General features: G+C 37.6%; 47 protein-coding genes (2 of these 47 cut by a window edge). 23 read left to right on the forward strand and 24 right to left on the reverse strand.

The features are described 5' to 3' along the window. A protein-coding gene (rnr, locus tag H4J73_RS11550; protein ID WP_404851868.1) for a ribonuclease R crosses the window boundary here: on the reverse strand, nt 1–1,647 show its 5' portion. It extends 741 nt beyond the left edge of the window; the window shows 1,647 of its 2,388 coding nt (coding positions 1–1,647); its start codon is at nt 1,645–1,647; its stop codon lies beyond the left edge, outside the window. A gap of 433 nt (nt 1,648–2,080) precedes the next feature. Beyond that, the gene (locus H4J73_RS11555; protein ID WP_182182152.1) at nt 2,081–2,698 is read right to left on the reverse strand and encodes a tetratricopeptide repeat protein; all 618 of its coding nucleotides are present in this window, start codon (nt 2,696–2,698) and stop codon (nt 2,081–2,083) included. 201 nt (nt 2,699–2,899) lie between these two features. On the opposite strand from H4J73_RS11555, the gene H4J73_RS20815 reads away from it, so the two are divergent. Both H4J73_RS20815 and H4J73_RS11565 read left to right on the forward strand, forming a co-directional pair. Continuing rightward, nucleotides 2,900–3,949, forward strand: a complete 1,050-nt coding sequence (locus tag H4J73_RS20815) for a DUF484 family protein (RefSeq protein ID WP_310649625.1) — start codon at nt 2,900–2,902, stop codon at nt 3,947–3,949. Between the two features lie 15 nt (nt 3,950–3,964). After that, nucleotides 3,965–5,155: an HD-GYP domain-containing protein gene (locus H4J73_RS11565; RefSeq protein WP_182182154.1), complete on the forward strand. Its 1,191-nt coding sequence runs from the start codon at nt 3,965–3,967 to the stop codon at nt 5,153–5,155. Between the two features lie 2 nt (nt 5,156–5,157). Here the strand turns inward: H4J73_RS11565 and H4J73_RS11570 are convergent, their stop codons facing one another. The 3 genes from H4J73_RS11570 to H4J73_RS11580 form a co-directional block, all read right to left on the reverse strand. Continuing rightward, entirely contained in the window at nt 5,158–6,780 is a 1,623-nt protein-coding gene (locus H4J73_RS11570; RefSeq protein WP_182182155.1) for a methyl-accepting chemotaxis protein, read from the reverse strand. Nucleotides 6,781–6,963: 183 nt separating this feature from the next. Further along, nucleotides 6,964–7,122, reverse strand: a complete 159-nt coding sequence (locus H4J73_RS11575; protein WP_182223718.1) for a hypothetical protein — start codon at nt 7,120–7,122, stop codon at nt 6,964–6,966. Nucleotides 7,123–7,341: 219 nt separating this feature from the next. Then, nucleotides 7,342–8,751, reverse strand: a complete 1,410-nt coding sequence (locus H4J73_RS11580; protein ID WP_220460148.1) for a M20/M25/M40 family metallo-hydrolase — start codon at nt 8,749–8,751, stop codon at nt 7,342–7,344. Between the two features lie 207 nt (nt 8,752–8,958). On the opposite strand from H4J73_RS11580, the gene H4J73_RS11585 reads away from it, so the two are divergent. Then, nucleotides 8,959–9,285, forward strand: a complete 327-nt coding sequence (locus H4J73_RS11585; protein WP_182182157.1) for a hypothetical protein — start codon at nt 8,959–8,961, stop codon at nt 9,283–9,285. A gap of 368 nt (nt 9,286–9,653) precedes the next feature. Here the strand turns inward: H4J73_RS11585 and erpA are convergent, their stop codons facing one another. Beyond that, on the reverse strand, nt 9,654–9,995 hold the full coding sequence (gene erpA / locus H4J73_RS11590) for an iron-sulfur cluster insertion protein ErpA (RefSeq protein ID WP_182182158.1): 342 nt from the start codon (nt 9,993–9,995) through the stop codon (nt 9,654–9,656). A gap of 186 nt (nt 9,996–10,181) precedes the next feature. Beyond that, nucleotides 10,182–11,045: a PEP-CTERM sorting domain-containing protein gene (locus H4J73_RS11595; RefSeq protein ID WP_182182159.1), complete on the reverse strand. Its 864-nt coding sequence runs from the start codon at nt 11,043–11,045 to the stop codon at nt 10,182–10,184. 294 nt (nt 11,046–11,339) lie between these two features. Here H4J73_RS11595 and prsT point away from each other — a divergent pair, with 294 nt between their 5' ends. Beyond that, nucleotides 11,340–14,150, forward strand: coding sequence for an XrtA/PEP-CTERM system TPR-repeat protein PrsT (prsT, locus tag H4J73_RS11600; protein ID WP_182182160.1), 2,811 nt, complete (start codon nt 11,340–11,342; stop codon nt 14,148–14,150). Nucleotides 14,151–14,175: 25 nt separating this feature from the next. Here prsT and H4J73_RS11605 read toward each other — a convergent pair whose 3' ends face one another. Beyond that, nucleotides 14,176–14,907, reverse strand: a complete 732-nt coding sequence (locus tag H4J73_RS11605; RefSeq protein ID WP_182182161.1) for a DUF6776 family protein — start codon at nt 14,905–14,907, stop codon at nt 14,176–14,178. Between the two features lie 140 nt (nt 14,908–15,047). On the opposite strand from H4J73_RS11605, the gene H4J73_RS11610 reads away from it, so the two are divergent. The 4 genes from H4J73_RS11610 to hemL all read left to right on the forward strand — a co-directional run bounded on the left by H4J73_RS11610 (nt 15,048) and on the right by hemL (nt 19,648). Then, complete coding sequence (locus tag H4J73_RS11610; protein ID WP_259366670.1) at nt 15,048–16,688, forward strand: chloride channel protein; 1,641 nt, start codon at nt 15,048–15,050, stop codon at nt 16,686–16,688. Beyond that, the gene (locus H4J73_RS11615) at nt 16,685–17,119 is read left to right on the forward strand and encodes a CopD family protein (protein ID WP_182182162.1); all 435 of its coding nucleotides are present in this window, start codon (nt 16,685–16,687) and stop codon (nt 17,117–17,119) included. The genes H4J73_RS11610 and H4J73_RS11615 overlap by 4 nt, the downstream gene beginning before the upstream one ends. Before the next feature lie 167 nt (nt 17,120–17,286). Beyond that, complete coding sequence (locus tag H4J73_RS11620) at nt 17,287–18,291, forward strand: aspartate carbamoyltransferase (RefSeq protein WP_182182354.1); 1,005 nt, start codon at nt 17,287–17,289, stop codon at nt 18,289–18,291. A 73-nt stretch (nt 18,292–18,364) separates the two neighbouring features. Further along, nucleotides 18,365–19,648 carry a glutamate-1-semialdehyde 2,1-aminomutase gene (hemL, locus tag H4J73_RS11625; protein ID WP_182223719.1) on the forward strand — a complete coding sequence of 428 codons (1,284 nt, stop codon included), beginning with the start codon at nt 18,365–18,367 and terminating at the stop codon, nt 19,646–19,648. A gap of 138 nt (nt 19,649–19,786) precedes the next feature. On the opposite strand, the gene H4J73_RS11630 is transcribed toward hemL, so the two are convergent. From H4J73_RS11630 to pepB, 4 genes are all read right to left on the reverse strand, one after another. Then, entirely contained in the window at nt 19,787–20,182 is a 396-nt protein-coding gene (locus tag H4J73_RS11630; protein ID WP_182223720.1) for a hypothetical protein, read from the reverse strand. A gap of 152 nt (nt 20,183–20,334) precedes the next feature. Beyond that, on the reverse strand, nt 20,335–22,644 hold the full coding sequence (mrcB, locus tag H4J73_RS11635; protein WP_182223721.1) for a penicillin-binding protein 1B: 2,310 nt from the start codon (nt 22,642–22,644) through the stop codon (nt 20,335–20,337). 50 nt (nt 22,645–22,694) lie between these two features. After that, nucleotides 22,695–25,220 carry an ATP-dependent helicase HrpB gene (hrpB, locus tag H4J73_RS11640; protein ID WP_182223722.1) on the reverse strand — a complete coding sequence of 842 codons (2,526 nt, stop codon included), beginning with the start codon at nt 25,218–25,220 and terminating at the stop codon, nt 22,695–22,697. Nucleotides 25,221–25,475: 255 nt separating this feature from the next. Then, nucleotides 25,476–26,765 carry an aminopeptidase PepB gene (gene pepB, locus H4J73_RS11645; RefSeq protein ID WP_182223723.1) on the reverse strand — a complete coding sequence of 430 codons (1,290 nt, stop codon included), beginning with the start codon at nt 26,763–26,765 and terminating at the stop codon, nt 25,476–25,478. A 286-nt stretch (nt 26,766–27,051) separates the two neighbouring features. Here pepB and H4J73_RS11650 point away from each other — a divergent pair, with 286 nt between their 5' ends. Then, nucleotides 27,052–27,843, forward strand: coding sequence for an ABC transporter substrate-binding protein (locus H4J73_RS11650; RefSeq protein ID WP_182223724.1), 792 nt, complete (start codon nt 27,052–27,054; stop codon nt 27,841–27,843). A 90-nt stretch (nt 27,844–27,933) separates the two neighbouring features. Here the strand turns inward: H4J73_RS11650 and H4J73_RS11655 are convergent, their stop codons facing one another. Next, on the reverse strand, nt 27,934–29,169 hold the full coding sequence (locus H4J73_RS11655; protein ID WP_182223725.1) for a TonB family protein: 1,236 nt from the start codon (nt 29,167–29,169) through the stop codon (nt 27,934–27,936). Then, the gene (locus tag H4J73_RS11660; RefSeq protein ID WP_182223726.1) at nt 29,162–29,536 is read right to left on the reverse strand and encodes a BlaI/MecI/CopY family transcriptional regulator; all 375 of its coding nucleotides are present in this window, start codon (nt 29,534–29,536) and stop codon (nt 29,162–29,164) included. Before H4J73_RS11660 ends, H4J73_RS11655 begins: the two co-directional genes overlap by 8 nt. Before the next feature lie 183 nt (nt 29,537–29,719). Here H4J73_RS11660 and H4J73_RS11665 point away from each other — a divergent pair, with 183 nt between their 5' ends. From H4J73_RS11665 to H4J73_RS11675, 3 genes are all read left to right on the forward strand, one after another. Next, nucleotides 29,720–30,283 carry a YSC84-related protein gene (locus H4J73_RS11665; RefSeq protein WP_182182171.1) on the forward strand — a complete coding sequence of 188 codons (564 nt, stop codon included), beginning with the start codon at nt 29,720–29,722 and terminating at the stop codon, nt 30,281–30,283. 203 nt (nt 30,284–30,486) lie between these two features. Beyond that, on the forward strand, nt 30,487–31,260 hold the full coding sequence (locus H4J73_RS11670) for a thermostable hemolysin (RefSeq protein WP_182182172.1): 774 nt from the start codon (nt 30,487–30,489) through the stop codon (nt 31,258–31,260). 31 nt (nt 31,261–31,291) lie between these two features. After that, complete coding sequence (locus H4J73_RS11675) at nt 31,292–31,951, forward strand: tetratricopeptide repeat protein (RefSeq protein WP_182182173.1); 660 nt, start codon at nt 31,292–31,294, stop codon at nt 31,949–31,951. Between the two features lie 158 nt (nt 31,952–32,109). On the opposite strand, the gene H4J73_RS11680 is transcribed toward H4J73_RS11675, so the two are convergent. The 5 genes from H4J73_RS11680 to H4J73_RS11700 form a co-directional block, all read right to left on the reverse strand. After that, complete coding sequence (locus H4J73_RS11680) at nt 32,110–32,937, reverse strand: SDR family oxidoreductase (RefSeq protein ID WP_220460674.1); 828 nt, start codon at nt 32,935–32,937, stop codon at nt 32,110–32,112. 96 nt (nt 32,938–33,033) lie between these two features. Continuing rightward, nucleotides 33,034–33,915 (reverse strand): TauD/TfdA family dioxygenase, encoded by an 882-nt coding sequence (locus H4J73_RS11685; protein ID WP_182182174.1) that lies wholly within the window; start codon nt 33,913–33,915, stop codon nt 33,034–33,036. A gap of 30 nt (nt 33,916–33,945) precedes the next feature. After that, nucleotides 33,946–35,469, reverse strand: coding sequence for an AMP-binding protein (locus tag H4J73_RS11690; RefSeq protein ID WP_182223727.1), 1,524 nt, complete (start codon nt 35,467–35,469; stop codon nt 33,946–33,948). 310 nt (nt 35,470–35,779) lie between these two features. Next, entirely contained in the window at nt 35,780–36,157 is a 378-nt protein-coding gene (locus H4J73_RS11695) for a hypothetical protein (RefSeq protein WP_182182176.1), read from the reverse strand. Between the two features lie 260 nt (nt 36,158–36,417). Then, nucleotides 36,418–36,888, reverse strand: coding sequence for an FKBP-type peptidyl-prolyl cis-trans isomerase (locus H4J73_RS11700; protein ID WP_182182177.1), 471 nt, complete (start codon nt 36,886–36,888; stop codon nt 36,418–36,420). A 184-nt stretch (nt 36,889–37,072) separates the two neighbouring features. On the opposite strand from H4J73_RS11700, the gene sfsA reads away from it, so the two are divergent. The 7 genes from sfsA (at nt 37,073) to panC (ending at nt 43,361) form a co-directional block, all read left to right on the forward strand. After that, nucleotides 37,073–37,801 (forward strand): DNA/RNA nuclease SfsA, encoded by a 729-nt coding sequence (sfsA, locus tag H4J73_RS11705; protein ID WP_182182178.1) that lies wholly within the window; start codon nt 37,073–37,075, stop codon nt 37,799–37,801. A 330-nt stretch (nt 37,802–38,131) separates the two neighbouring features. Then, the gene (dksA, locus tag H4J73_RS11710; protein WP_182175389.1) at nt 38,132–38,572 is read left to right on the forward strand and encodes an RNA polymerase-binding protein DksA; all 441 of its coding nucleotides are present in this window, start codon (nt 38,132–38,134) and stop codon (nt 38,570–38,572) included. Nucleotides 38,573–38,611: 39 nt separating this feature from the next. After that, nucleotides 38,612–39,538 carry a tRNA glutamyl-Q(34) synthetase GluQRS gene (gene gluQRS, locus H4J73_RS11715; protein WP_182182179.1) on the forward strand — a complete coding sequence of 309 codons (927 nt, stop codon included), beginning with the start codon at nt 38,612–38,614 and terminating at the stop codon, nt 39,536–39,538. A gap of 212 nt (nt 39,539–39,750) precedes the next feature. Next, nucleotides 39,751–41,133, forward strand: a complete 1,383-nt coding sequence (gene pcnB / locus H4J73_RS11720; protein ID WP_182182180.1) for a polynucleotide adenylyltransferase PcnB — start codon at nt 39,751–39,753, stop codon at nt 41,131–41,133. Then, nucleotides 41,133–41,624 (forward strand): 2-amino-4-hydroxy-6-hydroxymethyldihydropteridine diphosphokinase, encoded by a 492-nt coding sequence (gene folK, locus H4J73_RS11725; RefSeq protein WP_182182181.1) that lies wholly within the window; start codon nt 41,133–41,135, stop codon nt 41,622–41,624. The genes pcnB and folK overlap by 1 nt, the downstream gene beginning before the upstream one ends. A 66-nt stretch (nt 41,625–41,690) precedes the next feature. Next, nucleotides 41,691–42,488: a 3-methyl-2-oxobutanoate hydroxymethyltransferase gene (panB, locus tag H4J73_RS11730; protein WP_182182182.1), complete on the forward strand. Its 798-nt coding sequence runs from the start codon at nt 41,691–41,693 to the stop codon at nt 42,486–42,488. 27 nt (nt 42,489–42,515) lie between these two features. After that, the gene (gene panC / locus H4J73_RS11735) at nt 42,516–43,361 is read left to right on the forward strand and encodes a pantoate--beta-alanine ligase (RefSeq protein ID WP_182182183.1); all 846 of its coding nucleotides are present in this window, start codon (nt 42,516–42,518) and stop codon (nt 43,359–43,361) included. Nucleotides 43,362–43,690: 329 nt separating this feature from the next. Here the strand turns inward: panC and H4J73_RS11740 are convergent, their stop codons facing one another. From H4J73_RS11740 to H4J73_RS11760, 5 genes are all read right to left on the reverse strand, one after another. Beyond that, a complete protein-coding gene (locus H4J73_RS11740; protein ID WP_182182184.1) occupies nt 43,691–43,828 on the reverse strand; it encodes a hypothetical protein in 138 nt (45 codons plus the stop codon). Nucleotides 43,829–44,072: 244 nt separating this feature from the next. After that, entirely contained in the window at nt 44,073–45,701 is a 1,629-nt protein-coding gene (gene panP / locus H4J73_RS11745; RefSeq protein WP_182182185.1) for a pyridoxal-dependent aspartate 1-decarboxylase PanP, read from the reverse strand. A 407-nt stretch (nt 45,702–46,108) separates the two neighbouring features. Beyond that, nucleotides 46,109–46,831 (reverse strand): tRNA (guanosine(46)-N(7))-methyltransferase TrmB, encoded by a 723-nt coding sequence (locus H4J73_RS11750; RefSeq protein ID WP_182182186.1) that lies wholly within the window; start codon nt 46,829–46,831, stop codon nt 46,109–46,111. Next, entirely contained in the window at nt 46,831–47,604 is a 774-nt protein-coding gene (locus tag H4J73_RS11755; RefSeq protein WP_182182187.1) for an ABC transporter permease, read from the reverse strand. Before H4J73_RS11755 ends, H4J73_RS11750 begins: the two co-directional genes overlap by 1 nt. A gap of 1 nt (nt 47,605) precedes the next feature. Beyond that, nucleotides 47,606–48,541 (reverse strand): ABC transporter ATP-binding protein, encoded by a 936-nt coding sequence (locus tag H4J73_RS11760; RefSeq protein WP_182182188.1) that lies wholly within the window; start codon nt 48,539–48,541, stop codon nt 47,606–47,608. Between the two features lie 167 nt (nt 48,542–48,708). On the opposite strand from H4J73_RS11760, the gene H4J73_RS11765 reads away from it, so the two are divergent. The 4 genes from H4J73_RS11765 to H4J73_RS11780 form a co-directional block, all read left to right on the forward strand. Then, nucleotides 48,709–51,036: a S9 family peptidase gene (locus tag H4J73_RS11765; protein WP_182182189.1), complete on the forward strand. Its 2,328-nt coding sequence runs from the start codon at nt 48,709–48,711 to the stop codon at nt 51,034–51,036. 545 nt (nt 51,037–51,581) lie between these two features. Next, complete coding sequence (locus tag H4J73_RS11770; RefSeq protein ID WP_182182190.1) at nt 51,582–54,734, forward strand: glycosyl hydrolase family 18 protein; 3,153 nt, start codon at nt 51,582–51,584, stop codon at nt 54,732–54,734. An 81-nt stretch (nt 54,735–54,815) separates the two neighbouring features. After that, a complete protein-coding gene (locus tag H4J73_RS11775; protein WP_259366668.1) occupies nt 54,816–56,471 on the forward strand; it encodes a lytic polysaccharide monooxygenase in 1,656 nt (551 codons plus the stop codon). Nucleotides 56,472–56,518: 47 nt separating this feature from the next. Further along, nucleotides 56,519–57,671 carry the 5' portion of a glycosyl hydrolase family 18 protein gene (locus tag H4J73_RS11780; protein ID WP_182182191.1) on the forward strand. Its footprint extends 1,463 nt past the window's final position, so 1,153 of the gene's 2,616 nt are visible here — the first part of the coding sequence; its start codon is at nt 56,519–56,521; the stop codon falls past the right edge of the window.

Here is a 57,671-nt window from a genome sequence, read left to right on the forward strand (position 1 = left end):
ATGTCCTAAATTTTCACTTTGATAAACTGCTTGGCGCATTGAGCGCAGCAACATAGTTTGGATCAGCTCTTGATCTGGACGACCTTGAACATGGTTTAAAATATTAGCGTAATCAGCAGGTTCTGGTTGCTCTCGCGTTGGCAAAGGTATGCCGAGTTCAGTTAAATAACTGACAAAGTTTTTGTACTTGTCTTCACTCGGTTTGTCATGAACACGGAATAGGCCCGGCATTTGGTGTTTTTCAACAAACTTTGCTGTTGCCACATTCGCTAAAACCATACATTCTTCAATGATTTTATGCGCATCGTTACGAATTAGTGGCACAATTGATTCTATTTTACGATCGCTATTAAACAAAAATAGAGATTCTGACGTTTCAAAGGCAATGGCACCACGATTAGTTCGCGAGGTCTTTAATGCTAAATACATTTGATATAAATTTTCTAAATCGCCGACTAATGGCTGATATTGTTCGCGCAACGCTGCCTTTTCGGTTGCGTCTTCACCCGATAGCATTGCTGCTACTTTACTATAAGTAAAACGCGCATGTGAGCGCATAACCGCAGAGTAGAACTTACTACCCGACAACTCACCTGACGCACTGATACTCATTTCACAAACCATACATAAACGGTCAACATCAGGGTTTAATGAACATAAACCGTTAGATAGTTTTTCCGGTAACATAGGAATAACTTGGCTCGGGAAATACACCGAATTACCACGAGATATAGCTTCATCATCAAGCGCTGTACCATTACGTACGTAGTAACTTACGTCGGCTATAGCCACCCATAAACGCCAGCCACCGGATTCTTCAGGCTGACAGTAAACAGCATCATCAAAATCTCTGGCGTCTTCGCCATCTATAGTAACTAGCGGTAAGTCACGTAAATCAACTCGTGAAATTTTTGCTTCATCTTCGACTTCGTCTGCTATCGTTGCAACTTCTTCAATAACGGCAGCCGACCATTGATGAGGTAAATCATGCTCACGTAAAGCAATATCAATTTCCATACCTGGCGCTAAATGGTCACCTAAAACTTCAATCACTTTACCCACAGCATTATTACGTTTTGACGGGCGATGCAGAACATTAACCACCACCATTTGCCCGTGGCATGCGCCAAGTTTACCCTCAGGCTCAATCAAAATATCTTGTTTAATACGCGCATCGTCTGGAACGATATAAGCGATACCATGTTCAACATAGAAGCGACCAACAATACCGGCTTTACGCGGCTCGATGACTTCAATTATTTTAATTTCTTGTCGGCCTTTACGATCAGTGCGATCCACTAAAATAGCGCTAACAATATCACCATGGAATACCCGCTGCATCTCATGGGATGAAATATAGAAATCTTTGCCAGGTTTCTCACCTTTAGCAACGTCAGGTATAAAAAAGCCAAAACCGTCACGATGACCGGTAACTTTACCCGTGATCAAACTATTTTTGGCTGGAATGACATATTGCTTAAGTTTATTAAAAACAAGCTGACCTGCATTTTCCATGGCACGCAAACGTCGTTTTACGCCAACATGATGCGTTTCATCATGATAATTCAAAGCTTTGCATATCGCTTTAAAATTTAGTGGCACAGCAGAGTTTTCTATTATTGATAATAGTAATTCTCGACTCGCCACTGGATTGTCGTATTTTTGCGCTTCGCGTTTTTGATGAGGATCTTTCAGGGGATAAACTCGATTAATGTATTAATGAAGCAATTATATACCTATACCCGCCACCATTCAAAGGTAGGTTATCAATGTGAATTAAAAACGCTATAAGCAAAGTAATAAGTCCAGAGAATGATTGTTCAATTTTTAAATTAAGTAACGCTATATAATGGGTTTTGAGTCCTATCACAGTACCTTTTGAGCAGAAAAATGACACCATTATCCGTATAAAATCAAAAAGCTAACTTTTATCAATCACTAAAAATGTGCATAACTATTTATAAGGGAACACCTTTATAACTAAGATGGGCTTGCCAAGCACTCTTCTGTCTGCATATTGAGTACTAGCGGGAATTAACAAAGTGATGTTATGCAAAAAACACATCGATACACTAAAAATTTAGAATTTACCTTTTTTGGCTGCGTTGACAACATGTTCAGGCATTTTATTCGCCAAACCTGTTAATAGTTGTGCAATTTGTTTATGCATTTTTTTATCACTTGTTACGGAATCATGAAGTTGGGCATATAGTTCAGGGTAATCCAACGGACTCCCATAACCTTGCGCATAAATGTCAGCCAAACGAATTTGTGCTCTTAAATTATTAACGGCTGATGCCTCTTTGAGGAAAAATACCGCCTTTTCAATATCTATCTGCATAAACTTGCCGGTGTGGTAATAGCGACCTAATTGCTCTAAAGCTTCGGGCAACGCTTGGTCGGCCGCATTTTTCATAAAATGAAGTCCAAGCGGGACATTTTTTTTGACGCAGACACCGTAAGCAAGCATATCACCCCAAAGAAATTGATATGACGGGTATTTAGACTTTGTTGCTCGTGCTTCAATATCTTGCACAAGCTGACAATCATCCAACACAACCCGACCTAAGTGCTTGTTTTCTTTAATCAAACTTAAAAGTTGATTGTCAGTGTAAATTTGAACAGCCTCTAGCCTCTGCCCGTAGCAGGTCTTACTGACAAAAAATAACAAAGCTGAAATTAATAATATAACTCGCATAAATTACAATCCAAAAATTCAAAAATTCAAAAATTTCATAAGTATTAGTTTATCGGCTGAAAATAAAAAAGGTTAAGTGATAAAAATGACAATTTTTTGTGTCAAAAAATGTAATTTTTCAATAATAACAAAAAGCAATATTGCTACCATTGCTGACATAACTCTGCTCTTGCACAATGGTTTAGAAAAGAACACAATCAAATTAATCTAATAAAACAAGAAATAATTATGTCTGAATTAGAAATTGAGCAATTAATTGCCAACTCTAAAGCTAATGAAACCATCGCTCTGAAACTGTTTGAAATAGAAAAGGAAGTCCTTGCAAGTAAGTCATGTGAAGAACTTCTCCAGCGCTTATTGAACTCGGTAAAACAAAAATTCAATATCACTTCTATTACTTTACTTTTAGTTGAACCAACAGCTATTAGCTACTTGTTTAATGAACAGTTACAATCAAATTGGCAACATCGACACAGTACCAAAATATCTTTAGCGCAACTGCAAGCTTTTCACCATGATAACAAACCTTTCCTGACTAATGAATTAGACAACTTACCTTCAGTAATCCCCAGTGACTTGCTCATTCAATCACAGTCTCTTGCGCTAATACCATTAATATTAGAAGGACAACTGTTTGGTAGCTTATTATTTTCTGATAGCGATAAAAACCGTTTTAGTAATAAATTAGGCACCTTTCATTTAGAACAACTAGGGACTAAAGTTAGTTTATGTTTATCGAATGTTTTAATTCGGGAACAACTTGAATATATGGCGCATTATGATCGATTAACCGGTGTAGCTAATCGTCGGTTAATGGAGGTTTGTATTTCTGAAGAGTTGCTACGCCAGCATAGATACGGTGTACCCTTCTCATTGTTATTTATAGATTGTGACAAGTTTAAACGAGTCAATGATCAACATGGCCATGATTGTGGTGATAAAGTACTGTCATATGTCGCGACAACCTTGCAACGTTTAATCAGAGAAAATGACCGCTGTTTTCGTTACGCAGGTGACGAATTTGTTGTGGTATTAGCAAACCAAAGTCAACAAGAAGCGAAGCTGGCTGCTCAACGTTTAAGTCAATTTTTTATCAATAACCCCATGCCATATCAAAACATAGCTTTACCAATAACGATTACTTGTGGTGTAGCAGCAAGTGATGGAAAGCGATCAATGGCCGAACTATTAAAAGAGGCTGATATACATTTATATCAGCTCAAGAATGATAGAGAGCAGGCATTAATTTAACGAGTTAATTTGATTATGATTGTTGAAATTAAAATCGCAGCGTTATTGAAAGGACATTTTGTTGTTGATATTGCTAAACAACAAGGAACTTATAATTTAACCACCTCTGGGCACATAAAAAACACCAAAGTTATTGATAATTTACGCAGTAAGGGGGTCGAAAGCTTATTAATAGATACGAGTAAAACCCTAACATTTGATGCTGGCGATAATATTATTGGTAATAACAAGGCTAGCACCGAATCAGTCAGTAAAAGATCACCCATTATTTTAGAGATCACTAAAGCAAAAAAATTATTTAATGAATCAAAAGAAATTCAGCGGCAGATATTTGCAGATGCCCAGCATGGACGAGAACTCAATTTAACACCTGTGATTGAAATTACCAATCAAACTATTGATACAGTATTTAAAAACCCGGATGCGTTAGCATGTGTTATAAATATCAGAAAAAAAGATGAGTATTTACTAGAACATTCTGTATCAGTTTCAGTATTAATGACGATTTTCGCACGATTTTTGAAAATAGATAAAAAAATTATTCAGCTACTTTCTGTAGGGGCATTTTTACATGACGTCGGTAAGATCAATATCCCTGACAGCATTTTAAATAAACCAGGGAAGTTAACAGATGCTGAATTTACCGTCATGAAGAGCCACGTTAATCATTCAATAAAAATAATAGAATCTACACCTGGAATTTCTGAATTAAGCCTTGAAGTTGCTGCACTTCACCATGAAAAACTTGACGGTACCGGCTATCCTTTTAATATCCCTAAAGAAAAAATTTCCTCGTATGGCAGGATGATTGCCATTTGTGACATCTTCGATGCGCTTACGGCTAATCGTTGTTACAAAGATGGCTATAGCCATTTAAAATCGTTCAGTATTTTACGAAGTTTAGCAATAAAAGAACACTTGGATCAGCGTTTGGTCGACTTATTTATAAAATGCATGGGGGTCTATCCTGTTGGGTCATTAGTTGAATTAAGCTCAAATAAACTGGCTATTGTAGAAAGTAGAAATGACGGTGACCCAACCAATCCTAAAGTACGTTCGTTCTATAATGCTTTAGATGGGTGTTATGTGATGGCAGAAGATATTGACTTATCAAGCGATAAAGATTTTATTATAAAAGGCGTTAGAGCCGATGATTTTGATCTAGACATGAACAAAATCATCGATTTTTTATTAATGGAAGGATAAATTCATACTTTAAACTTCGATGTAGCCGTCTGCAATTGTACGGCATTCTTATCAACTAAATGCGCCACATTGCCAATTTCTTCAATGGCTGCTTGCGTAGCACCAAAACTGTTATACATCTGCTCAATATTATTTACAACTGTCTCAGCTACACACGACTGCTCTTCTGTTGCCGTCGCTATTTGGCTGTTCATCGAACTGATATGACCAATTTGCTCTTTAATCTTGGTTAATGATTTATCGACAGCTAAAGAAATTTCTTCATTGTTATTTGCTTTTTCTCGTGCTAATCCCATCGTACTTACTGATTGATCAGCCGCTGAAATAAGCTTGTCTAATAGTCCTCGAATTTCGGTCGTAGACAATGCAGTTCTAGAAGCTAAACTTCTTACTTCATCTGCAACGACAGCAAAACCACGACCTTGCTCACCCGCTCTAGCCGCTTCAATAGCTGCATTTAGTGCTAATAAGTTTGTTTGTTCTGCTATGCCATTAATTACGTCTAGTATTTTGTTCATATTCTGAGAGTCTTTCGCAAGTCTGTCAACCACATCGGCTGCATTACCGATTTCATGTACTAATTCGCCTGATATACACAAAGAACGCTGAACATTTTCCATACCTCGGTTGACCTCTACTTCTCCAGAGCCCGCAGCATTTGCCGCTTCTGCAGCAGACTTAGCAATATCAGTCACACTAAATTGCATTTCAACCATAGACTGTTTAGTTATTTCAGCGACTTCCGCTTGGCTTTGTACATTTTCATGAACATCTCGTACCTTATCAGTTAATTGTTCTGCACTTTTTGTCAAAGGGGGCACAACATCGATAACGTTTGAAACGATACTTCGTAGTATCTGCGTAAAAGCATTAAAATGCTTAACAACATTACCAAGTTCATCTTGACTTGTAACTTCAATTTGATTGGTTAAATCGCCATCACCTTCAGCCAATTCTTTTAAAGAAGCATCAATATTTAATACTGAATGGCTAATTGAACGCGCTATCACGATACTTAATAGCGACATTATAATCAGTAATAAAATACCCACTAAAATACTTAAATCTCTTGATTCACTTGAGTTAGTAACCGTTTCTTCAACAAGTCTGTTAAATATCTCCGCCGCTTTTTCTTTATCTCGCACTAAAATCTCAGTAACTTGTTTAAAAATATCAGATTTCTTTTCAATACTATTCTTTGTGGCAGTCGCTTGAAAATCAATTTCTTCGTTGATAAACCCTATGGAAATATTTCTAGCAATATCATTATATTCTTTACTCAATGAGACTGATTTAGAGGTATCAGAAAATGACGACTCCAGTGAGCTAATACGCTTTAGGTTATCGGCCAACACTGTAACTAATTGAGTAGCTTGAGCAATTAATTCTTCATCACCAAAAGAAACACTTTGATTATAAATTTCATCGATACGTTGCCAGTTACTTACATTTTCACTCGTTAAATTAACAAGGTGAATAGTGGTATTCTGAATTGTTTTTAATACTATTTGATTTTTAGAAATAGCTGTAATATTAATAAGTAAATTAATAGCAAAACTCAAAATAGCGATGGCTAAAATTGCTAAAATTTTATGAAATATAGGTAGAGATTTAAAAAAATTCATATTTATCCTAATCGTAAATTATGCACTAATCGTAAATTGTGCACTATACACTGTACATTGTTAAAATGCCTAGCGACCAAAGTCTTAATTTTTTTAAAATCATCAAAAAAATTTTACTGCTTTTATATCAAGACTCATATCTGCCATGACTTGTAAACCGAATAAGCTTTCTGAATCTAGACTCTACCCGTATGCATAAGCAGAAACAATGGCGTTATCGGCGAGAAAAGTTACGGGTACGCCATAATTTTCAACACCAGTTTCATTGAGTATCTTGCCCACACTCACGCTAGCAAAGCCTAAGAGCCTTACTCCGCCTGGGCTATTCCTTGTAGCAAGCATAACGAGACGATTATTGATGTAGCAAGTGTACTATTATTCATGCCTGATTCTCTCTTAGTGTTAACTGCTGAAATTAATTTTATATCTTTTAAAGAGTTAAGTTCAGAATTATCATAAAATCAAGAAGAAAGTTGCTTTGAAATAGTTTATAGGAGAGCTCTGACAAGAAATGTTAGCAACAAAATAAGCGGCGACTAACATTCCTTTAGATAATTATAATTACTTTCTAAAATTAACACCTGATTGAGCTGAAAAATAAGCAAATAGAGTATAAACCGCTGTTGCTTGTTTTAAGTCTTCAGGGTTCACCTTGTCTAAGGTATCGTTTTCGGTGTGGTGATAATCAAAGTACTTTGTACCATCAGGTGCAAAATTCATACTTGGCATACCTGCCGCACTCATCACGCTCATATCTGATTGTGCTTGAGCATTATTATCATTTGATAGTTCAACGCCTAATGGAGCTAGATGTGCAGCAAGATCGTTAATCGCTGCTAGCGAATTTTTACCAACACCAGACGTCATTTTATAAATTTTACCAACACCAAAGTCCCACTCTGCGCCAATGATATGGTTTGCCATGTTATTTTCATGAAGCTCCATATATTTTTTAGCCCCTAACAAACCCACTTCTTCACCAGCAAAAAGAATGACACGAATCGTACGTTTCGGTCGTTGCGGTAATTGTGCAATGTGATAAGCAGACGCCAACATCATAGCAACCCCCATACCATCATCTAATGCGCCCGTGCCAACATCCCAGCTATCAAGATGTGCGCCAATTGAAACGATTTCATCAGGGAATTCACTGCCGGTTATCTCACCGATCACATTCGCAGAAACCGCAGTCACTTTAGGGTCGGTATGACTGGTTAATTTTAAATAAAAACTGACTGGCATGTTCCGTTTTAATTGGTTAACAAGTAAGTCTGCATCGGGGTTTGAAAGAGCTGCAGCGGGGATCTTATTCACATTGTCGTCATAACGCATAATACCTGTGTGAGCTATCCGGTTATTATCTGTTCCAACAGAGCGCATAATTAATGCCGACGCGCCTTTTTTAGCCGCTACAACAGCACCACCGACACGCGTACCTACGGCTGGACCATAGCCATTACCGTCGATATGCTCTTCCATTTGATAAGAAACAAATGCAATTTTTCCGTCCAAACTATTGTCTGGTGCTGCAACTAAATCTGCTAATGTCTTAAAGTGAGCTACTTCCGCGGTAAGTCCTTCATCACTAGTAGCTATACTTCCACCCAGTGCAATAGCAACGATTTTGTGTGGATATGGTGAAATTATTTTAGCTTGAACTTCGCCGCGCTGCCAAAAGGTTCCGGTAACTTCTTCTGTCCATACTTTATCAAAGCCTAACGCTTTCATCTTACTTTGCGCCCAGAGGATCGACTTTTTATCCCCCTCAGAGCCCATTAACCGATGGCCCACTTCTGTAGTTAACGATTCCAATACTTGATACGATAAATCAGATTGGAGAGCGGTATTTTTTAATTGTGTTAATGCTTTAGTTTCTGATTTTGTTAGTGTTGCTGCTGAACTCGACAAAGCTAAAAAAACACTGCTTAACACAAGTGTTTTTATGACTGATTGAAAAGGCACTTTCCGCATGATATTCCCTTTTATAAGTAATGATTGATCGTAGAATACATTCAGTATCAAGAATCTTGCGACGACATGCAAATAGCTTCACCTTAAAATAGCAACGAACTATCTTTATTGAACTATTTACTGTTTATTAAGGTAAAACTAAAATTTTTCAAGATTGGAAGTCTCAATGTAACATCAATGATTTTACGATTTACAAGGAGGTCATATGTGAATAAATTAAGCAAAGGACTGATTTGCTCTACCATTTTTCATTTGATGATGCTGATTATTTTCACGCAACCGTTTTCTCAAGCCCCTTTACCCATGATCATAAAAAAAAATCCCGGTAAACCTATCCAAGCGAGACTGTATTTCTCTTCTGTTGCTAAGTATTCAAGCTTTGCTTTTGATACGGTGCAGGCGACCATTATAAAAAAAGCACCGAAAAATGAAACTAAAAGCGAAACTCAGACGGTTAAGAGAATACCGTTAAAAAGAGAGTCCACCACCCAAGCTAAAATATTGCCGAAGCAGCCAAACAATAAAAATTGTTAACAAGTGATAGCTCAAATAAAAGTATTTCACAAACGTCACTAAGGAAGCTGGGGCAACGTTTGAATAATCAAGCAAGTGAAACGCGCAAGATGACAATTTCAATCAATACTGAACCCATAAAAATACTCTTGCACCATCGATAACAAGGTTTAATCAACAACCCGATGCTAAAGCGAAAATAAAGCAAGTAGATTGAATAGCAGTAAGGTTAATATCGCAATAACAGCAATATCAGATTTGCTTGGGGGAAGTGTTCGATGTAATAGCATGCCTGATTTAAAAGACTTCTAAGATAAAGAAAGAAATAGGCACAAAAAAAACCAGGGAGGATATCACTGGTTTTTTAATCAATATAAAACTAAAGAGGGTTAGATTGAGAAAGAAGAACCACAACCACAAGTCGAAGATGCATTGGGGTTATTTACTAAGAATCGACTGCCTTCTAGGCCTTCAATATAATCGACTTCACCATCAACTAAGTATTGTAAACTCATCGGGTCAATAACCATAGTAACGCCTTTTTTAACGATGGTCATGTCACCATCGTTCACTTTTTCATCAAAAGTAAAGCCATATGAAAATCCAGAGCAGCCACCACCTGTTACATACACTCTTAATTTTAATTCCGGGTTCTCTTCTTCTGTTATCAAAGACAACACTTTAGTTGCGGCGGCATCGGAAAATTTTATCGGTAATTCAGGAGTTGACATATTACTCTACTTACAAAGATGTTAACGGGATTGTCTCAGAGCCATTATCTTAAACTTGACTAATTTAGTCAAGTATTCACTTGTTTAGTCTGCTAACCCCAATAAAAAGTAATGTTTCACAAATATAACAAAAAAAATGCGCCATATTTCTCAATATAACGCATTGATCAGGTTATTAATGAAAGATTAATTTTTTACTTTTCTACGGTAAGTAAAACCAGCCATAGCAAGCAACATTAATACAATAGTTCTTGGTTCTGACACAGGAGTTGAACCACCAGAAAATGAAGCAACACCTTCAATAATGTCGTTAGCGCATGTCATTGCCCAGCGAAAAGCAATTTGATTAGCGGTAGCAAGTGCGGTACCACTCACATCAAAAGAAAAACTAACTTTACCGTAGCCATTCCATGTTTCACCAACGGTCTTAGCATAGCTATAATTAGTATCTACATACCATGAAGATGAATCATGAACTATATCGCTATTTCTATCCGCAAGCATTACCGCTTGGTTATCACGAGAACTAGTACCATGAAGATCAGACGAACTCACTACCTGATTACTGCCAAAGCCTGACTTTAATTCCCCAGTTCCTGACGTAAATTTACGTGCACCACTAAGGTCGTAAACGTAGTTCCAATTTGTGCCGGTATTTGATTTATCTGCAGTACTAGTATATCTGTCACGTGAGTTATTTCGTTTGGGATCCCAAGGCGATTCTCCAGTACTGTCAAAACTATTATCAGCAGCCATAAACAAATCACCAAGCTTGATACCGTCTGTATTTATATCGTTGTAAAATGCAGTAAAGATGTCAACAGATAGTATGGTGCCAACACGAGAAACGAACATTTGGTCAACATCAAATAGGTAAGATTCACCATTGATGTCATTTCTATTACCTTTACCTATATAATTATCTTGAATATCTGAATAACCATTATCAGTGTACTCCTTCATTATTTCATCGGCGGTAAGTGTTGTAGCAAACGCGTTAATACTTGATACTGAAAGTGCAGCTATTGCAATCCATTTTAAACATTTCATATTTTTAAACCTACTTCTAAATACCGGCATCAATACATGTGTAATCAAAACACAAGATTATGTATAATTTATTATCTACTAATTCAGTCTTATTCAAAATTCAAGCCAATATGTAAAAAACCAATAACTTCAATAATATAGAGAAATATATAGATATATACTCATTATATTACCTAAAAGTGTAAAAATTATCGACAACTATTATTTCATCCATTAAACAATTAAAGATCTTCTAGATATTAATAATAACTCCGAGTATCCTTAACAATTGATTTTCATAAAAGAAATATTTCAATGATATCTTTAATAAAAACGACTTTAGCCTTACTCACTGGCACGCTTTTATTGCTAAGTACCCATTCTCTAGCTTTTACCGAGCAAAATGCAGATAAACCTTATGAAGATGCACTCAAAAGTTTTTATATCTCTGAACTGAACGCTGCAATTATTCATTTGAAAAATGCTTTAAAAAATGATCCTAAGCATTTACCTTCAATGGTTTTACTCGCCGAAGTGTATATTGCGATGGGTGATGGCGCTTCCGCTGAGAATCAGTTAGAAAAAGCCCAAAATAATAAAGCGGATGAAAGTAAGGTACTTCCTTTAATGCTCGAGGCTTATCTGTTACAACAAAAATATAAAGAAGTGATTAATGCCCCTATTGCAGCTGACACCCAAAAAAAACAGCTTAATAAAATTGCGATATTACAAGGAAGAGCTTTTATCGCGATGAACAATTTAGCGCAAGCAAGAATATTATTTCAAAAAGCATTAGAACATGTACCTAATAGCATTAAAGCACAATTAGGCCTCGCACAAGTATACTTACTTAAAGGAAACATACTTCAAGCGAGAGCTTACCTCAGCCAAGTACTAGCGGTATCTCCAACAAATAGTATTGCTTTAACAATGCTTGCTAATATAGAACAGCAAGTAGGCAATAAATTAGAGTCATTGAGTATTATTTCTCAGGTTATCGAATTAAACAATAAGGACTTCCCTGCGCTACTAACACGAGCAAGCCTATATATTGAGCTAGGAAATTTTCAACTTGCCTTGAACGACATTGATGTTATTACGACAGAAATCCCTAATGAACCTAAAGCGAATTATTTAAAAATAATAGCAAACAGTGCGCTAGGAAATACAAAGGAAGTAGAGGAAACAACCGCTCATATTAATGTGGTATTAACCGGTTTACCTGAGGAGGTAATGAAACAAAATCCGGTCTATCTTTATTTAGCTGGCGTACTAAGTTTCCAACAACAAGAAAACCTTAAAGCTCAAGAGTTTTTGCAAAAATACCTTGCCATCATTAATAATGATACAAGAGCATTAAAGTTAGCGGCCCAAGTCGAGTTATCATTAAATAGCCCATTTCGAGCGAAAACATTATTGGTAAAATCAAAGTTAGTCGATCCAGATGATATCGAAACCTGGTCTCTACTTGGGCAAACTTATACAATACTAGGTGAGCTACAACTTGCTGAAAATTATCTAATCGACGTTGTTAATAATAAAGACAACCCAAAGGCTTTGTTTGACTTAGCAAACTTAGAGATGCTGACCGGGAAGTTTTCACAAGCGATTATCCACCTTGAACAGGCAAAGTCACTCGATACCAACGTAAGCTTAATTGTATTATTGGCAGAGGCTTACCAGAAAAACAATCAATTTGAACAAGCACTCGAACAATTAGACCTTGCGCTAACATTACAAAATGACGATAGCGTTTTACACTTACGAAAAGGCATCCTCTTAGGTCGATTAAACAAACATCTTCTGGCAAAAAAATCACTAGAACAATCTTTAGCTTTAAACCCAAATAACCTTAGAACGCTTGTTCATTTATCAAGAATAGATGTTATTGAGCAACAGTCTGACAAAGCTATTGAGAAAATCAATAAAAAAGTGTCTGAATTAAAAGAGCCTAATGCATTTTTATTAATCGAGCTAGGCAATATACATCGCATAACAAAAAACAATAATGATGCACTAGATGCATACAAAAAAGCGTTTAGTGTTGATAACAATAACCCAACAGCATTAATCAACATTATTGAGATGCAAGTAATGCTTGGTCAGCTAAAAGAAGCTATAACGCTGACAAATAAATTTTTGAACAAAAACAATAAAGTTGGAAGTGTTTATTTAGCACTCGCTAATTTATATATGGCTGATAAAGCCTATGAAAAGGCTTTTAGCACTTTTGAATTAGCCGTAAAGAATAGCAATGACAAATCAAATATTTATAATGTTTTTGCTGATGCACAATTGTCCCGTTCTGATTTTGAGGGAGCCACTCTCAGCTTAAAACGCTCGATTTCATGGAATAGCGAAAACGTTGACTCATATTTAAAATTATTTAATATTTACGTAGAGCAAAAAAATGAACGACTTGCTTTAGATATTTTACAAAGCATATCAGAGAGAAGTACTAACCTTGTTTTTTTGAAGAATTTAGAAGGTGACTTATACCGACAATTAGAAAAATTTGATAAAGCAGAAAACTTATTTTTGGTTTCCTTGAAAAAAAGTAAAAACCGACAGGCCGTTTACGGTTTGTACCGTGTTTATAAACAACAAAAACAATTTTCAAAAGCACTTAGTTTACTGACTGACTGGACTAACGATAATCCACAAGATATTACTTCTCAAATCGCAATAGCCGACACGTTAGTCGCTACAAACCAACTACAGCGTGCCGCTGAAAAGTATCAAAATTTAATGAAAGAATTTTCTGAAATGCCTATTTTATTAAACAATGCGGCACAGGTCTTTATTAAATTGAATCAGTTCCCACAAGCATTAGCTTATGCTGAAAAGGCACATAGTAAATTACCTGATAACGTAGCGATAATGGATACACTCGCATGGTCTTACACATTAAATGAACAGGCAGACTTAGCACTGCCTATATTCAGACAAGTCATTATTAAAGATTTTAATAATGCCGAAATAAAATATCACTTAGCTGTCGCTTTATATCAATTAAACCGTAAAGGTGAAGCGAAAAAGTATTTGAAAACGGCGATAGAAAGTGAAAATGCTTTTCCCGATAAATCAGATGCGATAGCGCTCATGAAAAAACTTTCTGGGGAATAATATAGTGGCCTAAAAACACATCGTATTACGGCGTGTTTTTTAAGAGTTCGCCCCAGATAAAGCTTTCATCTAATCGCTGATATTTCTGCCATTTATTTTTTGGTAAAATAGTCGCTAATTCTAACTTTTCTGGGAGAAAGTTTTCAGGCAGTGTAAACTCACCTTCAACGATTTGAAAATACTGAAAACTAAATGATAAATCTTTCTTTGTCGACGCTGATATATGGCTTAATTTTAATTGACTAGGCTGATTATTTAAACTGCCCAACAAGGTGAAGTCGATATACCCTTTAGCAAATCGTTTACGCAACTGCTGTTGCACTAATACTATTTGAAAACGAAAGTGATGTGGACTCGCTGTTGGGTACAACAGAAGTCTATCAATAACTAAACCATCAACTGTTTTTTCTGGCGCCATCACTTTTTCATAAAAAGCGAGCTCTTTCTTAACTTCGTAATGTTCAGACTCCATCATTTTTAAAAGCTCTTGAGAATGTTGATTAGCCATACGTTCAACTTCTAACTCTACTTCAAGGGTATTTATTTGACTGTTTTGCTCAACATTTTTTTCATATAACTTACTCAGTCGCGTTTGCTGTTGCGCTAACGTTTTAACTTGATAGCCATGATAAAAATTCCCAACACGATAACCACTGTAAAGACAGATAGCAATAATGAGAAGAAGTAAAAGTGCAGAACGGAATGCGCCTAAACGAACCACAACCGTATTTAGATTTATTTTTGCTAACCAATTCATTTGAAAAGTATTATGATATCCGACGAGTTAATAAATATTTTTAGGCTAAAACAATAAAGGTGAACCCTTTCATTATTATGATATCGCTCTCTTTACTTAGAAAACGTTTAGCCCTACCGAGAACTTCCTGGCAACTTTGTTTGTTAGCCGCTATAGGTGGCGCTGCATCAGCACTTTTAGTCGTACTATTTACCATTAGCATTGACACAATTCAAAGCTTTTATTTAATCCAAAAAGATAACTATACCAGTTTAGATGCGTTAAGTCGTTTCGTTTTGCCTATAGTCGGCGGATTGATGATTTTATTTTTTGCGTGGTTAACGGGCTACCAATATTTACGTACTGGTATTCCTTTTATATTACACCGCTTAAAAGTGGCTAATGGCATTATTCCATTTCGCAATACTATTAATCAATTTTTTGGCAGTGTTGTTGCGTTAGCCTCTGGATTTTCAGTCGGTAAAGAGGGGCCCGCTATACATTTAGGCGCCGCTTGTAGCAGTTATATTGGTAATAAACTAAACCTTCCATTCAACACGATACGCACACTTTGTGCCTGCGGAATAGCCGCAGGAATAGCCGCTTGTTTTAATACTCCCATTGCTGCGGTTATTTTTGTCATGGAAGTAATATTACGTGAATATAAAGTACATATCTTTATTCCGGTGATGATCGCGGCTCTTATCGGTTCAATGATCACCCGTAGCATTTTGGGGTCGGCACATGAATTTGCCTATTTCGATAAAATATCTCTTAGCTTTCATCATTATCCTGCACTTGTTTTATTAGGATTGATACTCGGCTTATTAGCGTATGGCTTTAACAGATATCTAATCCTCATCATAAAATATTCAAGCTCAATACATATAGTGCCTCGTATTCTGTTGGCGGCATTTATTACAGGAACGTTAGGTTTTTTTGTGCCATTTGCTATGGGTACCGATTTAGGGGCAATAACATTTGCGTTGGAAAATAATCTTCATATACAGCTATTACTTGGTTTATTATTTGCCAAAATCCTCATGACAATTACCGCATTAGGCTTAGGTATTCCTGGTGGTATTATTGGTCCTATTATTGGTATAGGTGCAATTGCAGGTACTTGTGTGTCAGTACTTGTTACTGGTTACCTACCTGGAGAAAACCTTGCAGGCGACTATGCGCTAATGGGGATGGCTGGCTTTCTAGCGGCAACACTAAACGCGCCACTGGCGGCACTACTAACCGTTGTGGAGTTATCGAATCAGTTAGAGGTCGTTGTGCCTGCAATGATCGTTATAACCACTGCCTGTGTATTTTCAGGCCAGTTTTTCAAAAACCGATCTGTTTTTGTTATGCAACTTGAACAACAAGGGCTAAAATACCGAAAATCGCCTATTGAAAAGTCATTACAACGTATCGGTGTTTTGGGTGTTTTACAGGAAAATATCAATGTCTATCAACAAGAATGTTCCAAAGACGTTTTAAGAGCGCTAGAGAAAGTTGAGTTGTTAAATCATGTTATTATTCAAGCATCGCCCGCAATAGAAAACCTCACCCCTTACTCAACGTTTACATGGTTAAAAATTGAACACAACCCAGCCGTTAGAGCTGTAAAAATAGTACCTTTGCGATTAATCCCTTTGCAAAGTCAATCAACATTAGCTGAAGCTTATTTAGCCCTGATTGAGCAACGTGATGGTGGTGTTTATGTTTACGATGAAGACCTTAACGACATCTTAGGCATCATTACCTTTGAACAGATCCGAAGTTATTTATTAGAAGGAAAAACAACAGTATGACTACTCTTTTGTGGTTAAAAGCTTTTCATGTATTTTTTATGGTCGCTTGGTTTGCAGGGATTTTCTATTTACCTCGACTCTTTGTTAACCATGCAGAAACAACGAATCAAGCGGTTGCAAATCACTTAAAGGGGATGGAAAAACGCCTGCTATATTTTGTGACTCCTTTTGCATTATTAACGGTTTTATTAGGCGTGGCATTAATTTATCATTATGGTTACGCTTGGTTTATTGCCTCAAAATGGTTACACCTAAAAGTGACTCTAGTTATGTTACTTTTGGCTTACCATGGCTATTGCTTTAAATTAGTTAAAGATTTTAAAGCAGATAAAAACATACGTACAGGCAAATTTTATCGCTTTTTTAATGAGTTTCCCGTACTTATACTGCTCGCAATAATATATTTAGTATACTTAAAACCGTTCCAATGATTCACCTTGAATTATATTTTTGCTTTTTAGTGCACATAAAAAATTTACCAGTTATAACGTTCTATTAGATCTTGAACAACGATAATATATTCTCAACATTCCTAAATTGTGCTATATTATTGCCTCAAAAATAGTCGCAGTCTTATAATTTTAGGTAACTTTTTATGATGAAGTTTGAAGGAAGTCACATCCTTTCTGTTTCGCAGTTTAATCGCGATGCTATCTCTCGTATTTTGGAAGTTTCATCGCTAATGGCACCTTATGCCATGCGTAAAAGGCGCTGTCATGTTTTAGAGGGTGCTATTCTTAATAATCTATTCTTTGAACCCAGTACCCGAACTCGTGTCAGTTTTGGTGCAGCGTTTAACCTTTTAGGGGGCTCTGTTCGTGAAACTGTCGGTCAAGAAAACTCATCGTTAAGTAAAGGTGAATCTCTCTTTGATACCGCTCGTGTTATTAGTGGTTACTCTGATGTTATTGCGATGCGACACCCAACAATGCACTCTGTTGAAGAGTTTTCAAAAGGCAGTAGTGTCCCTGTTATTAACGGGGGTGATGGTGCTAATGAGCATCCAACACAAGCGTTACTTGATTTATTTACCATTCAGTCTGAGATGGCGCCACACAATAAAACCTTAGACGGTTTAAATATTGTCTTAATGGGTGATCTCAAACACGGAAGAACCGTACATTCACTGTCTAAATTACTCAGTTTATATAAAAATATGAAAGTGACGATGATTTCACCTGACGCGCTCAAGATGCCCGACAGTATAATTTCATCACTCACCAATGCGGGTCATGACGTGGTGATCACTGATAAAATTGAACATAATTTATCATGTGACATTATCTATCAAACACGCATTCAGCAAGAGCGCTTTGCCAGCAAAGATGAAGCTAACTTATACCGTGGTCATTTCAGCTTAAATAAAGAAGTTTACCAACAGTTTTGCCAAGAGCACACCGTGATCATGCATCCATTGCCGAGAGATTCTCGTCCGGAAGCCAACGAACTTGATAGCGACTTAAATGATCTAGATAATTTGGCTATTTTCAGACAAGCCCAAAATGGCGTACTTGTTCGCATGGCATTATTTGCTTTAACACTGGGTGTAGAAAACAAGCTTAGCCAATTTGAAAAACCGGTCACCTGGTACACCAACAAATAAATAAATTCTAAGTATATAAGTGATAAAAAGGTTAACTAACAATCACTTTATAATTAACAAAGTAGGCAATTTTATGAACCATTCAGAACAACTTTTTAACAGCGCAAAACAAATAATTCCCGGTGGCGTAAATTCGCCTGTTCGTGCCTTTAATGGTGTTGGCGGTACGCCTTGTTTTATTAAGCGCGCTGAAGGTGCTTATATTTATGACGCCGATGATAAGGCTTACATTGATTATGTTGGCTCTTGGGGACCGATGATTTTAGGTCATAATCACCCGGCTATTTTAGCCGCCGTAATTGAAACGGCTAAAAATGGCTTAAGCTTTGGAGCACCAACCGAGCTAGAAGTTACCATGGCAGAAAAAGTGCGTGAATTAGTACCATCAATGGAACGCATTCGTATGACCAGCTCAGGCACAGAAGCAACGATGAGCGCAATTCGGTTAGCACGTGGCTTTACGGGACGTGATAAAATTTTAAAATTTGAAGGTTGCTATCATGGGCATTCTGATTCGTTATTAGTCAAAGCAGGGTCAGGTGCACTAACCATGGGCGTGCCAAATTCTCCAGGTATTCCTGTTGACATTGCCAAGCACACATTAACGGTTAGTTTTAATAATATTGATGAAGTTCGACAAATTTTTGCTAAATATAAAGATGAAATCGCCTGTATTATTGTCGAACCTGTTGCCGGAAACATGAACTGTGTTCTTCCCGTAGAAGGTTTCCTTGAAGGTCTACGCGAAGTTTGTGATGAACATAAAAGTGTATTGATTTTCGATGAAGTAATGACCGGCTTTCGTATTGCACTAGGCGGGGCTCAAGCACATTACAATATTGCCCCTGATTTAACGACTTTAGGTAAAGTGATTGGCGGCGGTATGCCCGTTGGCGCCTTTGGCGGTAAAAAAGAAATAATGGACTATATTGCACCTATTGGCCCTGTTTACCATGCAGGTACCTTATCAGGTAACCCTATTGCTATGGCTGCCGGTTTAGCGGCATTAAATGAATTAAGTATCGGTGATAAGCACGAACAACTGAGTGCATCAACTGAAAAGCTTGCTATGGGTTTAAAAGCAGCCGCTGAGCGCAATGGCGTATCGTTAAGCATTAACTATGCGGGTGCAATGTTTGGTTTTTTCTTTACTGACTCACAAGAGCCGGTTACTACTTTTGAACAAGCAACCGCTTGTGATGCAGATAAGTTCAGACGTTTCTTCCATTTAATGTTAGAAAACGGCATCTACTTGGCACCTTCATCTTATGAGGCGGGATTTTTATCGATGGCTCATACTGATGTAGAGATTGAATTAACGTTAGCTGCTGCTGATAAGTGTTTTGCACAATTATAATTTCAACAAAAGCCTCAGCTTGTAACAGATAATTACTGTTAATGCGCAAGGATGCACAAATGTATTAAAAATAGGATATTTCAGCAAGACGATACTGAATAAAAAAGGGATAGCTAATGGCTATCCCTTTTTATCGGTTTAATTTATTTTTATTGCCAACAATTCACTTTCTAGCCAGTGGTAAGCTTGTTGCCAGCCTAATTCTAAACCTGAAAACACGGGATATTTCCATTGATCAAATGAACGACTCGCTTGGAGTTTTTTGGTCACTAATCTACTTTTTTCAGAATAACAGACAAAAGCAAGCGCCTTTAATCCTTCATAAGAGGCAACAGAAAGTTTTGCTTCATAAGTATAGGTATAATTATTTATACGGTTAATAAGCAAAGCAAAATCGCCTTCGACGTTATTATTCACAAACTCATGGCACTCTTCTACCATCTCCAGTGTCATTTCAACGCCTTCATCGGCGGTAACTTCAATAACATTATTTGCAAATATATTATAAAAGCCAAAACTTAAACGATGTTTCATTTTATACTCACGCATTCATTGAAAAACATATCAATCCATTACGGTTAACTAGCAATCCTTATGCAAGCTAGTTTTGTATACAATAGTCACTGTTTAAAAGACATGCAAGAAATCAGCTAATAAAAAGCCACTATTACACTAAATCTGTAGCCCTAATCGGTAAAAAGCTGCTCAAACCAAGAGAGTTTGTTCTTATTTTTTTCTGCCTTTTTTCCTAAACAATGAGGCTCAATTAACAAGCCTGTTGTTATTGCAGGATAAGTAATCATTTCAGCACACTCTACACTCACCGCTATACCACTAGTAGACTCAAAATCTGTCAACACAACATTTTCAGGCATTAAACGAGCTTTATTGATCACGCCATTTTTTCTCATAAACTCTGCAAATAACACTAACGCACCACTACTTCCGGTTAAGTGGGTCGGTTTGTTATCGTCACGCCCCAACCAAGTGGTGACTAAATTTTCGTTATCATAACCGACAAACCAACTATCTCTTTGCTCATTAGTCGTACCTGTTTTACCCGCGACTTCTGCACCATTTAAACGCCAAGTAAGCGACTTCGCTGTTCCTTCTTTGGTCACTTGTGATAATGCATGGTCGAGTAAATACATACCTTGGGTGGAGAACAGTTGCTCTTCTTGTGATTCAAATTGCCATAACGTTACACCTTTCGCTGAAACGATACGATCAATCGCATGGCTATTACTTTTAAAGCCTTGATTAGCGATGGGTAAATAAAGCTGATTAATTTCAAAAGGCGACAAGCTTAAAGAGCCTAACAATATACTTGGTCGGGTAACGATATCGTCAGGATAGCCTAAAACATGAAAAATATTAGCGACATTCTCTAAGCCCAATGCCATGCCTAAGTTGACTGTTGGCACGTTAAGCGATCTCACTAGAGCATCAAATAAGCTGACCTTACCTTCAAATTTCCCATTATAATTTTTGGGTCGCCACTCTTTACCACCATCACTGACAAGTACGATAGGCTCGTCTTTTAATAATGTGGCAAAGTTGTATTGTTGATATCGTTCTAGTGCTGCCAGATATATTGCCGGTTTTATTAATGAACCTATTGGGCGCTTAGCGTCCAATGCACGATTAAAGCCTGCATAGCCTGATTTTTCATCACCCACTAGTGCTTTAACTTCGCCTGACTTTATATCGGTAACCACCATGGCAAGTTGTAACGACTGTCCTTTATTGAGTTTCACTAAATCAGGCATTTTTTTAGCTATTGTTTGCTCTGCGTTCATTTGTGTCGCAATTGAAAAACCAGTAAAAACTCGCACCCCAGCTTGTTGCTGAAAAGTAGAGAGCTTTTCAGCCAGTTCTTTTTTTACCAATTGTAAATACGCAGGAAACTTTTTGTGTATTAAACGACGAGATTCACGGACAGATAAAGGCGAGACGACCGCCGCTTGATAATCTTTTTGTGAAATCAATTCATTTTGATACATTAAGAGTAAAACAAGATCACGTCGCTTTTTCGCCTTGTTAGGGTGCCGCCACGGATCATAATAACTAGGTCCTTTAACTTGTCCAACAAGCATTGCCATTTGTTCAATCGTTAAGGAATGCACTGATTGACCAAAATAAAACTTAGCTGCCAAACCAAAACCATAGATACCATTGGCATAGTGTTGCCCTAAGTAAACTTCATTTATGTAGGCTTCAAGTAGTTGATCTTTACTGTATCTAAGTTCAAGAATAATTGACATAACGGCTTCGTTGACTTTACGCCACAGTGTTTTTTCTCGAGTTAAAAACATATTTTTAACTAGCTGTTGAGTTAACGTACTCCCGCCCTGAACCGTTCTTCCCGCGCGAATATTAGCAATTAAGGCACGAAAAATACCTAAGGGAGAAACCCCAGAATGAAAATAGAAATCACGGTCTTCAACTAACAACAAAGTATCGATAAGTTTTTCTGGCAATGCTTGAAGTGGAACTATTACACGATCTTCTTTGTTTTCAGGAACTAAACGTCCCAGTAAGAACGGTTCAAATGAAAAACGTGTAATTTCATCTTGATCATCAAGTATCGAGAGTATTTTGTTACCTGAAATATGGAGCGTAAATCGCTGTGCAAACGTATTGCCATCGCCAAAATCAAAAGGTCGACGATAGACAATAAGTTTGGTGGTCGACAAAGCAAATTCACCAGGGTTAATCGCTTGCTGCTTTCTCTCGTACCCTGACAAAAGCAAATTTTTCTTGAGTTGATCCAATGATGCTTTATCACCCACTCTAACACTTTCTACTTTCCCATAAACTTGTACGGGAATATTCCAGCGTTGCCCTTCAAATTTATCCTTTACCTTACTGTCGAGATAAATCGCATAAAAGCTGAATAGAAAAATGAATGTAATAAACACCTTCAAAGCGGTATGCCAACACCAATTTACCCAAGAAGTGCTAGGCGTTGTATTTTTTTGAGTCTCTTTTTTCAAATGATTAACCATTCCAAACTGTACTTTTATCGACGAATAAAGCGGACGCTTTACATATGTTTTTTAACACGATTAGTTGCTTGTGCATTGGCTGGGTCGTCTGGCCAAAAGTGTTTAGGGTATTTTGCTTTCATTTCTTTTTGTACTTGCTTGTAGCTCCCTTGCCAAAAAGCGACAAGGTCTTGTGTCACTTGAATAGGCCTTTTAGCGGGTGAAAGTAGTTCGATAATCAGATCAATTCCCTTTTTATGTTTATTGTCACCGACATTAGGCGTAATACTCACGCCATAAAGCTCTTGCATAGGTAATGAAACAATAGGCGCTTGCTCTGCACTGTAACGAATAGGACAGCGTCTTCCTGTTGGACCAACAAAAGATTCTGGAGCGATTTTATCCAATGATTTTTGCTGGTTATAATCAAGTAACGATAATAATGCAGACGACAAATTTACTTTATCTAACTGGGTTTTATTCTTTATATCACCCATAAAAGGGACCAACCATAAAGGTAAGCTTTGTAATAATGCACTTTCTTTAACATCTGGAAAATTTAAATGCCGTTGTGTTTGATTAATCCATCGCCAGCGACTTAGTAACTGTTGATCCTCATCACGCCAATTAAGGTATGACAAACCGTGTTTCTCAATTTGTTGTTGCCATAAATGAGCGATTGCCTGGTGGTTTATTTTCTCGTTACTGGGTTTCTCTGACAAGACAATGGCCCCAAGTACCGTTTGCTGTTTAGCATTAATGCGCTGTGTTTTTGGGTTGTAATTAAGCTGTTTTCTTTGTTGCTCAACAATGATTCCCCAAGCAATAAGCTGTTCAATATCAACAGGGGCGGCAAGCCTTACTTGTAATTTTTGTTGATATTCAGCTAAATTAGCAGCAACAATATAAAGTTCACTCGCAAGCGCATCTTGATCATTTATAAACAGACCTTTACCATTTTCAGCCAGAAAATGTCCGTATTGCTCACGCTTTTTAGCAATACGTTCCGGATAAGCTAAGGCCAGTAATACGCCGGTTAATTCAAGTGGTAAACTCGATAAATCAGTAACGAATACTTTATTAACTTTTTGTAAGTGCTTTTTTGTTTGCAGAAAAAATGACTGATACCTTTTACTTTTTGACTGATAAATTAACTCGCTCAAACGATGGCGTAAATCACAATCAGTAAATGCGCGTTCTCCACGAAATATATCTCGGTCTTCAAGTAATGACGCTAATAGAGCCGCGAGGTTTGTGAAGCCCACACATTGATATTTTTTTTCTAATTCCGCCGCTCTAACAATCATTTTAGCAAAGCGAGGATGACAAGCAAAACTAGAAACACTTTTACCAAGTTGGGTTAAATTTCTTTTTTCATCAAGTAACTGCAACTTTTGTAATTCATGCCATGCTTGAGTTTCAACAACTTTTGCAGGGAGTTCCATCATGGGGAGTTCGTTAAGTTTTTTAACCCCCCAACGAGCAGCCTCTATGACCATTGGTAGTAAATCAGCTTGTTGAATTTCGCTAATACTTTGTTCATTTCTGCGATAAAAATCTTCGCTGGTGTAAAGACGAATACATTTACCCGCCATCATTCGCCCAGCACGCCCCATACGTTGTATGGCAGAGGCCTTGGAAATATTACGTTGCTGAAGCTGATTCGTTAATGTTTGTCTGTCGTAAACCGCAACTTTTTCTAACCCACAGTCTATAACCAAATCAATCCCTTCAATGGTTAAACTTGTTTCTGCAATATTCGTCGCTAAAACAATTTTATGTAGCCCTTGTTCAGTCGCGGCAATTGCCTGTTGCTGCTGCACAAGCGTTAAGTCACCATATAAAGGACATAATAAAAAATGTTTCGGTAATAGTTCGGCTAAGTTATCAGCAAGAAAACGAATATCGGCAATGCCAGGTAAAAAAACTAAGATAGAACCTTGATGGGTATTTATTGCGTTTTTGCAAACATTTACCGCATGCTCTCGCCATAAACGACTATTTTTAACTGGTGAATAACTGACGTCGATAGGAAAACTACGACCTTCACTGGCCATTGAAACAGCATCAGGTAATTGTTTCAAAATTTCATTGGTCGCTAACGTTGCAGACATTAATAATATTTTTAAGTCGTTACGTAACCCTTGCTGAACATCTCGCGCTAATGCAAACGCTAAATCTGCATTTAGCGATCGTTCATGAAATTCATCAAAAATAACCAATGCACAATCTTCAAGCTCAGGATCATGCTGAATGATTTGTGTAAAGATCCCTTCGGTGATCACTTCAAGCTGAGTCGTTTTAGAGACTTTACTTTCATTTTTTAGCCGATACCCTACCGTTTTTCCAACTGGCTCGCCGAGTTGTTTAGCTAAAAAGCAGGCAACGGTTTTAGCCGCTAAACGACGTGGTTGTAACAAGTATATTTTTTTATTTTTAAATTGATCAAGGGCTAATAACCATAACGGTAAGCGTGTTGATTTACCTGCACCTGGCGGAGCAGATAACACGAGGGTTTGATACTGCGTTAGCGCATCAAGAAGTTCCGTTTTGATATTTTCTATAGGTAATGGAGAAACAGACATTTTAGTTTTATATGAAATATTATGGCGTAACAAGCTGGCTGTTACTCTACCACAAACGTTTCAAGCCATATTGTTATATTTTGTTCACTCGCCATAAAGTAATGAATATATTTTCCTGCTAAGGGTAAAATAAGTTGTCCTAATTATTACCTGCTATATGAATTACTTGTGCATTGTTCGTCGAGATATGGCAACAAACAAAAAAGCACAATAATCTGCATTATTGTGCTTCTAGCGATTAAAGATGAGTGAAAACTACTTAATTAACTCAGCAATAGTCGCAATACCTAACCCTGTGCCACCGGCGCCCCAAAGACTCGTACTATTACCGTTATAAGCGGCCGCTAAATCAAAATGCAACCAGCCCGCGCCGTCATTATCGACAAAACGAGATAAAAAGCCTGCGGCATTACTTGCACCACCTGCACCACCACCTGGTATAGGACGACTGTTTGCCGTATCTGCAAATTCAGATGGACATTTTTCTTCATGCCAAGGTTCTAAAGGAAGTTGCCATATTGGCTCATTTACTTGTTGCGCGATTTTTTTAGCTTGTTCAGCGGCTTCGTTATCTAAAGTAAATAACGCGTTGTAGTCACCACCTGTTGCCATAACTGCAGCACCTGTAAGTGTTGCAGCGTCAATAATAAGAGGCGCCTTAGTTTCGCTAGCGGCTAATAAACCATCGGCTAAAACTATACGACCTTCAGCATCGGTATTGGCAACTTCCATCGTTACCCCGTTTTTATAAGTTAAAATATCACCGAGTTTATAAGCATCATTGCTCACCATGTTTTCAGCACAGCATAAAAATAATTTAACGCGCTTATTTAAACCTTGTCTGATCGCTAAGGCCATCGCACCAGCAACAACTGCGGCTCCGCCCATATCACATTTCATGTCAAACATGCCGGCGTTTGACTTCAAGCTGTAACCGCCACTGTCAAATGTAATACCTTTACCCACTAAACAGGCTGAAACGGCTGCATCAGGGTTACCCGTTGGGTTAAAATCAACTTCTAATAGACACGGCTTATTAATACTACCTTTACCAACATTATAAATGCCCACCCAGCCTTGCTGCTGTAATTCTTCACCTGAGATAAGGTTGCTGGTTACATAAGCGGGTGCTTGTGCATTAATATAGTCAGCCGCTAACTCAGCTAATCTAAGCGGGTATAATTCTGAAGGTGTTTGATTAATTAAATCGCGGCTCCAAGCAAAAACAGCTAATTTGTCGTTCAAGCGATTTACACATTCACTGCTACCCGTAAATTCAACATTAGTTAATTTACCAACACAGGTAAAACCTAAAGCAAAACTCCATTGAGCCTCTTCTTGCCAGTTTTCTCCTGATAAACGCGCGTGCTTCACGCCAAGCTTCTCAATGCTTCGTGCTGCTTTTTGAATTTGTCTTGAAGAAGATCTGTTTGAATCTTTCAAACAAATATAAAGCGCGTTATCAACAAACTGAACAAGGTTTTCACTTTGCCAGTTATCATTATTACTCTGTTTTGATAGGTAAATATTGGTTACTTGGGTCATAAGACTTCCTGAGCATGATAATTATCATCTCTAGTTTATACTTATCCTAAAGTAAAACCGATATTTTTTGAAAAGTCGTTATGGGCTTAATGTAAACTTAACCTAAAAAAATTATCTGCAATAAACTTAGGTGGATACTTGTTGATAATAAGCCACTAGCTCAGAATTAATTACGATACTCCTCTCACTATATTTTTATAATTAAGCAGAGAAATACTTACATATTCTTTAAGTTTTTTTACATTATGCTATATTAAAAAAATAATTTTTTTGAGAATATTTTGACATGATCTTGAGCGCAATTAAGATTACCGTGTTTGCAGCTTTGTATTCATTGTGTTTATCACTTTATGCCCAAACTCAGCAACTTAATGTGGTTGGGGAGTATATTTCTGGTGCTACAAATCATGATGGTACTGGGTATCAATTCGAAATGGTTAAAGCTATTTTTGAGCCGCTAGGGTATCAAGTCAATATTAATGTCTATCCCTATCAACGGGCCTTAAAGGAAGTCGAACATGGGCAAGCTGATATGATGATAGGTATGATTAAACATAGTAATATGTCAACTCTATTTTCATTCGTTCCCCATGAAGCAGACAAGATTCTTGCTATCTATCGAGACGATAACGTCTTAAATTGGCAAGGCTTATCAACACTTAAGAATAAAAAACTAGTGATGTTACCGAGCATATCTGAAAATGCCAAAGAACATCTTCCCATACTTAATAATCAAGTTCGCGTCGTAAATACCCCCATTCAAGCGCTTAAAATGCTAAAACATGGTAGAGCTGACTTTATCATTATGACACAAGCTGAATACAGAGACATTGATGACTCAGAAGCAAGATTTAAATCACAAATCATTGGTTTTATCGATATTCATGCAGCTTTCACCGATTCGATTTCAGGCGTTAAATTTAAGAAAGTTTGGGATGAACATTTCATCTCATACTTAAAATCTGACAAAGCCAAGTCAACATTTAATCGTTGGGGGGTATCTAAAAATTATGTGACGACACTTAACTATCTCACGGGGACAACCGATGAAACGCCCCAGCTTTACCCCTTAAAATAGCGCTGAGCTATTTAACAACAAGATATGCCAGTGTTAGTGGTAAAAGGGGTGCTTCAGCACCCCTTTTACCGTCTTACTTACTTGATAAACCTATTGGGTGACCTTAATACGCTCAATTAAGTTTTCAAGTTTCGAATCTTTACCCATCGAAAAGTCTAATTGAACTAACAGCCCCTCAACCTTGTGACCAACGGCTGAGTATTTCCATTTTTCTAAGGCACTTACTGCTGATTTGTCAAAAACATAAGCGGGCTTTGCATTCACCACCTCAACATTTGTCACACTTCCGTTTGCGGTTACATCAAACTTTAATACCACTGAACCTTCCATACCTTCTTGTGCCGCTTTTATTGGGTACTTAGGATTCACACGCATAACAGGTTTAAGGTGAGTTGACTCTGTTGCTTTTTCTCCAACATTGTCATGTTGATTTCCTGCGTAACTTAGCCCTGAAAGCAGTGTTATAGTTGTCAGTATTGCGACAACGAGTAATGATTTAGATGTTTTTTTGTTGGTTTTTAAATTGTTAATTCGTTCTAACATAATTTGTTTATCTCCATGCTTTTTAAAGGATAGTTGGGCGAATGCTAATGACGGTGTCGACTGTGCCGCCACTAATAGTGCTTTACTATAATTAATCCTGCTCTCTTTTGGTTTGCGCGCCAGAACGAGTTGATCACAGGAGAGTTCTTGATCTTGGCGAAACCTAAAATAGGCTAACCAAGCAAGAGGATGGAACCAGAATAACGTTAAGCAAGTTAGCGCCATGAGATTCCAATAAATGTCATTCCGATCAAAATGACAAATTTCATGTTCCAAAATAAGTTTCTGTTGCTCTACACTGTAAAGCTCAGAAAAATTCTCTGGAATAATAAGTTTTTGCTTCACTAATCCAATAAGCATCGGACTGTAAGTACTTGAGCTTTGATAGAGTGATACTTTTTGAGGTATAGCTAATGGCATCGATGATTTATCAATGTTCGTTAACTTAAGGTGCTTATTAAATATAGAATAAGTGAGCAACCAATAAGCCATCATTGAAACAACAACACTTAACCATATGTATAACATCCAAGCCACAGAAAGATGCTGCTGAAGCGCCACTGTCGGCTTAACCCAGTAGCGTTTAATTTCAGCGACATTAGAGAGGGTGTTTTGCTGCCATGGCAGTGGTAGGCTATATATAACTAAACCTAAAGGCACCATTAGCCATAATAAGTAAGTATTGCTCGCCCCTAATGATTGTATGAGCCATTTATGCCCAGCCAATAAAATGCTTAGCAACAATGTTAATGGCAAGAGTAACGTAATAAGGTGCTCAATCATTGTCTTGCTCCCATTTTGAAATAAGGAGTTTCAATTCATCGACATCTTCTTTTTTTAAATTATTTGTCTTCGCAAAACCAGCAACTAGTGGTGACACACGTCCGCTGAATAGCCGCTCAATAAAACTTTGACTTTGCATTTCTGTATAAGCTGTTCGCTCAAATAGGGGAAAATAAAGATAATGGCGGTTTTGTTTTTCAAAACCTATCGCTTCTTTTTTTACCAAGCGATTTATCAGTGTTTTTACTGTTTTATCGTGCCAAGGTTTATTTTTATTTAGTTGTTCAATAATGTTATTTGCTGTCGCAGGGTGTTTAACCCATAAAGCCTCTAAAACTTCAAATTCTGTATTAGTAATTTCAGACATATCTATAATATTACAAGTGTAATCGGTGATTAGATATTACACTTGTAATCACCGATGTCAAGTAGATAGATATTTACTAAAATTTTGTGACATCTCACCATATATTAATAAAAATTAACTTTACGGATAAAGTTTATACTCTGTTCTACACTGTAGTTAATTAATGATAAAAGGAAGAATGACATGTTCTCGATCAAAAAATTATCTTGTTTATTTATAAGCTTAACGTTAGTCGCTTGTGCTTCGATAGGAAGTGGCAGCAAAGCAGAAAAACAACAAAAAATTCTAACGATGAAAGAGTCCGTTCTCACGCAACTTTTTGCTACAAAGCCCGACACGCGCAGTCAAATTAACGCTGCTCCAGGGTATGCGGTATTTTCTAATGCCAATATTAATTTAATATTCATGGCTGCAGGAACAGGATATGGCGTTGTTAAGGATATGAATTCAAATAAAAACACCTACATGAACATGGCTGAAGGAGGCATAGGCTTAGGTCTTGGAGTAAAAGACTATCGTATTGTTATGGTATTTCATACCGTAGATGCAATGAATAACTTTATTAATAAAGGTTGGACTTTTGGTGGTAATGCCGACGCTTCAGCGAAGGCCGGTAACAAAGGAGGCTCCGTTGAAGGAGAAATCTATTATGGTGATGTTACGGTATACACTTTTACTGAAAGTGGTTTAGCGCTTCAAGCAACGATTAAAGGTACAAAATTTTGGCAAGACACTGACCTCAATTAACCTGATTAAGTGAATCTTTCAAAATAGCCAGCAACCTCACTAATATTTAAGCACCCTTTGAAAATTTGATTCAAAGGGTTAAGTAGCATAACCAGAAGGTAAAAAACACAGTAAAGAACTGATTCAAAAATCTAAAAGGACTTAAGCTTTCTTTAAGAATCGACGAGTAGACTGACATTATAAACTTCCAGGAGATAGTTATAATGTTATATACAATGTCAAACAGTCAAATGCACGAGATAACGTCAACTGAAAGATATCAAGATTATTCAGACAGATTTATATCTCATCAGCCGCTTTCAAATAAGCACACCTTAAATGAGCACTCAGTAAATCCAAAATTCCTGGGTAAGAAAAAATTTAATTTTGATATTCAAGTGGCTGCTCATGGAGGCGAACAAAGAAACGAAATTGAGCAATTCATTAAACAAGGATTCTTTAAAAGCTATCAAGCGAAAGTCTCTGTAACCATGCCTCATTTGTTGGCTTTGTGTAACGGCACCTATAAAGCCGCTTTAGGTATTCGCAGTGGTCGCGATGATTTATTTATCGAACAATATCTATTAGGCCCAGTTGAGCAACAACCTGTATTTGTTCAAAACAATATCCACCGAAAAGATATTGTCGAAATAGGACATCTCTTTAGCAATAATCAACGCTTCACTCTGCCGTTATTTATGATCACCGCCGTCTCTTTATTTTATATGAATTATAAATATATGGTGTTTTCAGGTACAGAAAAGGTTGTAAATATAATGGCTAAATCAGGTGTTCATTGTACTCACCTTTGCGATGCTCATGAGAATAAAATTCAAACATCTACTGACCACTGGGGCAGCTATTACGCCACAAACCCAAAGGTTATTGCTGTTTCGTTGTCAGATGTTATTGCTTTAATAGCGAAGCATCCTACGTACCAGGTTATGTTCCAGTCGCTTGATAAACAAATTGCGCAAACATGTCAGCAATTAACTTAATTTTACTTTTGATTAATAAAAAGGTCTTACTATGAAAATCATTACTTTATGTACCATTTTATATTGCGTTGTCGGTAACGTTTACGCAAACAGTGTCACTCAATCTAATTTTGATAATGCGTTAATCACCATACAAGAACGATGGGTAGATGCTAATTATGTTAAAACTAAAAAAGCACAAAAGCTCGATTTTACCGAATTACAACAACAGTCAGCAAAACTGGTCGCTGAATTTCCCAACTATGCCGAAGCTTGGATTTGGCATGGTATTGTTCAGTCTAGTTTCGCGGGTGCAAAAGGAGGATTGGGCGCACTTTCTTTGGCTGATGATGCAAAAAGTGCTTTTGAAAAAGCCTTGTCTATCGATGAAACCGCTTTACAAGGTTCGGCTCACACAAGTTTAGGTATTCTTTACCTAAAAGTCCCAGGATGGCCACTGAGTTTTGGTGATGAAGACAAATCGGAAGAACATCTAAGGGCCGCGGTAAAAATGAACCCTAAGGGGATCGATATTCACTATTTTTTGGCTGAGTTTTATCTTGAGCAAGACGAATATGTAAAAGCAAAAGAGCACCTGTTGTTAGCGCAAGCTGCACCACAACGGCCTAACCGAGTAAGTGCCGATAAATTTAGACAACAAGAAGTATTGGCTTTACTCAATCAAGTAAATAAAAGTCTCGCGAGCCATTAACCTTAACCGCTAATCAACACAAAAAAAAGCGTGAATCTCAATAGGTTCAAGCTTTTTTTGAATATTTATGTTGAATAAATAATGAGTAGTCATGATATTAAGCACTTAGGCATCCTTGCCTAATTGGTATTGGTATTGGTATTGGTATTAATGATTATTCAGCTATTGGCGTATTTTTTTATAATAGGTAATTGTTTTATAATAGATTTACTGACAAGTGAAGGAAACAACTGGTTAATTCTAACAAACAGTTTTTCTGGCCAACCGATATAACGCTCCTCGTTTGACTCAATGATCAGGTACAACAACTCTTTAGCAACCGTTTCAACTGAATCAACAGCGCTATTAAGTGCTGTATTCAATTCATCAACTTGACGACTATTTAAAGTGGTTTGAGTAGCTCTAGGTGAAAGGTACTTAACTCGAACATTGGTGTCAGCGAGCTCTCTCGACAACGTTTGACTAAAGCCCCTCAAAGCAAACTTACTCGCACAATAAGCCGTGTATCCAGGAAAACCAATACTGCCATAGGTAGAGCCAATATTAATTATTTGCGCAGAGTCACACTGTTTAAGTAAAGGTAATAACGCTTGGGTTAATTGCATAGGTGCGATGGTATTTGTAGTAATAATATTATTTATTTCACTTTCGCTAGCTTGTTCAAACAACTTAAATTGGCTCACGCCAGCATTATTAATCAGTAAATTAATTTCAAAAGGTAATGATGCTAATTGTTCAATTAAATGATCACGCTGTGCTTGCTGTAAAATGTCGACCACAAAGGTAACCACTGAGTTTTTGGCTTGTGAGTTTAACGCCATTAATTCGTTTTTTAATTGTGCCAATTTTTCTTCATTGCGCCCCACTAAAACCAAATTTGCACCTGAGCTAAACAATAAGTGGCTAAACGCCTGTCCAATACCCCCTGTGGCACCGGTGAGTAAAATATTTTTATTCATCATTTTTTGGGTAAATTGACTAGCCATCTGAAAACCTCTTTTAAAATTTTTTCAATCAAGAGTTAACCTTGATTGAAGCTTTAGATACAACATTGCTTAATAATTGCTGTAACAACGTAATGGTTAGTAACCCATACCAATAAAAAGACTTCTGTCATTTAAGTTACCGATAATAGCTCTTCTACCATGGAGTACTCGCTTATTATTAATGATGGCTATATCACCATCTTGCCAATGAATTTCTTGAGTATATTTCTCCGCTAATTCAGTAGTTTCTTTAATTAATTCCTCACTTACAGGTTGTCCATTAGCAAAAGTGTAGTTAGGTTTTTCATAATTAAAGGAAGGACCCAATAGCGCATTTGCAAAGGCGAATTGCTCTGTTTGATTTCTGCCAAGCAAAGAAGCGTTTTTCATCGGTAAACACGGCATTATATCTAGCTCGTAATCTAAACTATCATCAGCATTTATTGTGCCTCTTTGATGCTTATTAATCGCTATAAAGTCAGCTAAATGCTTTTCAGTCACGTTACTTACACTGTTAACGTCTGGGTGCTGGTTAACGACATACTGTCGCCAAAGATGAGACGATAAACGTCGTGAAACAGTCACTGTTTTCTGCCATGCTTGCTGTAATTCAACCGGCATATTTTGAAAAAGCTCAGCACCATCACACAAGGTTGTTTGAGATCCTTTTTTAGCACTTTTCGCACTATAAAAAGCAACAAGATTAGGGGGAAAAGGTGTATTACCATTTTCTATATGCAAACCAACAGGATCTACACCAGCATTCACTTTTTGACTAGATTTATCTGCAAATTCACGCGCGGGATCAAACGTTAATTCATGACAGAACTGTTTTAATAATTCACTAAACTTAGGCAAGCTAGCACTAAAACCACGCAAGAGTACCCAACCACTATCATTTAATGTTTGCTTGATTTGGCTAATAATCTCAATATCATTAAGCTCGATGTTATTGGTAGAAGAAATAATGTTTTTCATAAAGGCATCCTAATAATAAATTCTGTAGCGTTAGCAATAAAGTGCAGCAAGTTTGTCTTCGTACATCAACTCAATGTTCTTTCTTTTTAAACGTCCGTTACTTGTTAGCGTATGATTTTGAACACTAAAGGGAGCATCAGCGATCAGCCAATGATGAATCTGTGCATAATCAGGTAGACTTTTATTAACTGCATCAATAGCCTGTTGCACTGCAAGGTCATTTTTATCGCGGGTAACGACTATTGCCGATAATGCTGGACGTGCTTCACCAAAAACCGCCACCTGAGAAATGACAGAAGACGACGTTAAACTAGCCTCGACCCATTCAGGAGAAATGTTGCGACCAAAGCTGCTCACAATAGTGTTCTTTTTTCTGCCTGACACATAAATGAAACCATCAGCATCGATATAACCTAAATCACCGGTATGAATTTGTTTGGCTACTTGGTCTAATTCACCTAAATAACCCAGCATTGCTTGACCATCAATCATGATTTCGCCATCTTGGGCAATACTGACACGCGCATGAGGCAGCACTTTACCGACACTGCCTACTTTATGTTGTTTTGGTAGATTAAGACTAACCACCGAACAGCATTCTGATAAGCCATAGCCTTCATAAACAGGTAATCCAGAATCTATCGCTTGTTGTAAAATATGTGGTGATGATTTACCTCCACCTAGTGCGATAAACGTTAAGCTTGCGCATTTAGCTAAAATTTCTTTATTTAAGGCATGTACTAAATGTTTTAATATTTGTGGTAATAAAATAACGCTACCCACCTGATGTTGAGCAATTTTATTTACCAACTTTTCAATATCGAACTCAACATTAGAAACAAAACCTAACATTGCTAGTGGCGCAGTTATAATCGCCCCACCTCGCAACAAGCCAATATAAACACCAGCAATGTTTTCTAATAACGTGGCTAACGGCATAACACATAAATGATCGGCTATGCCCATTTCAACCATTGACGCTTCAATTCCTTCACATACCGCAGCAATATTCGCGCTTGATAAACAAACGCCTTTAGGTTCGCCAGTAGACCCTGAGGTATAAGTCACTTTAGTGATACCGATCATATTGTTAACGACATCAACTTTGCTATTAACACGTTGTTCTTGGGATAGGGGCAATAGCACGGTATCAGCAAGCGGTAAAAGCGTAAGTTCGCTCTCGGTCGTAAAATTTAAGTGTCTATTAGTGCCAAGAGCCATCATTAAGTTTCGCTTGGTTATAATTGTATCTACATGTGCACTCTTCACTAAATCACCAATTTGTGTTGTGGTAAAAAATAGTGGGATCGGCACCAAGGTAATGCCCAATTTAGCCGCAGCCAAATCACATATAATCCACTCTGAGCAGTTGTCCATAAATAAGCCAATACACGCTAATTTTTGTGCTTTAAAAGCAGCCTCTACTGTCGCGATTTTTTCCACTAATTGTTGATTATTCGTAATAATTTTCTGATCACCCTGGTCCGAGATTAGAGCAGCTTGATGAGGAAATAAATTAGCGCGAGCACACAATACTTGAAATAGCTTTTCCATGAAATTTTCCTTTCGATGAACCAATGAGGATATAACTTAAGACAAGTATCTACGATTAAGCTTAACGAATGCTTAAGAGAATTTTTTAAATGAGGGTAGTCATTTTATGAGGAACGGCTTGTTATGCTGGTACTGCGTTTGAAACTGTTAGTTATTCGCCTAATAGCAAAGGTCATAACAACTCAATATTTTGTATTAACGAGCGGAGTAATTATTATGGGGTATAATTGTTTTTACTGTTGTCGCGATTACGGTATTCATTGTCAAAAGCATCGGCTATTAATAAGTGTTTTGCGCTGTATCAAGGTCATCACTGTTTCTTTAACCAAATTAAAGCATCATATTCATTGTCAAAGTACTCAATATTTTGACAAGCTTTCGAAGGTACCCATTGCTGATCAATATTTTTTATTACCTGGGAAGTGATTACAATAGCTTTTGCCACCATATTTTGACTATTCAACCACAAATTGAATTCATTGGAAGTGTTAAACGCCTCAGGGGTTGCACCGTTCAAATTTGAAAGGTTGGCAAGTATCAAAAACCTTTTTTGATTAAGAGAGTTAATTATTGCCTTTGTTTTTTGTGACACATCATTAGCTCCATATTCATTAAAAGATCCACTCAATGTAATATGTATAATATTTTCTTTTAAGATTATCGTGTTATAACCATGTTCTACAGTCAATTCAATTCTCCGATGATATAGCCACTCATTGGTTTTGTTTAGTGAAATAGACTCATATTTATCAGTATAACTGAGTTAGATGAAATATGAGTTTTTATCTTCCATTGCGGTAATAAACATTCGTAATATATGGGGAATAGAACTCGCTATCAACTGATTAACTATTGGAGTACTTTCTGAGATTAAAAAGCCTTATAAAATTGGTTAGCAACAATGTTTTCACTATTGCTAACTCATTGCGACATCAATACATTATAAGTTTAATGAATATCCAATAACGTTACTTCAAAAATAAGCAATGAGCCTGGTGCAATTTTACCCGCAGCACTATTGCCGTAACCTAAGTGTGAAGGAATAAAAAGTTTGAATTTATCACCAACCACCATTAATTGAAGCCCTTCTGTCCAACCACTTATTACTTGATTTAAACCAAAACTGATCGGTTCACCACGGTCTACTGAGCTGTCAAAGACAGCACCATTTAATAAAGAACCATGGTAGTGTACTTTTACTTTCGAACTAACGGCTGGGTGAACAGTGCCTTTACCTTGTTGTAACACTTGGTATTGAAGACCAGATGCTGTTTCGATAACATTTTCAATCGCTTTATTTTTTATTAAAAAATCGTTACCTATTGCTACATTTTCAACCGCTATTTTTTTATTCTCGGTGTTTTTAAAAATAAAAAATATTACCAGTGCAATCACGGCAACCCAAAAAATATATTTCATAACCATCTCACTCATTTAAATAATGATATATTCTAGCATTAGATTTTGCTAACGATAAGGCTAACTCACCTATTAATAAAATCATGGTTAAACGTTTTCAAAATATGCTCATTGTAATTTCTTTGCAACTTTCTCACGCAAATTAGTGATAAAGTGAATAATCATAACTTACACTTTATACCTCATGAAAATTAACCTTAAAAAAGCGACGCTCATTAAGCGCTACAAACGTTTTCTTGCCGATATCATCTTAGCAGATAGTAGTGAAACCACACTTCACGTAGCTAACACAGGAGCAATGACAGGTTGTGCTGCTGAAGGCGACACTGTCTGGTATAGCACTTCTGATAATAAAAAACGTAAATACCCATTTAGTTGGGAGATAACCCAAACACAAAAGGATGACTATATTTGTGTCAACACATTACGCGCCAACCAACTGGTTGAAGAAGCCATTACAAACAAAGCGATTAATGAACTGCTCGTCTACACAAATTTACGGCGAGAAGTTAAATACGGTGATGAAAATAGTAAAATAGACTTCTTGCTCACCGATGAAAATAACATTGAAACTTACATTGAAGTTAAAAGTGTTACGTTACTTGGCGATGAAGCCGAAAATACACAAGGCTACTTTCCTGATGCTGTGACACTTCGTGGTCAGAAACATTTACGTGAATTAATACAAATGAAACAACAAGGGCATCGGGCTGTTTTACTTTTTGCAGTATTACACAGTGGTATTAATAGTGTTATGGCTGCAAAACATATCGATGCTGAATACGCAGCACTCTTATCAAAAGCCGTCGAGCACGGCGTTGAAGTTATCGCTTATAAAGCCAACTTTAGTACAATAATAACAAACGTAACCGTGTCTTTGTTACAACCACTACCTGTTAAAATTGATGACTAAGATCACCTCTGAGTCAAAAAACATCTAAATACATTGACTTACCCTAGCAAAAATTGTTAAAAAAGCTTGCTCAAAAAAAATCATTAGACGTTATAAATTAAAAAATACTTTTTATTCAACCAAATTAATCCGCAATCGATTGATTTAAAAGCAATAAAATTATTTTTTCAGTTAATTAAAATCAAAACCTTGAATTTCAACACGAAGAACGCAATATAGACTGGGTATTTAAGGTCTATTATTATTGGCAATTGCAACCACGGGTGTAGCTTTTAATGAAAGAGCAACAACTTCGCCATGTAGGTCGATGTAGCATTTAGGAGAATAAGCATGCCAGCCAAAAAAGTACTAGGTATTTTAGCATTAGCGGGCGTATCGCCATACGCTGAGAAAGCCAACGAAGAGTACATGAACGCTGCTCAATTAGAGCATTTCAAGAAAATTCTTGATGCTTGGCGTGTACAACTTCGCGAAGAAGTTGACCGTACCGTTATGCATATGCAAGACGAAGCAGCAAACTTCCCTGATCCGGTTGACCGCGCAGCCCAAGAAGAAGAGTTCAGTTTAGAGCTACGTACACGTGACCGTGAACGCAAACTCATTAAAAAAATTGAAAAAACATTACAATTGATTGAAGAAGATGAATTCGGCTTCTGTGATTCATGTGGCATTGAAATTGGTATTCGCCGCTTAGAAGCACGTCCAACAGCCGACTTATGTATTGAATGTAAAACACTTGCTGAGATTAAAGAACGTCAATTAGCCGGTTAATTGCCTGATTAATGATATTACTGATAACGTGCTCATTATATGATTCACGATAAAATTAATATTTCGCGGCCATTGAATTTGAGTAAATCTCGTACTCAATATCGTGGCCGTTTTGCCCCATCCCCCTCAGGTTATCTTCATTTTGGTTCCTTAATTACGGCGCTTGCCAGTTACTTACATGCGAAACATCAACAAGGTTTATGGTTGGTTCGTATTGAAGATATAGATCCACCTCGTGAAACCGTAGGTGCAAGTTCGGCTATTTTAACAACTCTCGATGCTTATGGACTCCACTGGGATGAACCTGTTTTATATCAAAGTCAACAAAGTGACTTATACCGAAACGTTTTAGAACAGTTAGCTGAGCAAAAACTCACTTATTACTGCCAATGTACGCGCGCGCAAATCAAAGTTCAGGGTGGAATTTATCAAGGTCAATGCCAAAATAAAAACCTACCACTAAAAAATAGCGCTACTCGCCTACACAATCAGCAAGGCATTTTTCACTACTTTGATTTAATACAAGGTGAATATTTCTGCCACCAAACACTCGCCAAAGAAGACTTTATTTTAACCAGAAAAGACGGTTTATTTGCTTATCAACTTGCTGTAGTTGTTGATGATATTTATCAAAAAATTAGTCATGTCATTCGTGGTTGTGACTTACTTGAACCGACGTCAAGACAGTTAAGTTTGTATCAGCAGTTAGGTTATCAAGCGCCACAGTTTGGCCATATACCTCTAGCCGTTACTGAACCAGGCTTTAAACTCAGCAAACAAAATAAAGCTCCAGCCATCGATAATAAAAACCCTGTGCCTTCATTAATTTCAGCCCTTAATTTTTTAGGACAAAAGGTACCTAATGAACTCTATACTTATTCTGTTGAGCAAATAATACAGTGGGCAATAGAGAATTGGTCGACCGATGCGATCCCAAAAAAGCAGGAAATTACCTTTACGAGATAAATATTGTAAATAAAGCTGTTGTTTGTTGAATTTTCAAACGTTTTATATTCTCTTTTATTGCCCTGTGTTATATTATTACGGCCAATAAAAACGTGAAACATAGCGCCCTAATATGTTTTCGTCTTCCCAAATTAAATTATCCAATCAAGGCCAGTATTATTAAAAGCGTGATCAACTTGTGTAAAAGAGTATTAGGTAAAGCCTCAAAAAAAATGGCTATCAGCTCAACTAAAAATCAGCCAACTTCAGGCTCTACCGTGTTAACACGCGACCAGCATAATGTTTCTCGTAAAAAAATGAGTAACAATGCTTTAAAAGTACTTTACCGTTTAAATAGTGGCGGCTATGACGCTTATCTAGTGGGCGGAGGTGTTCGTGACTTATTACTTGGTTTAGAGCCCAAAGACTTTGATATAGCAACCAATGCTACACCTGAGCAAATTAAAGAACTCTTTCGTAACTGTCGATTAATCGGTCGTCGTTTTCGTTTAGCCCATATTGTTTTTGGTCGTGAAATTATTGAAGTGGCCACTTTTCGTGGGCACCATGAAAATGCACCAGAAAAAGAACAAAGCTGTCAAAAAACGTCAAAGCAAAGTGAAGATGGTATGTTACTTCGCGACAATATCTATGGCTCTATTGAAGAAGATGCCGAACGTCGTGATTTTACTATTAACGCACTTTACTACAGCGCAAAAGACTTTAAAGTGCATGATTTTGCCGATGGCATTAGTGACATCAACGCAAAATTAATTCGTTTAATCGGTGATCCACAAACTCGTTATCGTGAAGACCCTGTTCGTATGCTACGTGCCATTCGATTTGCAACTAAGCTCGATATGACTATTAGCCCAGAAACAGAAGCACCTATTACAGAATTAGCGCCTTTAATGGCCAACATTCCTGCCGCAAGAATGTTTGAAGAGTTTCTAAAGCTGTTCATTTCAGGTAAAGCGCAACTGACTTTTGAACAGTTGAGAAAATACGACTTATTTCGTTATTTTTTCCCAGCAACAGATCAAATGCTAAATGCCGGCACACACCCACATATCGAACATTTTATTGTTAAGGCTCTAAAGAATACCGACAGCCGCATTAATAATGAACAACGAGTTACCCCTGCATTCTTATTTGCAGCTATGCTTTGGTATCCACTACAAAGTCATGTTAAGCATTTACGTGCCGCACAACCACAGTTGTCACCACAAGATATATTTTTTGCTGGGTTAAGCGAAATAATGTCAGAACAGCAGCGTAGTATCGCTATTCCAAAACGTTTTCAGGCGGTAATGAAAGATATATGGATCCTTCAAGATAAGCTTAGTCGCAGAGACGGCAAGCGTGCTTATAAAGCATTAGAACATCAAAAATTTCGCGCGGGCTACGACTTTTTATTATTAAGGGCTGAAATTGAATCAACGCCTGAAGATAGTTCATTAGAAGAGTTATCAAAATGGTGGACTGACTTTCAAGTTAATGACCACAACACTCAGGAATTGATGATAAAAAGTATTGCACAATCACGCACAACCAGCCGAAGAAGCCCAAGAAAACGCAGAGTTGTTCGCGAAGATAAATCGAGCAGTAACGATTAATGGCGCTAGCGTATGTTGGGTTAGGCAGTAATTTGTCTGACCCTGAAAAACAAATTAAACATGCTGTAGTATTATTGTTCCATATCAAAAAGACTAAACTCAGTTGCATTTCTTCGCTTTATTTTAGTCGCCCAATGGGACCGCAAGATCAACCTGATTATATGAATGCCGTAGCAGCGTTGCAAACCGAACTCAGTCCCTTAGAGTTACTGGACGAATTACAGGCAATCGAAAATAAGATGGGTCGTGTTCGAAAAGATAATCGCTGGGGTGCTCGTATCCTTGATTTAGATATACTCTTATTCGATAATGACATAATCAACCATCAACGCTTAACCGTACCCCATTATGGTTTAGAGCTGCGTGAATTTGTATTATTGCCTCTAGCGGAGATATCACCAGAACTCACGTTACCCAATGGTAAAAGTATTTTAGCTCTTAGCCAAGATATCGATACCAATGGATTGAAAGTTCATAGCAAGTTGCGATAATTTAACATTTATGCGAAAGTACCCGCACTGAGTATTTACTCAAACATTAAAAACTTTGGATTAAATATGGCTAAAATAACCACATCAACCTTGCTAAAAATGAAGCAACAAGGTGAAAAAATTTCATCGATCACCGCATATGATGCAAGCTTCGCAAAGCTGTTTGACCAAGCCGGTATCCACGCTATTTTAATTGGTGACTCACTCGGTATGGTTTTGCAAGGACAAGATGATACGCTACCTGTTGATATTGAGCATATGGTTTATCATACACAGTCGGTAAAGCGTGGTGTCACTGACACTTTGATTATCAGCGACATGCCTTTTATGACCTATGCCACTAAAGAGCAAGCATTCACTAACGCTGCAAAACTTATGCAAGCGGGTGCAAGCATGATAAAATTGGAAGGTGGTGAATGGTTAGTTGATACGATTAAAGGCTTAGTTGAGCGTGGTATTCCGGTCTGTGCCCATTTAGGTTTAACACCTCAATCAGTTAATGTATTTGGCGGTTTTAAAGTACAAGGCCGTGAAAAATCACAAGCAGATAAAATGATCGCAGATGCTAAGTTGCTCGAAGCAGCCGGCGCGCAATTACTTGTTTTAGAATGTATACCTTGTGATTTAGGTAAAGCCATCTCTAAAGCAATTTCAATTCCGACGATTGGTATTGGTGCAGGAAAAGATACCGATGGACAAATATTAGTGATGCACGATGCTTTAGGTATTTCATGCAGCTATATGCCTAAGTTTTCACGTAATTTCCTGATCGATACCGGCGATATTAAAAAAGCCGTTGAGTTATATATTAGTGAAGTGTCCAATGGAAACTTTCCTGGTGAAGATCACATCTTTGTTAAATAATTTTCAACGTACAATATAAATAAACATATGAAAATAGTAAGTGAAATTAACGTATTACGCCAACGAATATCTGAATGGCGTCAACAAGGTTTAACAATTGCGTTTGTCCCGACGATGGGAAATTTACACGCGGGACATATCTCTTTAATCACAGAAGCTCATCAGCACGCGGATAAAGTTGTAGCGAGTATTTTTGTTAATCCTATGCAATTTGGCGCTAATGAAGATATCGAAAATTACCCTCGTACCCTCGACAATGATCGACAGCAATTAGTCTCAGCTCATACTGATTTACTCTTTATACCCTCAGCTAAACTGATTTATCCACAGGGTTTAGATAAGCAAACTTACGTTGAAGTACCCAATGTTTCAGTGGGTTACTGCGGTGAAAGCCGTCCAGGACACTTCCGTGGAGTTTCTACTGTTGTTTGTAAACTCTTTAATTTAGTACAGCCAGACGTTGCTTGTTTTGGTTTAAAAGACTATCAGCAAGTGCAAGTTATTCAAACGATGGTTGAAGACCTTTCAATGCCCATAAAAATTATTCCTGTGCGTACTGTTCGTGAAGCAAGTGGTTTAGCAATGAGTTCGCGTAACGGTTATTTAACGGCTGAAGAACGTAAAATAGCGCCGGCTCTTGCACAAAATATTCAATGGTTGGCACAGCAAATAAAGTCTAATAACGATTTTGTTGGTTTAGCTAAGCAAGCGACTCAATTTATCAATAATGCTGGTATGAAAACTGACTATATCCATATTTGTCATGCAAGAACACTTCAACCTGCGAGCGAAGACGATAAAGAACTAGTTATTCTTGCTGCAGCGCATTGTGGCAACGCGAGGTTGATCGATAACCTTCGCGTTTACTTGTAGGTTATAAATTCTGAGCATCGTCATTCACATCCATGTGATCATGATATTGCCTGCATGCACTAATGCCTTAAAAGACAGGATGTCTTAGAAAGGCCATCCTGAGCATCATCACTCATTCACATCCATGTGATCATGACATACCGTTCGTCCTGAACATCGTCACTCATTCACATCCATGTGATCATGACATACCGTTCGTCCTGAACATCGTCACTCATTCACATCCATGTGATCATGACATACCGTTCGTCCTGAACATAAAAAGCCGAATGTTATTTTCATAACGTTCGGCTTTTTATTATTTTCTACTGTAAAACGTCAAAAATGAATTATTCGTATGAACGCTCTAACCATTGAATTTTTGATTGCAATTCGAGAATTTCTTTTTGCGCTTCAATCAATGCTTGTTGAACCAATGATAGGTCAGCGTGATTATGTTCAGATACTTCTACTGGAGTGTTTCTCATGTCGTATTCCATAATTATTACCACCACAAAATGTAATCGTGATTGAATTATTACACAACAACTTTCATAAATAAAATAACATTTACAGATTAAAATGAAACTTTATAGAACAAAAACTCATTAAAAACAAAAATAACCATTATTAACAGCGAGATAGCTCTCGATTATCTTTCGGCAAACGAAAGAAGTAACTTACATCTCGAAAGTAAACGTAAAAAATTTTAAAATAAAAAATAAAGTAGCACTACGTTAACGCCAGTAAGTCAGGTAAAAAAGTTTCACTTTCCTGCGCTAATTCAAGTTGCTCTGCGATTACATCGTTAAGAATTTCATTGGAAGTGAGTGGATTTGCTAACACAACACGAAAAACAACGGTTTTTCGGCCTTGATAACGTTGCACTTCAATACGCGTACGGGACACAAATGACTTGCCATTTTCACGTTGGCGCTTTTGAATGAACTTAGTGAGATCATCAAGTAAATCATTAATCTTATCTTGTTGTTCATGCGAGCTATTCGCTAATAAAGCCTGAACAGTTCGAGGATTGTAACGATAGGTTAATAAACACAACTCAGGTTCAGTAATCAACTCAAAGTCAGGTTGTTGCTCGATAAGCTCGGCAAAGTACCTGGCTCTGTCTATACCCTGGTTAATCAGCATTTCATAACCTGGTCGGCTGATAATATGCAAGCTTGCATATACCAGCATTGCCATACCTGGTCTTGACCCCTCTAAAGTATGTGAACCTAAATCTTTTGAACCCTTACGTAAAATATATTCCGCATGGTGCTCAATAGAAGCTACAGAGGCCGGATTTTTAAAAACAACCAAACCAGCACCCATTGGCACATACATTTGCTTGTGAGCATCAATCGTTACAGAATCAGCACGTTCAATACCTTTTAACAACGAACGGTACTTATTCGACAATAAAGTTGCACCACCCCATGCAGCATCAACATGAAAGTGGGTTTGAAACTCTTCAGCGATATCAGCCATTTTATCTAATGGGTCTATATTGCCTGTTTCTGTGGTACCAGCCACACCAACAATACTTAATACACGAATATTTTTTTGTTTTAACTCGAGACATTTTTCGCGTAATTTTTGACAGTCGATGCGGTTATTACCGTCAGTAGGAATTGATATTACACTGTCCTGACCAATCCCTAAGATATCAGCAGACTTCTTCAATGAATAATGGCCACGGTCAGACACTAATATCACTAAGCCATCATATTTATAATGTTTTAATGCGTTAAATAAGCCTTCTCGTGCAATACCTTTGAAATCACCATCAGCTTTCAATAGATTATTACGAGCCACCCAAAAAGCCGTTAAATTAGCGACAGTGCCACCAGAACAAAACGCGCCTAAAGAATGGTTTGCACTATGCATCCATTGATCATAAAAATGATCATTATCTTCATAAACTAAACGATGCATCATACCTAAGACTTGGCGTTCAAGTGGGGTAAATGCTTTTGATGTTTCTATCTTGACTAAATTCTGATTTAAACCGACCATTAATTTAGAAAGCGGTAAAATAAAATAAGGCAGAGCTGAGGTCATATGACCAATAAAACTCGGGCTTGATGTATGCACTGATTGCGCAACAACTTTATCTAAAATATGACGAGTGTGATCAGAAACAAAAGTAGGTTCTTCGGGTATTGCAGAGCCAGCGAAATCTTTTTCAATTTCACTTAAAGCCCGCTCTTTTGCCGCAATATGATTACCTAGAAAACCAGCAAGATTTTCTGATATTTCTTTTTCAATCAGCCCCAATGTTGAATCCGGTGCTTCAGGAATTGTAAAAATACTATGTAAAGACTCTTGAGTCGCTTTTGCTGTGCGCTTATTCGTCGTCATACCTTGCCGTTGTAACCATGTTGGTAAGTAAACACAAAACGGCACTTTAATAAAAAATGACTGAAATGTCTTGTACTTTATTCTTATTTACCAGAGAAATGCTCCGTTATTTATTGGCTATATAACGGTTGCCGCATAAACCAGCGCCAATTCTACAAGTGCGAAAGTACTTAGCGCCATCATTAATACATTCTTTTTAATTAAATTATTCATCTTCAACATCCCTTTTGATTGAGTATTATTACTCATTAATCAAAAAGTAATCAAGATCTAAGCCATGTATATTAAACAATTGATTTTAAACAAAAATAAATAAAATCTCAAATAATCATTCACTTCACGTTAAGATAAGTTAGCGAATTTCACTAACTTATTGTTGATTTTCCTAAGCAGAATATTCAATTAGACTATATAAAAGGTAAATATTCACGGTGAAGAAGTAGCTGCCAACACCGTTGACCACTTGCTTTATATTTTGCTTCAAAAGGGGTTAAAGGTTCATCATTAGTTATCTCACTAATATTACCTAAAACGCCAGCTAAATCAGCAGCAAATTGAAACTCTTCTAAATATAAACGCCAGTTACTGCGTAGAATAATTTGTTCACCAATATTAATAATTTGTGGAAATACCGCACTACCGTGCCAACGCCGTTGAATATGTTTCGATTTAGGCCAAGGGTTTGGATACAAAATATAATGTTTTTTTACTGGCCAACTTGCTTGTTCAACTAAGCGATAAAAATCATTTAAATCGGCTCTAACCAAATAATAGTTATCGATTTTAGCGCCATCGTCATGCAAAATTTCGTCAACATTACGATTAATGCGGTGCGCTGATTTATCGACGCCAATCACTAAAGCCTGTGGATTTTTTTTGGCTAAAATACGGGTACTTTGACCAACGCCGCAACATGAGTCTAAGATAACATTACCTTGATGCGCTTTAACTAAAGCATCCATTTCGGCAAACGCTTGTTCGGTATGTGCTTGATATGGCTTCTGAGAGCGATGCGTTAAGTGTTTTTCAACAATTTCTTCAAGATGTTCATGAATACCAGGCTGATTAGTGATAATAACTCTTGAATCACCAGTCACGTTAACATCCTTTTTATCTGTATTTACGTTCATTAGCTACGTAGTCCTATTCCTTTAGTAATAAGCGTCATTGCAATCGCATATAAGATGAGAATAAATGCCCCAAGTACTGAAAATGCTAACGTTAAGCTCACATCACTTATACCTAAAAATCCGTATCGAAAAGCATTGACCATATAAACGATAGGGTTTAATTGCGAAACACCTTGCCAAAAATCGGGCAGTAAACTAATAGAATAAAACACACCACCAAGGTAAGTTAGTGGCGTTAAAATAAAGGTTGGTATAATGGATATGTCATCAAAACTACCAGCAAAAATAGCGTTAATTAGGCCGCCTAAGGCAAACGTCGCTGACGTTAAACTTACGGTTATAATAATCACCCATATATTATGAATTTGAACATCAACAAAGAATAAAGATACTAAAGTAACGATGGTGCCCACTAACATGCCGCGCGCCATACCACCGCCCACATAACCAGCAACAATCACCCAATTTGGTACGGGCGCAACCAGCATTTCTTCAACATTACGTTGCCATTTAGCACTAAAAAATGACGATGCGACATTAGAGTATGAATTGGTAATGACACTCATCATAATTAAACCAGGCACAATGAACGACATATAATCAAACCCACCCATTTGTCCGATGCGCGAACCGATAAGTTCACCAAAAATAACAAAGTATAAGCTAATGGTAATAGCCGGAGGTACCAGTGTTTGCACCCAGATGCGCATAAAACGATTTATTTCTTTGTATAAAATACTTTTTAAAGCAATAAAATTACTTTTTGAAAACATACTATTTACTCTCCTGAATAACTTTTTGTCCACTACCCACCAGACTGACAAACAACTCTTCTAAGCGATTACTTTTATTGCGCATGCTGTGCACATTAATGTTTTGTTCGCTCAATTGACTAAACACATGGTTGATCAGTTGCGACTTTCTCACATCAACTTCTAGCGTATGGTCGTCAATTAAACGCGAAGTGAATTCATCAAGTTTTGGTGGCAAGTCAACCTTGTCAATATCAAAAACAATTGTTTCTTGATCAAGTTTTGCAAGTAAAGATTTCATATCTGTATCTTCAACAATAACACCCGAATCAATAATGGCTATATTTCGACAAAGCATTTCCGCTTCTTCCAGATAATGAGTGGTTAAAATAATAGTGATGCCCTGCTCATTTAGCTCACGTAAAAAAATCCACATAGAACGACGAAGTTCAATATCAACTCCCGCAGTTGGTTCATCAAGAATGAGTACTTGTGGTTCGTGCATCAATGCTCTTGCTATCATTAGGCGACGTTTCATCCCTCCTGAAAGCATACGACCCGCATCATTACGTTTTTCCCATAAATCGAGTTTTTTAAGATATTTTTCAGCGCGCTTGAATGCCAAAGATCTTTCTACACCATAATAACCTGCTTGGTTAACTAAAATAGTTAACAAGGTTTCGAATTGATTAAAATTAAACTCTTGCGGGACTAAACCCAAAAAGCTTTTCGCTTTTTCAAGTTCTTTATCAATATCATGACCAAAGACTTTCACAGAACCCGCTGACTTATTTACTAAAGAGGTGATGATACCAATGGTCGTCGATTTACCTGCGCCGTTTGGGCCAAGTAGAGCAAAAAAGTCACCTTGTTTAACAGTAAGATCGATACCCTTGAGTGCAGTAAAACCCCCTTTGTAAACTTTTTTCAAGCCAGAAATTTCTAGTGCATTATCCATGGTTTAACCTTTTGTTTTTTGATGAGCTAAAGGTGAGGTCAAATTTACTTTTTTCAACCACTAAGCGATTATTTAAATACGGTAAATGTTACGAAATAATCGACCAATAGCATTGCCTATTAATTGTATACAATTTAAAGTGATTATACGCAAATTAAGGAAATATTATGCCGAAAATAAAAATAACTCGTTGGCTGAACACAACCGTATTAACTACTGCTGTTGCGATATCACTAATGGCATGTCAAAGCACTTCAACAGAAAGTACCACAGAAACTAAAATGCATGTTGATAAATCATCACCATTAACTGTTGAACGTATCTACAAAGATCGCGAATTTAGCTCAGATTATATTTCTCGCCTTCGCTGGTTAGCTGACGGCAGTGGCTACACCATTGTTGAAAAATCAGCAAAAACAACAATAAACGAAGAAGGTAAAGAAGTTAGTATTGGTCACGATATTGTCGTTTATAACCCTGATACGCTTGAGCGAACAGTATTAATTTCTGCTCAGCAACTGACACCAAAGGGCACAGACAAGCCATTAACCATTGATAATTACATTTGGTCAGATGACCGCCAAAAACTACTTATTTATACAAACAGTAAAAAAGTATGGCGTTCGAATAGTCGCGGTGATTATTGGTTATTAGATATAAAAGCAAAAAAACTGATGCAACTTGGTGGTAAAAAGCCAGTAGAGAGTTCATTAATGTTTGCTAAATTTTCCCCCGACGCCAGCAAGGTTGCTTACGTTGTTGCAGACAATATTTATGTAGAAAATTTAACAAACAATAAAGTCTCTCAGCTAACCTTTGATGCTGGCAATGGCAAAATCAATGGTTTATTTGACTGGGTTTACGAAGAAGAATTTACCATTAAAGATGGCTTTCGCTGGAGCCCTGACGGTGAAAAGATTGCTTACTGGCAGTTAGACACGAGTGGCAGTAAAGACTTCATCATGATCAATAATACTGATGAACTTTACCCTACCATTACAAAATTTCCTTACCCAAAGGTTGGTGAAACCAATGCGTTGCCTAAAGTGGGTGTAGTGCATTTAGCCACAGCAAAAACAACATGGGCAAACTTACCTAATAATTCACGCAACATGTACATTCCGCGTATGAATTGGTCAGGTAACAGTCAGCAGATATTAGTGCAGCATGTTAATCGCAAACAAGACACTAACATTCTTTATTTGGCTAATGCTAATACCGGTGATGTAACATCGGTGATGACAGAGCAAGAAAAATCCTTTCTTGATTTCTTCGACGATGCTCGTTGGTTAAACCAAGGTAACAGCTTCTTATGGACGAGTGAGCGTAGTGGTTGGCGTCATGTTTTTAATATAACCCGAGACGGAAAAACAGCATTAAACCTAACAGAAGGTAACTTTGACGTAATAAGTATTCAAACCATTGATGAAGAAAATGGCTGGTTGTACTACATTGCTTCACCTGACAATGTTGCACAGCGCTACTTATATCGCAGTAAACTTGACGGAAGCTTGAGTAATCAACGGGTAACCCCTGAAGAGTTCTCGGGCACCAACAGCTACCAAATGTCAGCAGACGGACAATGGGCAATTCATTCTCATTCAACCTTTACTCAACCAACGCAAAAACGTTTAGTGAAAGTTGAAGGTCATCAAGTTAAACATATGATGATGGACAATAAAGTATTAATAGAAAGATTAGCCTCGCTACCACAGACAGATCATGAGTTTTTCCAAGTAAAAGCCCAAGACGGTATCGTATTAGACGGTTATATTATTCGCCCTGCTGATTTTGACCCAAAGAAAAAATATCCTATTATCTTTTATGTTTACGGTGAGTCTTGGGGACAAACGGTTACTGATAGTTGGCGTGGCAATGCCGCAATGTGGGATCAAATGTTAACGGAACAAGGTTTCATTATTGCCTCTATTGATAACCGCGGTACTCGGACACCAAAAGGCAGAGAATGGCGCAAATCAATTTATGGTGCTGTTGGTGTACTTTCTTCACGTGATCAGTCTGATGCGTTAAAAGCGATGGCAAAACGTTGGGACTACATTGATACCGATAACGTTGCTATTTGGGGACATTCGGGTGGTGGCTCGATGACACTTAATATGATATTCCGATATCCTGACCAATATCATGTTGGTGTTTCTTTAGCACCTGTACCTGATCAACGTTTATACGACTCTATTTACCAAGAACGTTATTCTGGTTTATTAGAAGATTATGCAGAAGGTTACAAGCAAGGGTCTCCAATTACCCATGCTAAAAACCTGAAAGGTAAGTTATTACTTATTCATGGCACCGGCGACGATAATGTTCATTACCAAGGCTCTGAACGCCTTATTAATGAATTAGTTAAACACAATCGTCAGTTTGATTTTATGTCTTACCCAAACCGTAGTCATGGTTTGTATGAAGGTAGTGGTACAACGTTACACATTAAAACCATGATGACTAATTACTTTAATACGCATTTAAAGCTTTAGTTCACTGTAAAGTAAAATTAATCTTTATATTAAGCGTTTATAAATAAAGATTAATCCTAAAAAAGCCTTCTTAATATTATTAAGAAGGCTTTTTTATAGTGACTTTTCTTGCTAACACCTTCAATTAGCAACCTAATTTATAACAGATTAACAGCCTATATTTTAGTACACCACGCACCTACACACCCAAAAAGAATATGTAATACTTAAATGGTATATTGATTTGATGGATCACTATTTTTATTCATATCCCTGTTCTTAGCTACACATCTTAACCATCTGAATTTAAAGATATATCCATTTAATTACCTCCTACTATATTATCTTTAATAATTTCCTTAAATGCATAATAGTTCTAAATATATGGAGTATATCCATAGACTTTTTTGTATAAAAATACAACAACACTCTCCATTTTTAAAGGCTTAGTAAATAATAAAGGGCCTTTTATAATTCTCTATATTGAAAAGTTGCACATTGTAAATACTATGTTACGGTTAGTTTATCTGTAACAAAAGGTTAACATGACTATGATAAGGGATAATATGAATAGAATTAAGCTAAAAGCGCTCATGAGTATCAGTGTCTCATCGTTATTACTGATGACAAATTCAGTACAGGCTGCACTGATAGACTGTAGTGTTCTTGACGAATGGATGGTTGGAGGTACTTATACCGAGGGTAAAAAAGTAGTAGCTCAAGGACAAGGCTTTGAAGCAGAATGGTGGAATCAATCAGATCCCACGAAAAAATCAGGACCGTGGCAAGAATGGAAAAACTTGGGGGAGTGCCAAGGAGACACTGATGAAAATACTCCGCCGACGGTAAGTTGGGTTTCGCCTATAAATAATTCTTCTTTAACCGAAAATGACAGCGTTGTCATTACTTTTTTAACACAAGACTCCGATGGTAGTATTGACCGTAGTGAAGTCTTTCTTGATGGATCTTTACTGTCAACACTGCAATCTTCTACTTCACAACTAACGTGGGTAGCCTTAAAAGGCGCCCATAGTTTTACCGTTAAAACTTATGATGATAAGCAAGCTTTTACTACAAGTAGCTCTTTGAACTTAATCATTACAGAAGTAGATAATCCGCCTGATAATAAAGCGCCCGTTGCCCAGTTAATTATTTCAGCGCAGCCAAGTGAAGTACATATTGGCGATGAAGTCATTTTTGCACTAAGTGCAACAGACAGTGACGGAACCATTACTGGGCTTGAATTATTTGCTGACAATCAGTCATTGTTCACATCGACGAATAGCAGTGCCAATTTTACTTGGCAAGCGAGTGAAATAGGACAAGTTGAATTTTTTTTAAAAGCAACAGATAACGATAATAGTGTCGACACAAGTACAAGTGCTTTTGTTAATATTGTTGAAGTAGAAGACCCAAATAACGATCGCACAGCGTGTCAGCCAAGTGGTTTATATCAAACCGAAAATGTTAACACCCCCTATTGTACGGTTTACGATGCTAATGGCCGCGAAGAAATGGGCGCAGACCACCCCCGTCGTGTCATTGGCTATTTCACGAGTTGGCGCAATGGTGCAAATGGACAGCCTAGTTACTTAGTTAATGATATTCCTTGGGATAAAATTACCCATATAAATTATGCTTTTGCACATATTGATGCTAATTACCAAGTATCGATTGGCGATCCAAGCGCAGAAAACAATCCTGCAACCAACATGGAATGGCCGGGTATTGTCGGTGCTGAACTTGATACAAACCTGCCGTATAAAGGCCACTTCAATTTATTAACTCAATATAAAAAACAATATCCTCATGTTAAAACCTTAATTTCAATCGGTGGCTGGGCTGAAACAGGCGGCTATTTTAATGAAACAGGTCGTGTTGCTAACGGTGGCTTTTATACAATGACCACGAATGCTGATGGCAGTATTAATCATGCGGGGATTAAAGCATTTAGTGACAGTGTTGTAACCTTCATCAAAAAATATGGTTTTGACGGTGCCGATATTGATTATGAATACCCCTCATCGATGTCTGACTCGGGTCACCCTGATGACTTTGAATTCTCGAACCCACGTCGTGCAGCGTTGCATAAATCTTATTTAACGTTAATGAAATCATTACGTGAAACGTTAGATAAAGCCGGAGATGCAGATGAACAACATTACCTATTGACCATAGCGTCACCTTCATCTGGTTACTTGCTTCGTGGTATGGAAACCTTTCAAGCGACTCAATATTTAGATTACGTAAATATCATGTCTTATGACTTACACGGTGCTTGGAATTCTCATGTGGGTCCAAATGCCGCGTTGTATGACACAGGTGAAGATTCAGAATTAGCGGCTTGGAATGTATATGGCACAAAAGAGTTTGAAGGTATTGGCTACTTAAATACTGACTGGGCGGTACGTTATTTCCGGGGCGCTTTATCAGCAGGGCGTATCAATATTGGTATTCCTTATTATACCCGCGGCTTTAGAGATGTGTCGGGTGGTACCAATGGTTTATGGGGACAAGCGGCATTACCTGATCAGACTTCATGCACAAATGGTACGGGTAAAGGTGATAAAAATAGTTGTGGTAATGGCGCTGTTGGTATCGACAATTTGTGGCATGACATTGAAAACGATAATGAAGTTGCCGCCGGAAGTAACCCTTTATGGCACGTAAAAAACTTAGCTGATGGAAAATACGGTAGCTACATTGGTGCTTATGGTGTAACGCCGGAAACAGACCCAGAAGACAAACTTATCGGCACATATCAACGCCACTATGAACCAGTTGCCGTTGCCCCATGGTTATGGAATAACGAGAAAAAGGTGTTCTTATCGATTGAAGACGAAGAGTCGATGGCCACCAAAGTTGATTATGTAATTAATAATGGCTTAGGCGGGGTGATGTTTTGGGAACTTGCTGGCGATTTTGATTACGACCAAAGTAAACAGGAATATTACATGGGTTCAACAATGACAACAATCGCTTATGATAAGTTTCGTCAAAGCGGTACCTTATATGATGTGCACATGGGTAACCCTGACTTTACCCCGCCAGAAAAAGTGGTCGATATTATTTTTACCGCCAAAGACTTCCCTGTAGGTGACGACAATTATCCAATAAGCCCAACCTTTTCATTCACTAACAATTCAGAGCTCGATCTATCTGGCGCTAAAATATCTTTTGATGTACCCGTATCAACCTCTGCCATTTTTCAATCTAACTGGAATTCCCAGAAGAAATTGAAAATGACTATTGAAGCCAATGGTTCAAATGCAGCAAGTAATAATATTGGCGGATTTGAAAACGAGTTTCATCGATTCGCTATCACTTTACTCAATGAATTTGGTGGTGTAACTGAATCCTTTAAAACAGGAGAAACCGTTGCTGCACAAGTGATGTATTACATGCCTTTTACCGGCCCGGCCAATTTCACCCTTGAAAAAGACGGTAAAACCTATGCGTTCAAAGCTGAATACCCTGATTTACCCGAGGCAACTGCAGATGATAATGACGACGGTAATGGCGACGGAACAACCTGTGACGGCATTAACGTCGATGAGTTGCCTGTGTACCCAAACTTTCCACGTAAAGACTGGCAAGGAAATCCCGACCATGCAAATGCAAACGACATGATGGTGCACAACAACGTGGTATGGAAAGCCTTATGGTGGACTAAATCTGAGCCTGGCGGAGCTGATTGGCTAGAAGTTTGTCGTTTATAAAATCACCTTAACTCACGCAGTACCCCTCTTTAATGGTGAGACTTTATTAACCATTAAAGAGGGGCAACAGAGATTCACATCATGAAAAATCACAATGATAAAAGTCCATATAAAAATGCTAGAAGATTTGAAAAGAAAAAAAGCAATAAAATATTACCTACCGCTCTAGGCCTATTAGCTTGTGCTGGCATGTTAACCGTTTCATCAAAAAGCCAAGCACATGCTTTTATGGACAACCCGAAAGCAAGGCAATCAATTTGCCAAGCGCAAGGTGGATTTTGGTGGCCTGCCGATGGTTCGAATATCCCCAATTTAGCTTGTCGAGCCGCATTTCTAGATTCTGGCTACGTACAGTTTATTCAAGAACATGAAATATCAGTAAATGTAGCTGATTATCATAATCAACAGGCTATTGAAGCCGCGATACCCGACGGCACACTTTGTGGTGCGGGTTCTGCAGAAAAAAGCGGTGTTAATTTAGCTTCACCTTATTGGCAAAAAACAGAAGTTATGCCTAACGGTGACAACAATATTCAAGTTCGTTTTAATGCACAAACACCGCACAACCCCAGTTTTTGGCGAATATATCTCAGTAAACCCAACTTTAACGCGAGTACTGATATATTGCGCTGGCAAGATCTTGAATTGGTTCAAGAGCATGGCAATATTGATTTTACCAAATCGTCAGACGGTAATCGTTATTACAATATGGACGTGCATATTCCTGCTGACCGTGTTGGAGATGCTTTACTTTATAGCCATTGGCAACGGGTTGATGTTGTGGGTGAAGGCTTTTATAACTGTAGCGATATAACCATTGTGCGCGACGATGTTGAACCGGATGAGTGGCAAGCCATTGCTTATTTTATCAAACAAGGTCAAAACGCAAATGTTGGAGATTCGCCATGGGCAAGGCTTTTCAATGCCGATGGCCAAGAACTCCTTAATCAGCAGTTTTTGGTTAACGGCAATAATGCCGAAACATGGCAAGAAGACTTTGCTGCCCAGCTTAACGAAAGCTATAACCAGCATATTAAAATTGGCGTTAAAAACCTCAGTAATTCATCATCAAATAATGACATTATTTTTGATAGAGAAAATATATTATCTAACCAAGTCTGGGTAACGAACAGCAATTACAGTTTTACCTTGTCTGTCATCGCTCAGACTGAAAACACTGCACCTATTGTTCACGATATTACTGACTTCTCGCTAGACGAGCAAAGCGAAACCAGTATGCATGTACATGCTTTTGACGATCAAAACGATCCGCTAACTTTTGACTGGACCGTACCTGCACCTTTAACTTTTTCAGGTGAAAATGCAGATATTACTATCACAGCAGCTGATGTTGACAGTGAACAAACACGACAAGTTTCTGTAGCTGTATCTGATGGAAAGCTCACCACAACTCAATTGTTTAACGTCACGGTGAATAACCTAACAGATTTACCTAACATAGCTAAGTGGCTATCAAGTCAGGCTTATAGCACTGGCGATAAAGTCAGTTATCAAAATAAAACGTATCAAGCTAAATGGTGGAATAAAAATCAACAACCCAGCAGTAGCAATACTTGGAATGAAGTAGTCCTCGACAATGATGACGGTCCACTCTGGAACATTGAAACTTCTTATCCCGGCGGTAGTAACGTCACTCACAATAATAACTTATATCAATCTAAGTGGTGGACTAAGGGTGATGAGCCCAATTTGAGTGAGGTATGGGAAAAACGATAACAGTAAAATAATGACCAACAATATACATACAATAAGAGAGATAAAAAATGAAAAAATTATTATTAACAGCTTGTGCTATCAGTACGGTTATCGCTTCATGGCAAGTGTTGGCAACCGCATCAAAACCTAGTATTGATTGGGCGCCACAAGATTATTCTTTTGTGCAAGTAAACCTTGATGGGCAAGGTTCATACAAAGATTTAGTCACCACGAAAACGCAAGTTGATATTAACATTAAATGGAATGCGTGGAGCGGTACTGGTGGTGATAATTATAAAGTGTACTTTGACGATATAATGGTCAATGAAGGGAACTTAACGCCAGGTAGTAACAGTGGTGTTATTAATTTTACATATAGTAAATCTGGTCGTCATAATTTAACAATCGAACTCTGTGATGCCGACGGCTGTGTCCGCAGTGACGCTAAAGCGCTTGTTATTGCCGATACGGATGGCAGTCACCTACAACCCTTAACTATGGATGTAAATCCGAATAATAAAACCTATCAACATCAGCAAGATACTGTTGTTGGCGCTTATTTTGTTGAGTGGGGTATTTATGGTAGAGATTTCGATGTATCAAATATTCCAGCGCAAAATTTAACCCATATACTTTATGGTTTTATTCCAATTTGTGGAGCAAATGAATCCTTAAAAGAAATTGAAAATGGTAATAGTTGGCGGGTACTACAAAAAGCTTGTGTTGGCTCTGCTGACTATGAAGTTGTTGTGCATGACCCATTTGCAGCTTTCCAAAAGGCATTGCCGGGCATTGATGCTACAGACCCCATTCGTGGTACTTATGCGCAGTTAATGGCATTAAAACAACGCTACCCAGATTTGAAAATTTTACCTTCAGTAGGTGGCTGGACACTCTCTGATCCTTTCCACGGTTTTACCGACAAAGCCAATCGCGACACTTTTGTTGCTTCAATGAAAACGTTCCTACAAACTTGGAAGTTTTACGACGGTGTCGATATTGACTGGGAATATCCCGGTGGTAGTGGACCAAATCCAGATTTAGGCGACCCAGTCAACGATGGCCCAGCTTATGTTGCGTTAATGGCTGAATTACGTGCCATGCTTGATGAACTTGAAGCAGATACTGGTCGTGAATATCAGCTAACCTCAGCAATTGGTGTAGGTTACGACAAAATTGAAGACGTGAATTACGGCCAAGCTATTCAGTATATGGATTATA

It is taken from the genome of Colwellia sp. MB3u-41 (genome assembly GCF_014076845.1).
Taxonomy (GTDB): domain Bacteria; phylum Pseudomonadota; class Gammaproteobacteria; order Enterobacterales; family Alteromonadaceae; genus Colwellia_A.

What these genes read in the sequence shown, in the direction of transcription:
- pepB (WP_182223723.1), bottom strand. Translation starts at nt 26,765, where the DNA reads ATGACCCAAGTAACCAATATTTACCTATCAAAACAGAGTAATAATGAT.
- H4J73_RS11605 (WP_182182161.1), bottom strand. Translation starts at nt 14,907, where the DNA reads ATGAATTGGTTAGCAAAAATAAATCTAAATACGGTTGTGGTTCGTTTA.
- panB (WP_182182182.1), top strand. Translation starts at nt 41,691, where the DNA reads ATGGCTAAAATAACCACATCAACCTTGCTAAAAATGAAGCAACAAGGT.
- hemL (WP_182223719.1), top strand. Translation starts at nt 18,365, where the DNA reads ATGAACCATTCAGAACAACTTTTTAACAGCGCAAAACAAATAATTCCC.
- H4J73_RS11700 (WP_182182177.1), bottom strand. Translation starts at nt 36,888, where the DNA reads ATGAAATATATTTTTTGGGTTGCCGTGATTGCACTGGTAATATTTTTT.
- sfsA (WP_182182178.1), top strand. Translation starts at nt 37,073, where the DNA reads ATGAAAATTAACCTTAAAAAAGCGACGCTCATTAAGCGCTACAAACGT.
- H4J73_RS11630 (WP_182223720.1), bottom strand. Translation starts at nt 20,182, where the DNA reads ATGAAACATCGTTTAAGTTTTGGCTTTTATAATATATTTGCAAATAAT.
- H4J73_RS11655 (WP_182223725.1), bottom strand. Translation starts at nt 29,169, where the DNA reads ATGATTGAGCACCTTATTACGTTACTCTTGCCATTAACATTGTTGCTA.
- H4J73_RS11665 (WP_182182171.1), top strand. Translation starts at nt 29,720, where the DNA reads ATGTTCTCGATCAAAAAATTATCTTGTTTATTTATAAGCTTAACGTTA.
- erpA (WP_182182158.1), bottom strand. Translation starts at nt 9,995, where the DNA reads ATGTCAACTCCTGAATTACCGATAAAATTTTCCGATGCCGCCGCAACT.
- H4J73_RS11650 (WP_182223724.1), top strand. Translation starts at nt 27,052, where the DNA reads ATGATCTTGAGCGCAATTAAGATTACCGTGTTTGCAGCTTTGTATTCA.
- H4J73_RS11770 (WP_182182190.1), top strand. Translation starts at nt 51,582, where the DNA reads ATGAATAGAATTAAGCTAAAAGCGCTCATGAGTATCAGTGTCTCATCG.
- folK (WP_182182181.1), top strand. Translation starts at nt 41,133, where the DNA reads ATGGCGCTAGCGTATGTTGGGTTAGGCAGTAATTTGTCTGACCCTGAA.
- panC (WP_182182183.1), top strand. Translation starts at nt 42,516, where the DNA reads ATGAAAATAGTAAGTGAAATTAACGTATTACGCCAACGAATATCTGAA.
- H4J73_RS11765 (WP_182182189.1), top strand. Translation starts at nt 48,709, where the DNA reads ATGCCGAAAATAAAAATAACTCGTTGGCTGAACACAACCGTATTAACT.
- H4J73_RS11660 (WP_182223726.1), bottom strand. Translation starts at nt 29,536, where the DNA reads ATGTCTGAAATTACTAATACAGAATTTGAAGTTTTAGAGGCTTTATGG.
- prsT (WP_182182160.1), top strand. Translation starts at nt 11,340, where the DNA reads ATGATATCTTTAATAAAAACGACTTTAGCCTTACTCACTGGCACGCTT.
- H4J73_RS11670 (WP_182182172.1), top strand. Translation starts at nt 30,487, where the DNA reads ATGTTATATACAATGTCAAACAGTCAAATGCACGAGATAACGTCAACT.
- H4J73_RS11615 (WP_182182162.1), top strand. Translation starts at nt 16,685, where the DNA reads ATGACTACTCTTTTGTGGTTAAAAGCTTTTCATGTATTTTTTATGGTC.
- dksA (WP_182175389.1), top strand. Translation starts at nt 38,132, where the DNA reads ATGCCAGCCAAAAAAGTACTAGGTATTTTAGCATTAGCGGGCGTATCG.
- H4J73_RS11750 (WP_182182186.1), bottom strand. Translation starts at nt 46,831, where the DNA reads ATGAACGTAAATACAGATAAAAAGGATGTTAACGTGACTGGTGATTCA.
- H4J73_RS11620 (WP_182182354.1), top strand. Translation starts at nt 17,287, where the DNA reads ATGAAGTTTGAAGGAAGTCACATCCTTTCTGTTTCGCAGTTTAATCGC.
- H4J73_RS11755 (WP_182182187.1), bottom strand. Translation starts at nt 47,604, where the DNA reads ATGTTTTCAAAAAGTAATTTTATTGCTTTAAAAAGTATTTTATACAAA.
- pcnB (WP_182182180.1), top strand. Translation starts at nt 39,751, where the DNA reads ATGGCTATCAGCTCAACTAAAAATCAGCCAACTTCAGGCTCTACCGTG.
- H4J73_RS11575 (WP_182223718.1), bottom strand. Translation starts at nt 7,122, where the DNA reads ATGCTTGCTACAAGGAATAGCCCAGGCGGAGTAAGGCTCTTAGGCTTT.
- H4J73_RS11555 (WP_182182152.1), bottom strand. Translation starts at nt 2,698, where the DNA reads ATGCGAGTTATATTATTAATTTCAGCTTTGTTATTTTTTGTCAGTAAG.
- H4J73_RS11595 (WP_182182159.1), bottom strand. Translation starts at nt 11,045, where the DNA reads ATGAAATGTTTAAAATGGATTGCAATAGCTGCACTTTCAGTATCAAGT.
- H4J73_RS11775 (WP_259366668.1), top strand. Translation starts at nt 54,816, where the DNA reads ATGAAAAATCACAATGATAAAAGTCCATATAAAAATGCTAGAAGATTT.
- H4J73_RS11690 (WP_182223727.1), bottom strand. Translation starts at nt 35,469, where the DNA reads ATGGAAAAGCTATTTCAAGTATTGTGTGCTCGCGCTAATTTATTTCCT.
- H4J73_RS11685 (WP_182182174.1), bottom strand. Translation starts at nt 33,915, where the DNA reads ATGAAAAACATTATTTCTTCTACCAATAACATCGAGCTTAATGATATT.
- panP (WP_182182185.1), bottom strand. Translation starts at nt 45,701, where the DNA reads ATGACGACGAATAAGCGCACAGCAAAAGCGACTCAAGAGTCTTTACAT.
- H4J73_RS11675 (WP_182182173.1), top strand. Translation starts at nt 31,292, where the DNA reads ATGAAAATCATTACTTTATGTACCATTTTATATTGCGTTGTCGGTAAC.
- H4J73_RS11570 (WP_182182155.1), bottom strand. Translation starts at nt 6,780, where the DNA reads ATGAATTTTTTTAAATCTCTACCTATATTTCATAAAATTTTAGCAATT.
- gluQRS (WP_182182179.1), top strand. Translation starts at nt 38,612, where the DNA reads ATGATTCACGATAAAATTAATATTTCGCGGCCATTGAATTTGAGTAAA.
- H4J73_RS11580 (WP_220460148.1), bottom strand. Translation starts at nt 8,751, where the DNA reads ATGCGGAAAGTGCCTTTTCAATCAGTCATAAAAACACTTGTGTTAAGC.
- hrpB (WP_182223722.1), bottom strand. Translation starts at nt 25,220, where the DNA reads ATGTCTGTTTCTCCATTACCTATAGAAAATATCAAAACGGAACTTCTT.
- H4J73_RS11740 (WP_182182184.1), bottom strand. Translation starts at nt 43,828, where the DNA reads ATGAGAAACACTCCAGTAGAAGTATCTGAACATAATCACGCTGACCTA.
- H4J73_RS11760 (WP_182182188.1), bottom strand. Translation starts at nt 48,541, where the DNA reads ATGGATAATGCACTAGAAATTTCTGGCTTGAAAAAAGTTTACAAAGGG.
- H4J73_RS11565 (WP_182182154.1), top strand. Translation starts at nt 3,965, where the DNA reads ATGATTGTTGAAATTAAAATCGCAGCGTTATTGAAAGGACATTTTGTT.
- H4J73_RS11680 (WP_220460674.1), bottom strand. Translation starts at nt 32,937, where the DNA reads ATGGCTAGTCAATTTACCCAAAAAATGATGAATAAAAATATTTTACTC.